At 60.3% G+C, this 57,671-nt stretch carries 51 protein-coding genes, 1 tRNA gene and 1 pseudogene (2 of these 53 only partly in view); 34 read left to right on the forward strand and 19 right to left on the reverse strand.

Annotation, left to right across the window (positions count from 1 at the left end; all coding sequences use genetic code 11):
• The 20 genes from mshE to ACW5XD_RS11860 form a co-directional block, all read left to right on the forward strand.
• Window positions 1-1,001: the 3' portion of an MSHA fimbrial ATPase MshE gene (gene mshE / locus ACW5XD_RS11765; RefSeq protein ID WP_456495038.1), read on the forward strand. The gene continues 709 nt to the left of window position 1, outside the view; 1,001 of the gene's 1,710 nt are visible here — the last part of the coding sequence; the start codon falls outside the window, past its left edge; its stop codon occupies window positions 999-1,001.
• 59 nt (window positions 1,002-1,060) lie between these two features.
• On the forward strand, window positions 1,061-2,281 hold the full coding sequence (gene mshG, locus ACW5XD_RS11770; protein WP_456495039.1) for an MSHA fimbrial biogenesis protein MshG: 1,221 nt from the start codon (window positions 1,061-1,063) through the stop codon (window positions 2,279-2,281).
• Window positions 2,282-2,509: 228 nt separating this feature from the next.
• Entirely contained in the window at window positions 2,510-2,971 is a 462-nt protein-coding gene (locus ACW5XD_RS11775) for a hypothetical protein (protein WP_456495040.1), read from the forward strand.
• Window positions 2,972-3,048: 77 nt separating this feature from the next.
• On the forward strand, window positions 3,049-3,720 hold the full coding sequence (locus ACW5XD_RS11780) for a type II secretion system protein (RefSeq protein ID WP_456495041.1): 672 nt from the start codon (window positions 3,049-3,051) through the stop codon (window positions 3,718-3,720).
• Between the two features lie 14 nt (window positions 3,721-3,734).
• Entirely contained in the window at window positions 3,735-4,169 is a 435-nt protein-coding gene (locus ACW5XD_RS11785; protein ID WP_456495042.1) for a prepilin-type N-terminal cleavage/methylation domain-containing protein, read from the forward strand.
• 56 nt (window positions 4,170-4,225) lie between these two features.
• Window positions 4,226-4,723 (forward strand): type II secretion system protein, encoded by a 498-nt coding sequence (locus tag ACW5XD_RS11790; protein ID WP_456495043.1) that lies wholly within the window; start codon window positions 4,226-4,228, stop codon window positions 4,721-4,723.
• Window positions 4,710-5,333, forward strand: coding sequence for a type IV pilus modification PilV family protein (locus ACW5XD_RS11795; RefSeq protein ID WP_456495044.1), 624 nt, complete (start codon window positions 4,710-4,712; stop codon window positions 5,331-5,333). Before ACW5XD_RS11790 ends, ACW5XD_RS11795 begins: the two co-directional genes overlap by 14 nt.
• Window positions 5,333-6,160, forward strand: coding sequence for a PilW family protein (locus ACW5XD_RS11800; RefSeq protein ID WP_456495045.1), 828 nt, complete (start codon window positions 5,333-5,335; stop codon window positions 6,158-6,160). Before ACW5XD_RS11795 ends, ACW5XD_RS11800 begins: the two co-directional genes overlap by 1 nt.
• Window positions 6,150-6,620, forward strand: coding sequence for an MSHA biogenesis protein MshP (locus tag ACW5XD_RS11805; protein WP_456495046.1), 471 nt, complete (start codon window positions 6,150-6,152; stop codon window positions 6,618-6,620). Before ACW5XD_RS11800 ends, ACW5XD_RS11805 begins: the two co-directional genes overlap by 11 nt.
• Complete coding sequence (locus ACW5XD_RS11810) at window positions 6,617-10,300, forward strand: DUF6701 domain-containing protein (RefSeq protein WP_456495047.1); 3,684 nt, start codon at window positions 6,617-6,619, stop codon at window positions 10,298-10,300. The genes ACW5XD_RS11805 and ACW5XD_RS11810 overlap by 4 nt, the downstream gene beginning before the upstream one ends.
• Window positions 10,301-10,504: 204 nt before the next feature.
• Window positions 10,505-11,545: a rod shape-determining protein gene (locus ACW5XD_RS11815; protein WP_005308111.1), complete on the forward strand. Its 1,041-nt coding sequence runs from the start codon at window positions 10,505-10,507 to the stop codon at window positions 11,543-11,545.
• Window positions 11,546-11,587: 42 nt separating this feature from the next.
• Window positions 11,588-12,481, forward strand: coding sequence for a rod shape-determining protein MreC (mreC, locus tag ACW5XD_RS11820; RefSeq protein ID WP_456495048.1), 894 nt, complete (start codon window positions 11,588-11,590; stop codon window positions 12,479-12,481).
• Window positions 12,481-12,966 carry a rod shape-determining protein MreD gene (gene mreD, locus ACW5XD_RS11825; protein WP_456495049.1) on the forward strand — a complete coding sequence of 162 codons (486 nt, stop codon included), beginning with the start codon at window positions 12,481-12,483 and terminating at the stop codon, window positions 12,964-12,966. Before mreC ends, mreD begins: the two co-directional genes overlap by 1 nt.
• Before the next feature lie 51 nt (window positions 12,967-13,017).
• Window positions 13,018-13,605, forward strand: coding sequence for a Maf family protein (locus ACW5XD_RS11830; protein ID WP_042868627.1), 588 nt, complete (start codon window positions 13,018-13,020; stop codon window positions 13,603-13,605).
• A 194-nt stretch (window positions 13,606-13,799) separates the two neighbouring features.
• Window positions 13,800-15,269: a ribonuclease G gene (rng, locus tag ACW5XD_RS11835; protein WP_042868629.1), complete on the forward strand. Its 1,470-nt coding sequence runs from the start codon at window positions 13,800-13,802 to the stop codon at window positions 15,267-15,269.
• Window positions 15,270-19,169: a YhdP family protein gene (locus ACW5XD_RS11840; protein WP_456495050.1), complete on the forward strand. Its 3,900-nt coding sequence runs from the start codon at window positions 15,270-15,272 to the stop codon at window positions 19,167-19,169.
• Between the two features lie 37 nt (window positions 19,170-19,206).
• Complete coding sequence (locus tag ACW5XD_RS11845) at window positions 19,207-19,527, forward strand: Dabb family protein (protein ID WP_456495051.1); 321 nt, start codon at window positions 19,207-19,209, stop codon at window positions 19,525-19,527.
• 26 nt (window positions 19,528-19,553) lie between these two features.
• Window positions 19,554-20,375 (forward strand): carbon-nitrogen hydrolase family protein, encoded by an 822-nt coding sequence (locus ACW5XD_RS11850; protein ID WP_456495052.1) that lies wholly within the window; start codon window positions 19,554-19,556, stop codon window positions 20,373-20,375.
• A gap of 207 nt (window positions 20,376-20,582) precedes the next feature.
• Window positions 20,583-22,031, forward strand: coding sequence for a metalloprotease TldD (gene tldD / locus ACW5XD_RS11855; RefSeq protein ID WP_456495053.1), 1,449 nt, complete (start codon window positions 20,583-20,585; stop codon window positions 22,029-22,031).
• A gap of 31 nt (window positions 22,032-22,062) precedes the next feature.
• Window positions 22,063-22,923 (forward strand): SIS domain-containing protein, encoded by an 861-nt coding sequence (locus ACW5XD_RS11860; RefSeq protein WP_456495054.1) that lies wholly within the window; start codon window positions 22,063-22,065, stop codon window positions 22,921-22,923.
• A gap of 47 nt (window positions 22,924-22,970) precedes the next feature.
• On the opposite strand, the gene ACW5XD_RS11865 is transcribed toward ACW5XD_RS11860, so the two are convergent.
• The 7 genes from ACW5XD_RS11865 to pepA form a co-directional block, all read right to left on the reverse strand.
• Complete coding sequence (locus ACW5XD_RS11865; protein ID WP_456495055.1) at window positions 22,971-23,933, reverse strand: IS1595 family transposase; 963 nt, start codon at window positions 23,931-23,933, stop codon at window positions 22,971-22,973.
• A gap of 356 nt (window positions 23,934-24,289) precedes the next feature.
• Window positions 24,290-25,117: a D-alanyl-D-alanine endopeptidase gene (pbpG, locus tag ACW5XD_RS11870; RefSeq protein WP_456495056.1), complete on the reverse strand. Its 828-nt coding sequence runs from the start codon at window positions 25,115-25,117 to the stop codon at window positions 24,290-24,292.
• Between the two features lie 139 nt (window positions 25,118-25,256).
• Window positions 25,257-25,922 carry a DedA family protein gene (locus tag ACW5XD_RS11875; RefSeq protein WP_456495057.1) on the reverse strand — a complete coding sequence of 222 codons (666 nt, stop codon included), beginning with the start codon at window positions 25,920-25,922 and terminating at the stop codon, window positions 25,257-25,259.
• Window positions 25,923-25,943: 21 nt separating this feature from the next.
• Window positions 25,944-27,236, reverse strand: coding sequence for a hemolysin family protein (locus ACW5XD_RS11880; RefSeq protein WP_456495058.1), 1,293 nt, complete (start codon window positions 27,234-27,236; stop codon window positions 25,944-25,946).
• Between the two features lie 186 nt (window positions 27,237-27,422).
• Window positions 27,423-30,287 carry a valine--tRNA ligase gene (locus tag ACW5XD_RS11885; RefSeq protein ID WP_456495059.1) on the reverse strand — a complete coding sequence of 955 codons (2,865 nt, stop codon included), beginning with the start codon at window positions 30,285-30,287 and terminating at the stop codon, window positions 27,423-27,425.
• A gap of 65 nt (window positions 30,288-30,352) precedes the next feature.
• Window positions 30,353-30,808: a DNA polymerase III subunit chi gene (locus ACW5XD_RS11890; RefSeq protein ID WP_456495060.1), complete on the reverse strand. Its 456-nt coding sequence runs from the start codon at window positions 30,806-30,808 to the stop codon at window positions 30,353-30,355.
• Between the two features lie 163 nt (window positions 30,809-30,971).
• Window positions 30,972-32,480, reverse strand: a complete 1,509-nt coding sequence (pepA, locus tag ACW5XD_RS11895; RefSeq protein WP_042866538.1) for a leucyl aminopeptidase — start codon at window positions 32,478-32,480, stop codon at window positions 30,972-30,974.
• Between the two features lie 172 nt (window positions 32,481-32,652).
• Here pepA and lptF point away from each other — a divergent pair, with 172 nt between their 5' ends.
• Window positions 32,653-33,765 carry an LPS export ABC transporter permease LptF gene (gene lptF / locus ACW5XD_RS11900; RefSeq protein ID WP_456495061.1) on the forward strand — a complete coding sequence of 371 codons (1,113 nt, stop codon included), beginning with the start codon at window positions 32,653-32,655 and terminating at the stop codon, window positions 33,763-33,765.
• Window positions 33,766-33,790: 25 nt separating this feature from the next.
• Entirely contained in the window at window positions 33,791-34,861 is a 1,071-nt protein-coding gene (lptG, locus tag ACW5XD_RS11905; protein WP_456495062.1) for an LPS export ABC transporter permease LptG, read from the forward strand.
• 68 nt (window positions 34,862-34,929) lie between these two features.
• Here the strand turns inward: lptG and ACW5XD_RS11910 are convergent, their stop codons facing one another.
• Window positions 34,930-35,451, reverse strand: a complete 522-nt coding sequence (locus tag ACW5XD_RS11910) for an RDD family protein (protein ID WP_456495063.1) — start codon at window positions 35,449-35,451, stop codon at window positions 34,930-34,932.
• A gap of 143 nt (window positions 35,452-35,594) precedes the next feature.
• Here ACW5XD_RS11910 and ACW5XD_RS11915 point away from each other — a divergent pair.
• Window positions 35,595-35,680, forward strand: a tRNA-Leu gene (locus tag ACW5XD_RS11915).
• 71 nt (window positions 35,681-35,751) lie between these two features.
• On the opposite strand, the pseudogene ACW5XD_RS11920 reads toward ACW5XD_RS11915, so the two are convergent.
• The 10 genes and pseudogenes from ACW5XD_RS11920 to ACW5XD_RS11965 all read right to left on the reverse strand — a co-directional run.
• Window positions 35,752-35,997 (reverse strand): annotated as a pseudogene (locus ACW5XD_RS11920) (IS3 family transposase); the annotation flags it as partial.
• Window positions 35,976-36,782, reverse strand: coding sequence for a hypothetical protein (locus tag ACW5XD_RS11925; protein ID WP_456495064.1), 807 nt, complete (start codon window positions 36,780-36,782; stop codon window positions 35,976-35,978). The pseudogene ACW5XD_RS11920 and the gene ACW5XD_RS11925, both read right to left, overlap by 22 nt.
• Window positions 36,783-36,869: 87 nt before the next feature.
• A complete protein-coding gene (locus ACW5XD_RS11930) occupies window positions 36,870-37,949 on the reverse strand; it encodes a zinc-binding dehydrogenase (RefSeq protein ID WP_456495065.1) in 1,080 nt (359 codons plus the stop codon).
• Complete coding sequence (locus ACW5XD_RS11935) at window positions 37,946-38,662, reverse strand: lipoyl protein ligase domain-containing protein (protein WP_456495066.1); 717 nt, start codon at window positions 38,660-38,662, stop codon at window positions 37,946-37,948. Before ACW5XD_RS11935 ends, ACW5XD_RS11930 begins: the two co-directional genes overlap by 4 nt.
• Window positions 38,663-38,694: 32 nt before the next feature.
• Entirely contained in the window at window positions 38,695-39,393 is a 699-nt protein-coding gene (locus ACW5XD_RS11940; protein ID WP_456495067.1) for a 2-oxo acid dehydrogenase subunit E2, read from the reverse strand.
• Window positions 39,393-39,641, reverse strand: a complete 249-nt coding sequence (locus ACW5XD_RS11945) for a lipoyl domain-containing protein (protein ID WP_456495068.1) — start codon at window positions 39,639-39,641, stop codon at window positions 39,393-39,395. Before ACW5XD_RS11945 ends, ACW5XD_RS11940 begins: the two co-directional genes overlap by 1 nt.
• Window positions 39,642-39,651: 10 nt before the next feature.
• A complete protein-coding gene (locus tag ACW5XD_RS11950) occupies window positions 39,652-40,695 on the reverse strand; it encodes an alpha-ketoacid dehydrogenase subunit beta (protein WP_456495069.1) in 1,044 nt (347 codons plus the stop codon).
• 9 nt (window positions 40,696-40,704) lie between these two features.
• Complete coding sequence (locus ACW5XD_RS11955) at window positions 40,705-41,715, reverse strand: thiamine pyrophosphate-dependent dehydrogenase E1 component subunit alpha (protein ID WP_456495070.1); 1,011 nt, start codon at window positions 41,713-41,715, stop codon at window positions 40,705-40,707.
• Between the two features lie 28 nt (window positions 41,716-41,743).
• A complete protein-coding gene (locus tag ACW5XD_RS11960; protein WP_456495071.1) occupies window positions 41,744-42,766 on the reverse strand; it encodes an NAD-dependent epimerase/dehydratase family protein in 1,023 nt (340 codons plus the stop codon).
• A complete protein-coding gene (locus tag ACW5XD_RS11965; protein ID WP_456495072.1) occupies window positions 42,763-44,178 on the reverse strand; it encodes an SRPBCC family protein in 1,416 nt (471 codons plus the stop codon). The genes ACW5XD_RS11960 and ACW5XD_RS11965 overlap by 4 nt, the downstream gene beginning before the upstream one ends.
• Before the next feature lie 563 nt (window positions 44,179-44,741).
• On the opposite strand from ACW5XD_RS11965, the gene ACW5XD_RS11970 reads away from it, so the two are divergent.
• The 4 genes from ACW5XD_RS11970 (at window position 44,742) to ACW5XD_RS11985 (ending at window position 50,038) form a co-directional block, all read left to right on the forward strand.
• Window positions 44,742-45,788 (forward strand): AraC family transcriptional regulator, encoded by a 1,047-nt coding sequence (locus ACW5XD_RS11970; protein ID WP_456495073.1) that lies wholly within the window; start codon window positions 44,742-44,744, stop codon window positions 45,786-45,788.
• Window positions 45,789-46,424: 636 nt separating this feature from the next.
• The gene (gene amt / locus ACW5XD_RS11975; protein WP_043554493.1) at window positions 46,425-47,867 is read left to right on the forward strand and encodes an ammonium transporter; all 1,443 of its coding nucleotides are present in this window, start codon (window positions 46,425-46,427) and stop codon (window positions 47,865-47,867) included.
• 189 nt (window positions 47,868-48,056) lie between these two features.
• Window positions 48,057-49,409, forward strand: a complete 1,353-nt coding sequence (rlmD, locus tag ACW5XD_RS11980) for a 23S rRNA (uracil(1939)-C(5))-methyltransferase RlmD (protein WP_456495074.1) — start codon at window positions 48,057-48,059, stop codon at window positions 49,407-49,409.
• Window positions 49,410-49,483: 74 nt separating this feature from the next.
• On the forward strand, window positions 49,484-50,038 hold the full coding sequence (locus tag ACW5XD_RS11985) for an N-acetyltransferase family protein (RefSeq protein WP_456495075.1): 555 nt from the start codon (window positions 49,484-49,486) through the stop codon (window positions 50,036-50,038).
• Between the two features lie 232 nt (window positions 50,039-50,270).
• Here the strand turns inward: ACW5XD_RS11985 and tppF are convergent, their stop codons facing one another.
• The gene (tppF, locus tag ACW5XD_RS11990; RefSeq protein WP_456495119.1) at window positions 50,271-50,885 is read right to left on the reverse strand and encodes a type IVa pilus pseudopilin TppF; all 615 of its coding nucleotides are present in this window, start codon (window positions 50,883-50,885) and stop codon (window positions 50,271-50,273) included.
• A 40-nt stretch (window positions 50,886-50,925) separates the two neighbouring features.
• On the opposite strand from tppF, the gene ACW5XD_RS11995 reads away from it, so the two are divergent.
• From ACW5XD_RS11995 to deoD, 7 genes are all read left to right on the forward strand, one after another.
• Window positions 50,926-51,714: a TatD family hydrolase gene (locus ACW5XD_RS11995; RefSeq protein WP_456495076.1), complete on the forward strand. Its 789-nt coding sequence runs from the start codon at window positions 50,926-50,928 to the stop codon at window positions 51,712-51,714.
• Window positions 51,715-51,927: 213 nt separating this feature from the next.
• On the forward strand, window positions 51,928-53,202 hold the full coding sequence (locus ACW5XD_RS12000; RefSeq protein WP_043139798.1) for a NupC/NupG family nucleoside CNT transporter: 1,275 nt from the start codon (window positions 51,928-51,930) through the stop codon (window positions 53,200-53,202).
• Window positions 53,203-53,325: 123 nt separating this feature from the next.
• Window positions 53,326-53,496 carry a XapX domain-containing protein gene (locus tag ACW5XD_RS12005; RefSeq protein WP_005305103.1) on the forward strand — a complete coding sequence of 57 codons (171 nt, stop codon included), beginning with the start codon at window positions 53,326-53,328 and terminating at the stop codon, window positions 53,494-53,496.
• Between the two features lie 392 nt (window positions 53,497-53,888).
• The gene (gene deoC, locus ACW5XD_RS12010) at window positions 53,889-54,662 is read left to right on the forward strand and encodes a deoxyribose-phosphate aldolase (RefSeq protein ID WP_017411234.1); all 774 of its coding nucleotides are present in this window, start codon (window positions 53,889-53,891) and stop codon (window positions 54,660-54,662) included.
• Window positions 54,663-54,770: 108 nt separating this feature from the next.
• On the forward strand, window positions 54,771-56,102 hold the full coding sequence (deoA, locus tag ACW5XD_RS12015; protein WP_456495077.1) for a thymidine phosphorylase: 1,332 nt from the start codon (window positions 54,771-54,773) through the stop codon (window positions 56,100-56,102).
• A gap of 14 nt (window positions 56,103-56,116) precedes the next feature.
• On the forward strand, window positions 56,117-57,325 hold the full coding sequence (locus ACW5XD_RS12020) for a phosphopentomutase (RefSeq protein ID WP_456495078.1): 1,209 nt from the start codon (window positions 56,117-56,119) through the stop codon (window positions 57,323-57,325).
• 153 nt (window positions 57,326-57,478) lie between these two features.
• A protein-coding gene (deoD, locus tag ACW5XD_RS12025; RefSeq protein ID WP_043139789.1) for a purine-nucleoside phosphorylase crosses the window boundary here: on the forward strand, window positions 57,479-57,671 show its 5' end (the start). Its footprint extends 521 nt past the window's final position; 193 of the gene's 714 nt are visible here — the first part of the coding sequence; the start codon lies at window positions 57,479-57,481; its stop codon lies beyond the right edge, outside the window.

Here is a 57,671-nt window from a genome sequence, read left to right on the forward strand (position 1 = left end):
TGCTGCGCCTCAAGCTGGTGGCCGGGCTCGATATTTCCGAGAAGCGGCTGCCGCAGGATGGCCGCTTCAACATGAAGGTGCGCGGCCGTGACGTGGATGTGCGGATGTCCACCATGCCGGTGCAGTATGGCGAATCCGTGGTGATGCGGCTGCTGGACCAATCCTCCGGCATCCTGTCGCTGACCGAGACCGGCATGCCGCCGGAGATCCTGACCCGCTTCCGGCGCCAGCTCAAACGGCCCCACGGCATGATCCTGGTGACGGGTCCCACCGGCAGTGGCAAGACCACCACCCTCTACGGCGCGCTCTCCGAGCTCAACCAGGCCAGCCAGAAGATCATCACGGTGGAAGATCCGGTGGAATACCGGCTGCCCCGCATCAGCCAGGTGCAGGTCAACCCCAAGATAGGGCTGACCTTTTCCCACGTGCTGCGATCCACCCTGCGTCAGGATCCGGACATATTGCTGGTGGGAGAGATGCGGGACAACGAGACGGTGGAGATAGGCCTGCGTGGTGCCATCACAGGGCATCTGGTGCTGACCACACTGCACACCAATGATGCCGTCACCAGCGCCCTGCGGCTCATCGACATGGGCGCGCCTGGCTATCTGGTGGCGAGCGCGCTGCGGGCCGTGGTGGCCCAACGGCTGGTGCGACGGGTGTGCGAGCACTGCGTCGAAGAGAAGGCGCCGGACGAGGGGCAGGCCACCTGGCTGACCGTGATCTCCGGCGAGGCGCCCGGTCAGCATATCTACCACAAGGGACGTGGTTGCCAGAGCTGCAACTTCACCGGTTACGCTGGCCGGATCGGGGTATACGAGCTGCTGGAGCTGGATCAGCCCATGATGGATGCCCTGCGCCGCAACGACGCCGAAGGCTTCGCCAAGGCGGCGCGCCAGCATGAACACTATCGACCACTGGCCCTGACGGCGCTGGATTATGCCCGCCAGGGGATCACCTCGGTGGACGAGGTGCTCCGGCTGGCCGAGGACCTGGGGTAAGTGATGGCCAACTTCATCGGCAATGAGCACGGTGCTGACCGGCTGGTGCGAGGCGCACCATGAGCATCTTTGCCTACAAGGGACGCGACAGCCAGGGCAATGCCGTCAGCGGCGTGGTGGACGCCGCCAACGAGATGGCGGCGGCCGAGCAGTTGATGCGCCGCGGCGTGATGCCGACCGAACTCAAACCGGGCAAGGCGAAATCCGCTGCCATCGACTGGTCACTGCTGCTGGAAGGGGGCGTCAAGCTCGATGAGCTGGTGGTGTTCAGTCGCCAGATGTATGCCCTGACCCGGGCGGGGATCCCGATCCTGCGTGCCATTGCCGGGCTGGAGGAGAGCGCCCACAGCAAGCCGCTCAAGCGAGCGCTGCACGCGCTGGGGGAAGATCTGGGCAACGGTCGGCCGCTGTCGAGCTCGATGCAGGCCCACCCCAAGGTATTTGGCAGCCTGTTCGTCGCCATTATTCATGTCGGCGAGAACACGGGTCAGCTGGAAGAGGCCTTCTTGCAGCTCGCCAACTATTTCGATCTGGAGCTGGAAACCCGCAAGCGGATCAAGGCCGCCATGCGTTATCCCAGCTTCGTGCTGGTGGCCATCGGCATCGCCATGGTGATCCTCAATATCATGGTGATCCCGGTATTTGCCGGCATGTTTGCCAAGTTCGGCGTCGAGTTGCCGCTGGCGACCCGGATCCTGCTCGCCACCTCCCACTTTTTCGTCCACTACTGGTGGTTGCTGCTCGGCATTCTGCTGGCCATGGTGGTTGGCTGGCGGCGTTGGGTAAGCACCGCAAAGGGCAAGTTGACCTGGCACAGATGGCAACTCAGGTTGCCCATCGTCGGCACCATCATAGAGCGCTCCCTGCTGGCCCGCTTCGCCCGCAGCTTCTCCATGATGCTCAAGGCCGGGGTGCCGCTCAATACGGCGCTGACGCTCGTGGCCGATGCGGTGGACAACGCCTGGATGGCAAGCCGGATCCGCGACATGCGGGCCGGTATCGAACGGGGTGAGAGCCTGCTGCGCACCGCTGGCAGCAGCGGCCTGTTTACCCCCCTGGTGATGCAGATGATCGCGGTGGGGGAAGAGACGGGCCAGGTCGACGATCTGCTGCACGAGGCGGCCGAGTATTACGAGCGGGAGGTGGACTATGACCTCAAGAGTCTGACCGCCCGGATAGAGCCCATCCTGATCGGCATAGTGGCCGTCATGGTGCTGGTGCTGGCGCTTGGTATCTTCACGCCCATGTGGGACATGATGCGGGCCGTACGCGGCAAGTGATGATCTTTACTCCTCCTGATGGGGACATGATGCGGGCCGTACGCGGCAAGTAATGATCTGTACTCCTCCTGATGGGGACATGATGCGGGCCGTACGCGGCAAGTAATGATCTTTGCTCCTCCTGATGGGGACATGATGCGGGCCGTACGCGACAAGTGATGATCTTTACTCCTCCTGATGGGGGAATAATGCGTTGTGGTTGGGCAACAGGGTGCGGGAGAGGTGTGGGTGAGCAGACAGTCACAACAGGATGACCGCTGGCTGGGGGGATATAGACGGATGGCCGTCCTCATCTTGCTGCTGATCATGGTGGCGACCCTGGCCCAGAGCTATCGTACCCACAGAGCGGAGGCGCTTGCTGTGAGTCTGACGCTACTGGGAGAGCAGTTTGCCGAGCGTGCCCAGCGGTTGCACGGGCTCTGGCTGGATCAACGTCGTCCGGCCGTGCTGCACGCCGACGGGGTGGTCTGGCAGTTTGATGAGCGGGGCTGGCCGCTGGGCAACGGTGTCCGGCTGACGCCGTCTGAAAATTGCCGCTGGCTGTGGGAGCAACTCATAGGTGTATCGGCGTCGACACAGCCGCCGGTACAGGCCCTGGCAAGCGTGGATGGCGAGGGATGCGAGTTCGGTTGGGAAGATAATTGGCTGATTTATCAATTTTCTGATGGCAGAGTGCTGCAAAAGCCTTGAATGAGGCCGATTGTGTGGCTCAGTGACATGATTTTTTTATATCTGCATGAAATAATGCAGGTTATTACGGAGGGCCCATGACAACAAATCGAATGGCACCAACCCATCCCGGGTTGGTGATGACATCTCGGGCGGCGGGTTTCTCGTTGATCGAACTGGTGATCGTCATCGTTATTCTGGGGATCCTGGCGGTGACCGCCTTGCCTCGCTTCCTCGATGTGACCGACGAGGCCAAGAAGGCCAGCGTGGAAGGGGTCTCCGGCGGCTTTGCCACCGGCGTCTCGCTGGTGCGGGCCCAGTGGGAAGCGGAGGGCCGTGCCAAGCAGGACAACCTCAATACTGTGCTGTATGACGGTTCCCGTTTTTATCTGACCACGCCGACCGAGGCTCAGGTCAGCAATGGCGAGCTCTCGCCTGGTTATCCCATGGATACCTCGGCGGGTGGCGGTGTCGATGTGGATCCGGCCAACTTGACGGCCCCGCGCTGTCTCAATATTTGGGAGGGGCTGCTGCAGAACCCGCCCAAGGCTACTGCCAGTTTTAGCGAGGTGCGCGGTAGCGGCAATGACCTGAAATACTATGTCAGCGTGACCAATAACGGCCTGGACTCGGTCTGCCGTTACTATCTGGTCAATAGTCTGAGCAAGGGTAGCGATGGCAAGTATCAGGATCCGCAAGGCAGTACTGATGCATTTATGAGTTTCAGTTACCGTCCGGCTTCCGGTCAGGTGACCACCAACATCAATTAACAGAGGAAAATGAAATGAAAAAACAGGCGGGTTTTACCCTGATCGAGCTGGTCATCGTGATCATCATTCTGGGCATTCTGGCAGTGACTGCTGCGCCCAAGTTTCTGAATCTGCAGGATGATGCAAATGAAGCTGCTGCACAGGGCGTGGCTGCTGCAATCAAGAGTGGTGCCCAATTGGTGTATAGCCGTTCAGCTATCGATGGTACTGAGACAAGTGGTGCTTCCTCAGTTGCTGTTGGTACAGAACGAGTAACCACTAAGTTTGGTTACCCTACTGCTGATGATGCAGGTATAGGTAAAACTATTACTGTTGATGGTGGTTGGGCACAGAATAATGATGGTGTATATAAGTCTAATCAGAACAACAGTTGCCAGGTGATATACAGCGCCCCTTCTGTAGCTGGTGCTACATTCTCAGTATCTCTGAGCGGTGCTAACTGTTCTTAATAGTCATGATTGCGAGGCTTCGGCCTCGCTTTCTACTTTCCCCAATGAGAAACCCCATGCCTGCAACCAAGGGCTTTACCCTGATTGAACTGGTCGTGGTGATCCTGTTGCTCGGGATTCTGGCCGCCTTTGCCATGCCAAAATTGCTGGGCAAAGGCGGCTTTGAAACTCAAACCCTCCGTGATGAGCTGTTGACCCGGCTGCGGCTGGTGCAGACCGCCAATATGCACGAACCTGTCAGCCGCTGTACCCAGCTGGTTGTGGACTCTTCCCGATTTGCCCATATCACGCAGGTAGTTACCGGTGCGGTTTGCCCGCCTCCTGGCCCTATTGCCAGCTGGGGCGATAATCAGCGTACTCGTGGTCGTCCTGTCACACCTTCCTCCGGTATGACTATCTCCCTCAATAACAACAGCCACTTCGTGCTCCGTTTTGATCAGATGGGCCGCCCGCTAGGCGTCTGTGCTGGCGGCTGCACTCTGCAGGTGAGCGATGGAGGCGAGACGAGCCGCATCAAGATTGAATCCGAGGGCTATATCCATGAGAGCCCCTGAACATGGCTTTACCCTGATTGAGCTGATCGTCGGCATAGTGCTGCTGGCGGTGGCGCTGACCGGCATTCTTGGCCTCTTGATCAATCAGGCACCCCAGGCGGTGGATCCGGTGCAGCAGGTACGTGCCGCCCAGTTGGCCCAGCGCCTGGCCGGCGAGATACTGCAAAAGTCGTTCGATGAAAAATCAGACCATAACGGCGGTCGTTATCGCTGCGGCGAGACCTTCAATGGCCAATTTTATGGGGACTGCAGTTGCCCTGTTGGTGTGATTTGTACTCAAAAACCTCCTGCTCCGGCCATTGCGGGTTGGCAACCCAGCTTATATGGCCCCGATGGAGAGCCCGCCGCTTACGCCTATAACGATGTGGATGACTTCGATACCTCGGGTAACTGGGTGGATGCCAACCGTTTAACCCAGACCGCAGCGGGGATCAGCAGCGAGGAGTATCGCAACTATCAGGTCAGGGTTGCGGTGAGTGCGGTCGACTTCAAGGATGGTACTTTCCAGACCTGCACTGCCCCCTGCTCCGTGGGCAAACGCATCGATCTGCAGGTGCGCCTGCCGGATCAGAGCGTGCTCGACTTCTCCTTCTATCGGGGTAATTACTGATGAGAGGGGCAATGGGCGGTTTTACCCTGATCGAGCTGGTGATGGTGATCCTGCTGCTCGGCATCATGGCGACCTTTACCAGCCAGTTCATCGGCATTGGCACCCAGATTTATGGGGATGCCAGCAGCCGCGAGCAGCTGATGAGCGATGCCCGCTTCGCCATGGAGCGGCTCAATCGTGAGCTGCGTGATGCAGTGCCAGGTTCAGAGCGGATTGAAGACCAGAATGGCAACTGGCTTGACGAGGGGGCCTGCCTGCGGTTTTGGCCCATCAGCGCTTCCAGCCGTTATGTCGCCCTCAATCGTGCCATATCAGGCAGCAGCGCGGCTCTGGAGCTGGTGATGGCAACCCCCGCCTCTGCGGCCAATCCACTGAGTCAGGATGCCAATGCTGTCAAGATGGGAGATCTGATGACCGTCTTCCCTGTGCCGAATTCAGGCGTGGATTCGCTGATCAATGGTTGCGAGTATGGCCGTTGTGTCGCCAGCGTGACCGAGGTGCTGGCTCCGGTATCCGGGGCTCAGACTATTCGCTACATCAGTAGCGAAACCCTGGCGGGCCTCTCGCCGGGCAGCCGGGTCTACTTTGCCAACCAGCAGGTGCGTTATTGCGTGGAGGGGAATACGCTGACCCGCGCCAGTACCGCCATCAGCCACTCTTTGCCCGCCACCGGGGTGCTGATGGCCGAGGCCATTCGTACTGGCACTTTTTATCGGGAAACGTCGGCCTTCAACGCACAAGGGGAATTTGGCATCCGGCTTGTGTTTGAGCGCAAAGGTGAATCTGTCACCTTCAACCACAAGATAGGGGTGCTCAATGTGCCCTGATGTCAGGCAACCGAGACGGGCGAGGGGCAGCGCCCTGATGATCGCCCTGTTTGTTATCGTGGTGATGGCACTGCTGGCGGCTGCCATGGGCCGCTTTCTGGTCGACAGCGGCGAGAAAAATACGGTAGAAGTGCGCAGCGTACGGGCCCTGCTGGCCGTCCAGAGCGGGCTGGAGATCAGCCTGTATCGCCTGTTTCCCAATCGTACCGTGTTGCAACCTCTGCCGCCGGCTCTGTGTGACGCCAGTTTTGCGACCTCTTTCCCCGACAATGCGGGCCTTGCCGGTTGCAGGGCCGAGGTGAGTTGCGCCAAGGTGCCCGTTACTTACAATGGTATCGTCACAAATGGTTATCGTCTGGTCAGCATGGGCGCGTGTGGAGTAGAGGATATCAATAGTGCCAATCCGGATTTTGCCGTGAGTCGTACCCTGACCGTTGAAGCCTACGATGGAGGTTCATGATGAAATGGCTATGGTGCCTGGCCCTTCTTGGTAGTCAGGCGTGGGCCTTCGACCCCATCGATACCGGCACCCTCTTTCCGGCTGTGGTGCAGGGCCATCACGGCAACAACAGTGACACCTGTCACCAGGTCAGCGGTTATCAGCTCACCCAGCTCAACAATCCCAAGATCAATGGAACAGGCGGTCTGCCGCTCAACTTCTGCTCGATCATGCCCGATCAGAACAATACTCCCCGTTGCGACAGTGGTGTTGGCGGTTACAAGGTCTGTGCCGTTACCGGCAGCGATATTCGTGGCTTGGCCCTCAACGGGAACAACGTTTTCCTCTCCACCAGTTCCAGTACGATCCAGAGCTGCTTGTCAGGCTCGCAAACAGCCTCCAGTGCGGCTTACGACACCATGACGGTCGAAAGCTGTACCATGACGTTCCCGAGTCGCAACATCTATCAGCTCAAAAGCCTGACGGTGCGCAACAACGCGACTCTGGTACTGGGCGAGGGGGATTATTTCATCGACAAGCTGATCATCGACAATGGCAGCATCCGCTTGTCTGGCAGCGGCACCACCCGGATCTTCGTCAATCAGGACGTAACCTTGCTCAATACCGTGAGCATCAACGCCAGCAATCAGGGCAGCCTCATCTGGGTAAACTACACCAACATGGTGATCGACAATGGCACCACGTTTTATGGTTACCTCTATACCGATGGGCGGCTCACCATGAACAACAATGCCACCGTCTATGGCAGGGTGACGGCCGGCTATCTGACGATGGACGCCCAGTCGAGCATCAATGACTATGCCGTACCTCCCCCTTTGGCATGCTATTCGGATGGTTTCGACAGTGCCCAGATCAACCCGGATAACTGGGTAGTCTCCCAACGCAACAACAGCACCTTGCCATCGGTGCAAAATGGTCGCCTGCGCCTTACCCAGAACGTCACCAACCAGGCCACTTCGGCCACCTTCCAGCGTCTCTTCCCGGGGGCCAGCAATCTGGTGACGGTCGAATTCGATCAGTTCGCTTACAAGACCTCTGGCACGAGCGGGGCAGACGGGATGGCAGTGGTGCTCTCTGATTCCACCCTGACACCTCAGCCCGGCGCCTTTGGCGGTCCGCTGGGCTATGGCTTCAAGACCGGGATCAGTGGCTTCGCGGGCGGCTGGCTCGGAGTCGGGATCGATGAATATGGCAACTATGCCAATGAAGGGGGCTTTTACAATCAGGGGTCTCGCCCGCAGGCGGTTTCCATTCGTGGCTCTGGTTCGGGCACCTCTGGCTACAACTATTTGGCCGGTACGGCGAGCAATCTGAGCCCGACCGTCGACAGCGGCATCAACAGCAATCGTCCCCACCGCTACCGCATTACCGTGGATTCCAGGACGGCAGGTAGCTCGCTGGCCACGGTGGAGCGAGATACCGGTTCGGGTTACAGCCCCCTGATTGGGCCCATCAATATGGTGGCCCAGTCAGGACAGACTGCCGTGCCGGCCAATTTCCTGCTTTCTCTGACCGGTTCCACCGGTTCGGTGACCAACTACCACGAAATCGACAACGTGCGGATCTGTGCCCTGCGCTCCAGCCCGGTGGGCACCCAGATCGATCATTTCGAGTTCGACCACAGCGGCAATGCGCTGACCTGCAACCCGGAAACCCTCACCATCCGGGCTTGCGCCAATCCGGATTGCAGCCTGTTGATCACGGATCCTGTCACTGCGACCTTGCTCCCCAGCACGACGACCAATGGGGGCTGGGTGGGAGGCAACGTAGTGAGTTTCAGCGGCGGCACTACCACGTTGCAGCTCAGAAACAACACGGCCGGGGCGGTCACCGTGGGGGTCAGTGGTTCGACGCCCTCGACCAAACCGCTCAGCACCACTCTTTGCCGGTCGGGCGGCGGGGCGCTGAGCAGCGCCGCCTGTACCCTCACTTTTTCCGACAGCGGCTTCCTCTTTGATGTGCCCGACACCTACTCGAACCAGCCGCAGACAGTGACCATCAAGGCGGTCAAGAAGAGCGATGCGACCAAGCAGTGCGTGCCGGGGTTCGCCAGCCAGACCAAGAGCCTCAAGTTCTGGAGCAGCTATGTCTCGCCCGCCGGCAACGCCTACAACAGCGGGATGAGCGTCAACAACAACATGATCGGCAGCAGCCAGAGCAATGCCACTGCGCTTTCCCTCAACTTCGATGCTCAGGGGCAGTCGAGCATGACGGTCAAGTATCCGGATGCGGGCAAGGTCCAGCTGGATGCCCGCTACGACGGCACGGGCAATGAGGCGGGGCTGGTGATGCTCGGCTCGGATCAGTTTGTGGCGCGCCCGGTCGGCCTTTGCATTACGCCCCCGCAGGGGATCTGTGCGGCAGGAGACAGCAACTGCCCGGTATTCAAGAAGGCGGGAGACACATTCCAGATAGACATCAAGGCGATGGCCTGGGAATCGGCCAATGATGGTGATATTTGTGTCGGGAATCAGACAACGCCCAACTTTGTGCTGAGCGCCATCGCCTTGGGCAGCACCCTGGTGGCACCCAACCCCGGAACCAATGCCGTGCTTGGCACCAACACCTATAACCATGGGGCCGCCGCCAACAGCCTCAACAGCGTCAACCAGACGGTGAGCGAGGTAGGAGTGTTCCGGATGACGGCCACCCCGCCGGCCGCCGGCTATTTCGGCTATACCATTCCTGCGGCGGTCAGTGCTCCCGTGGGGCGCTTCGTGCCCTGGGATTTCAACCTGCTCAGCGGGGCTGTGACCCCAGCCTGTGGCGGTTTCAGCTATATGAGTCAGCCGTTTGGGGTCAGGATGGTGGTACAGGCCCGCAATAAGCAGGGCGGGGTGACCCTTAATTACCGCGACGCCTTTGCCAGGGGGCTGCTCTATCTGGTCGGCGCCAACAACAAGGACGGCATCGATCGCACCGATCGGATCGGCAGTCTGGCGACCAACTGGCAGGCCGGCGAGGTCAATCTCGATGGCAGCAGCCGCTTTGCCCGCCTGGCGGAGCGGACACCGTCGCTCACCACGCCGGAAGAGCCCTTCTCCAAACTGCGGTTCGGGCTGCGCATCATCGACGGCGAGAACCCAGCGGTCACGACCTTGACCGGGATGAACATGAATACGGCCGTGGTGGGCGACTGCCAGGTCGGCGTGACCTGCAATGCCAGGCAGCTGAGCATTCCGGCAGGTACTGATGACACCATGATTGCCTATTACGGTAGACTGCTTGCCAGCACGGGGCAGGGGGTTGCCAGTGCGACATTGGCGCTGCCGCTGCAACTGCAATATTACCAGAGTGGTAACTGGAACCTGAATGAAGCCGATCTTTGCAGTCAGCTCTCACTGGCCAATGATGGCATCATGTTTACCAATAATGCCCAGCACTATGATGCCAGCAGTGGTGATCTGGCTTTGGGTAGTGGTACCGCAATCCATGTCGGGTTGGGTAGTGCAGCCCCCGGAGCTGTCGATGCAAAGGCCAGCAAGGGGGAAATATTGTTCCACTTTGGGGCTCCCAATCTGGCGGTACGAATACCTTACCGGATTGCGTTGGACAAACAGCCATCACAGCCACTCTGGCTGACCGATCCGAGTACCCCAAATGCCCTGCTCGGCGAGGCCATTTTTGGCTCCAGCCGGGGTAATGACAGAATTATTTATCGGCGCGAAGTGATGCAGTAATGGAGGCGGGGCGGCGGATCTTCGGGATCTTCCCGCCTATCTTCTTGTTTATTAGCGTTTGTCAGCCTGTGCGGGTGAGTGATGACTCGCATTTTTGTCGCGCCTGATGGGTTGGCGACAGTTTGAGCGCTTGCCCATTGGGGTGGGCATTGGTAAAGTTAGCCGGTTTTCCGCACCTCCAAATTCTTAGGATTTCCCGTAGCCATGTTCAAAAAGCTCAGAGGCGTCTTTTCCAACGATCTGTCGATCGACTTGGGAACTGCCAACACCCTGATCTACGTAAAAGATCAAGGGATCGTCCTTAACGAACCCTCAGTTGTCGCCATTCGCCAAGAGCGCGGGAACGCCAAATCGGTCGCTGCCGTCGGTCATGCCGCCAAGCAGATGCTGGGTCGTACCCCAGGCAACATCTCCGCCATCCGTCCGATGAAAGACGGCGTCATCGCCGACTTCTACGTGACCGAGAAGATGTTGCAGCACTTCATCAAACAGGTTCACGACAACAACTATTTCCGCCCCAGCCCGCGTGTGCTGGTGTGCGTACCGTGCGGCTCCACTCAGGTAGAGCGCCGCGCCATCAAGGAATCCGCACTGGGCGCCGGCGCCCGTGAGGTTTACCTGATCGACGAACCCATGGCTGCCGCCATCGGTGCCGGCTTGCCGGTCTCCGAAGCGACCGGTTCCATGGTGGTCGATATCGGTGGTGGTACTACCGAAGTGGCCATCATCTCCCTGAACGGCGTGGTTTACTCCCAGTCCGTGCGGATTGGTGGCGACAAGTTTGACGAAGCCATCATCAGCTACGTTCGTCGCAACTACGGCAGCCTGATCGGGGAAGCCACCGCCGAGCGCATCAAGCACGAAATCGGCTCCGCCTATCCGGGCGAAGAGGTGCGCGAGATCGAAGTCCGTGGTCGCAACCTGGCCGAAGGTGTGCCGCGCAGCTTCACCCTCAACTCCAACGAGATCCTGGAAGCGCTGCAAGAGCCCCTGTCCGGTATCGTCTCCGCCGTGATGGTGGCGCTGGAGCAGTCTCCGCCGGAACTGGCGTCCGACATCTCCGAGCGCGGCATGGTGCTGACCGGTGGTGGTGCCCTGCTGAAGGATATCGACCGTCTGCTGATGGAAGAGACCGGCATACCGGTAGTGGTTGCCGAAGATCCCCTCACCTGTGTGGCCCGTGGCGGCGGCAAGGCGCTGGAGCTGATCGATATGCACGGTGGCGACCTGTTCCACTACGAATAAGACCCAAAGCCGGCCAGCGCGCCGGCTCTTTTTTGACGACTCATGAAACCCATTTTTGGTAGAGGCCCTTCGCTTCAGTTACGGTTGTTTCTCGCCGTCATCATCTCCATTGCTGCCATCGTAGCGGACTCTCGCTTCGGTGTGTTTACCCACGTCCGCGTCTACCTCAGTTCGCTCGTCAGCCCGCTGCAATACATGGCCAATGCGCCAGGTATCATGCTCGATACCATGTCGACCCAGGTGCAGACCCGGGCCGGGCTCATCGAGCAGACCAAGCAGCAGGAACAACAGCTGTTCACCCTGCGTTCGCGCCTGCTCAAGATGGATCATCTGGAGCACGAGAACCAGCGCTTGCGTGAGCTGCTCGGTTCTCCGGTGCACAAGGAGTCCCGCAAGATGGTGGCCGAGCTGCTGTCGGTGGACTCCGACCCCTTCAGCCATCAGGTGCTGATCAACAAGGGGGCGCTGGACGGTGTCTACAACGGCCAGCCGGTGATCAACGATCAGGGGGTGATAGGTCAGGTGCTGCACGTGGGTTCCACCACCAGCCGCGTCCTGCTCATCACCGACTCCAGCCACGGCATCCCGGTGCGGGTATTGCGCAACGACCTGCGGGCCATTGCCTCCGGCAGTGGCGAGCTCGACAAGCTGGAACTGCGCAACCTGCCGCGCAACACGGATGTGCAAGTCGGCGATCTGCTGGTGACATCAGGCCTTGGCGGCCGCTTCCCGGAAGGTTATCCGGTGGCGACCGTGACCCGCTCCGACTACGTGGAGGGCAAGCCCTTCGCCCAGGTCGAGGCCAAGCCGCTGGTGGCGTTGGACAGATTGCGCTACCTGCTGCTGCTGTGGACCGACAAGAAACCGGAAGTGCATGACGATGAAGAAGCGCCGGCTCCCGCATCGGCGACCTCGGCTGCGGGAGCGACGCGCTGATGTTGCAACCCGCCAGCGGCAGGATCTGGATCTGGCTCTCGATCCTGCTGGCTTTGTGCCTGTCTATTCTGCCGCTTCCCTTTCAATTTGAACCTTTCCGGCCGGACTGGCTCGCCATGGTACTCATCTACTGGGCGCTGGCATTGCCGCATCGCACCAACGTTGGTACCGCCTGGGTTGCTGGTCTGCTGCTGGATGTGCTGCTGGGCAGCACCCTGGGTGTGCGGGCCATGGCGATGGCGATCATCAGCTATCTGGCGGCCTTCCAGTTTCAAAAGATCCGCAACTTCTCCCTCTGGCAACAGGCGCTGATCATCTGCTGCCTCTCGCTGGTGGGCAAGGTGACCATCTTCTGGGCCGAACACCTGTTCAGCCGCGCCAGCCTCAATTTCGCCTACTTTTGGTCGACCCTGAGCACGATGCTAATATGGCCCTGGGTGTTTCTGGTCTTGCGCAAGGTGCGCCGTCGCTTCAATATCAAGTGAATATGAGCAAAAACAATGCATTGTAACTTTCCCTCATCTCATTAAGTGAATATGAACAAGCACAACGAACTGCAACTCTATCTCGCCTCGGGCTCGCCCCGCCGTCATGAACTGCTTGCCCAGCTGGGTTACCGCTTCGAGGTGCTCAGACTGGATGTGCCGGAGCGGCGGGAAGAGGGTGAAAAGGCGCAGGATTACGTCTGCCGCCTCGCCCGCGACAAGGCGATGGCCGGGGTTGCAGCTGCTCCGACGGCGCTGCCGGTGCTGGGTGCCGATACCATAGTGGTGCTGGGTGACCGGGTGCTGGAGAAACCCTCCGACCTGCTCGATGCCAAAGACATGCTGGAGGCGCTCTCCGGCAAGGTGCATCAGGTGATGACGGCGGTGGCGCTGGCCACCCCGGAGCGCTGCGATGTGCGCCTGGTCACCACCAATGTGGCGTTTCGCAAGCTGGACGAGGCCGAGATCGAGGCCTACTGGCGCACGGGGGAGCCTTGCGACAAGGCCGGTGCCTATGCGATTCAAGGGATTGCCGGCAAGTTCGTCAGCCGCATCGAGGGGAGCTACAGCGCCGTGGTCGGCCTGCCCTTGCTGGAAACGGATCTGCTGATCAAGCATCATCTGGAACAGTCTCGGTAATCTATCCGCCAGCCGTGTTCTGCAAGGCCCGCTCAGCGGGCAGGCACAGGGTCTGAACATGGCGGTCAGAATTTGAAGCCATCACAGGCAAGGTATGGGTCGGTGACACTCGCCGGCTGTTTCTTACTGCGTTACTCACCGGACTCGTGCCGGTTTGGCTGCCAGAATTTAAAACTAGAAAGGCAAGGTAACTTATGTCGGTAGAACTGCTGGTGAACGTCACCCCCTCCGAAACCCGGGTCGCCCTGGTCGAAAACGGTCTGCTGCAGGAAGTGCACGTAGAGCGTCAGGCCAAGCGCGGCATAGTGGGCAATATCTACAAAGGCAAGATCAGCCGGGTGTTGCCCGGCATGCAGGCGGCTTTCGTCGATATCGGCATGGACAAGGCGGCCTTCCTGCACGCTTCCGACATAGTGCCGCACACCGAGTGCGTGGCGGTGAAGGAGAAAGAGCAGTTCCAGGCCGGCAATATCGCCGAACTGGTGCGGCAGGGGCAGGACATCATGGTGCAGGTGGTGAAAGATCCGCTGGGTACCAAGGGCGCCCGACTCACCACCGACATCACCTTGCCGTCCCGCTATCTGGTCTTTATGCCCGGCAGTGCCCACGTCGGCGTCTCCCAGCGCATCGAATCCGAAGCGGAGCGCGAGCGCCTCAAGCGCACCGTGGCCAGCTATGTAGATGATCTCGGTGGCTACATCATTCGCACCGCCGCCGAAGGGGTGGGGGAGCAGGAGCTGGAGCAGGATGCCGCCTTCTTGAAGCGGCTGTGGCGCAAGATCCTGGAGCGCAAGCAGAAGTACCCGCCCTGCAAGATCCTCTACGAAGATCCCAGCCTGGCCTTTCGGGTGGTGCGCGACTTCGTCGGTGCCGAGCTCGACAAGATCCGGGTCGACTCGCGCCAGAGCTTCGATCAGCTCAAGCGCTTCACCGAGGAGTACGTGCCCGAACTGGCCGGCAAGCTGGAATACTACTCCGGCGAGTCCCCCATCTTCGATCTCTACGACGTGGAGAACGAGATCCAGCGGGCCCTTGATCGCAAGGTCGAGCTGAAATCCGGTGGCTACCTCATCATTGACCAGACCGAAGCCATGACCACGGTGGACATCAACACCGGTGCCTTCGTCGGCCATCGCAATCTGGAAGAGACTATCTTCAACACCAACGTCGAGGCGACGGCGGCCATCGCCCGCCATCTGCGCCTGCGCAACCTCGGCGGCATCATCATCATCGACTTCATCGACATGCAGTCCGAGGATCACCGTCGGCGGGTGCTGCACAGCCTGGAGCAAGCGCTCTCCAAGGACAGGGCCAAGACCAACGTCAACGGCTTCTCCCAGCTCGGTCTGGTGGAGATGACCCGCAAGCGTACCCGCGAGAGCCTGGAGCACGTACTCTGCTCCGAGTGCCCCGAGTGCAAGGGGCGCGGTCGGGTCAAGACGGTGGAGTCGGTCTGTTTCGAGATCCTGCGGGAGATCATCCGGGTCAATCGCGCCTACGATGCGGATCAGTTCACCGTCTACGCCGCGCCCGCCGTGGCCGACTATCTGCGGGGCGAAGAGTCTCACAGCCTCGCCGAGCTGGAGGTGTTCATCGGCAAGCAGGTCAGAGTGGTGAGTGAACCGCTCTGTGGTCAGGAACAATTCGATGTGGTGATGATGTAATTGGTCTATCGCTGGCTGAGTCGGGGCTGGTTAGCCCTTGGGGTCTTCTTCGTGCTGCTGGCCATCCTGGTCAGTCTGGTTCGTTTTGGCGGCCCACTGCTCAACCAGCACCGACAGGCACTGCTCGATAACCTGCTGGCCGACAGCAAGCTGGAGGCCAGTGTCGATCGCATCGGACTGGACTGGACCCAGCGCGGCCCGGCTCTGGAGCTGCAACAGCTGGTAATAGCGCCGGACTCCGGCCGTTTTGCCCTGCGCATTGGCAAGGTACGGGTCCACCTGGACTTCTGGCGCTCCCTCAACGAACTCAAACCCGTTTTTGGCCAGCTCATCCTGAGCGATGGCGACATAGCGCTGGATCTGGCCCAGCCCGCCGACCCCGGGACCCGTGATGGCCCCGATCAGCAGCAGGCATTGCTGCGCTTTCTGCTGACCCAGCTCTCCACTTTCGACATTTATGACACCCGCCTCAGCTTGACCACTGCGCTGGGGGAGGTTCGCGCCCTCGATATCGCCCAGCTGCGTTGGCAGAATCGCGGCAAGCGCCATCAGGGGGTCGGTAAGGCCTATCTCATCAACGGGGTGGGCGAGAGCACTCTGGATCTCATCCTGGATGTGGATGCCCCGGAGGCACGGCTCGACCGTCTCAAGGGCCAGCTCTATCTGGGCGCCCGCCAGCTCGACATCAGTCCCATGCTGGCACGGATCCACGCCGGTGAGCCCAAGGTGAACGGCCAGCTCGATTTTCAGCTCTGGAGCGAGTTTGCCAATGGCCAGCTGGGGGAATCCCTGCTGGCGTTTGGCGACAACTACCTGATATGGAAGGATGAGAAGCAGGGGGCCATGCACCGTCTCGGGCTGCAGGGGGGCAAGATCCAGCTGCGCCGGGATGGTGAAGAGTGGCAGCTCGCCAGTCATGACGTGACCTTCAAGCTCGACGGCAAGCCTTGGTTGCAGAGCCGCTTGCAGCTAGAGCGGGTTGGGGACCGTATTCAGGGTTATGTACCCGCCATCGATCTGGGTCAGGTTGCCAACCTGAGCCAGCTGGTGTCGGGTCTCTACCCCAAACTGACCGAGACCCTGAAACGTACCCAGCCCAAGGGCCAGCTGCAGGATCTCATCCTGCAGGCCGATGCCGACTGGCGCGGACTGTCCCTCAGCGGCCGGTTATCCCACATCAAGGTCAGCGCCTGGCAGGATGTGCCCGGCGTGCAGGATCTCAATGGCGAATTCTGGCTGACCCCGACGGGGGGCAGTGCCCGACTGGCCCTTGCCAATGACAAGGTGGATCCGGCCCGCCACTTCAAGGAGCCCATTCCCATAGACCGCTTCTCGGCGCGGCTCGACTGGTGGCAGGATCCGCAAGGCTGGGTGCTTTATGGTCAGGATGTGGTGCTGGACAACCCGGACCTGAGTCTCGCCAGCCGCTTCAGGATGGATCTGTTCGAACATACCTTCCTCGCGCTGACCGGCCGTATCGATGTCAAGAATGCGGGCAATGCGGATCGCTACTATCCGTTGCAGGTGATGGACAAGAGCCTGGTGGATTACCTGAGCGGTGCCATCAAGGGCGGTCAGGCCAAGAGTGCCGACCTGCTCTGGTACGGCGAGTTCAAGGATTTTCCCTACAGCAAGGGCGAGGGTATCTTCCAGGTGGCGGTGCCGCTGGAACGGGCCACCTTCCAGTTCTTCCCCGGTTGGCAACCGCTCACCGACCTGCAGATCGATCTGCTGTTCCAGAATGCCAGTCTCGATATGAACAGCCGTTCCACCCACCTTGGCAAGGCCAGCTCCGACTCGGTCCATGCCTGGATCCCGGATCTCTACCCGGGCGCTCACCTCTATGTGGACGCCAGAGTGGCGGGCGAGGGCAAGGCCATCAGCGACTACCTGCAGGACTCACCGCTGGGAGATTCCGTCGGCCAGGCGCTGCGGGAGATCGAGGTCCGGGGTCCGCTCAAGGGTTCGGTCAAGCTGGATATCCCCCTCGATGGCGAGAGCGAAGTCAAGGCGAGCGGCGATGCCCTGTTCAGCAACAACAAGGTACGGGTCGCCAGCCTGGATCTGCCGCTGGAGCAGGTGCAGGGGCGGCTTGAATATGACAACGAGCAGACTCGTTCCAGCAATCTCAAGGCCAGCCTGTGGAATCAGCCGCTGACCCTGGATTATCAGGGCAGGCAGCAGCCGAATCGTTATCAGGTTGACCTCAAGTTCAAGGGCTTGTGGGACAGCAGCCGCCAACGCCGCGATGTGCCGGTGCTCGATATCCTCAAGGGGCGTGGCAACTGGGCCGGCACCCTGGGGCTGACCCTGCCCAATGACAAGCCATTCAGCTTCCAGCTGGCACTGGACTCCAACCTGCAAGGGATGGGGCTGGATCTGCCTTCACCGCTGGCCAAGGCCGCCAGCAGCCGCTTGCCGCTCAAGGTGACCGCCCGTGGCCGCGATGGCAGTGCCGACATCCGCGCCGTGTTGGGGGCCGATGTGGATATGCAGAGCCGGCTGGTCTATGGCGATGGAGTGCCTTACCTCAGCCGGGTACGGGTGGATGTGGGCCAACCAGGGGCCCGGGTGCTGCGCGACAAGCCCATGCTGCTCGCCATCAACCAGCAGCAGGCCGATGTGGCCGGCTGGCTGGCCCGGCTCAAGCAGTGGTTGCCGGCGAGCACGGCATCGGGTGGCAATGCCGTGGTAGGCCCCGCCTTCTTGCCGCAGGAGTGGTGGGTGGATGGCCAATTGGCCCGTGCCGATATCGGCAGTGCCAATCTCAAGGCGGTGCACTTCACCGTCGGGCCGGTCAAGCAGGCCACCGAGGTGATGATCGACAGCCCCGACGTGATGGGGGTGGTGCGCCTGCCGGTGACAGACCGTCAGCCTGTCGAGGCCAAATTTGCCCGTATCTATTGGTCCGGCAAAAGCTCGGATCTGAGTCCCGAGCCCGATGCCAAGCAGGACAGGGCCATCATGGATGCCATTCCCTGGCTCACTTTCAGTTGTGTGGATTGTCGCTTCGGTGAGTTGCCGTTGGGTGAGGTAAAGGGGGAACTGGTGCCTGGCGCCAACAAGCTGACCCTCAAGGGACTGGATGTTCGACTGGCGGGCAGTCAGCTGACCGGCAACGTCGAGTGGCTGGCCCAGCCAGGCCGGATGCAGACCCATGCTCGTGCCCATATCAGCAGCAACAACAGCGAGCTGTTGCTCAAGCGACTCGGCTATACCTCGCCCATCGGTGATGCGCCCGGCAAGATGGCGCTGGATCTGAACTGGGACGATGTACCCTACCGGCTGAGCCTGCCGACCCTGGCAGGCAGCGCCGACTATCAGCTGGAAGGGGGCACACTGCGGGAGGTCAACGACAAGGGGGCGCGCCTGCTTTCCCTGCTCAGCCTGGATTCCCTGCTGCGCAAGCTGCGCCTCGATTTTCGCGACGTGTTCGACAAGGGTTTCTACTTTGAATCCATGTCCGCTTCGGCCAAGATCAAGCAGGGGGTGGTGGACAACCGCGATTTCTACATGAAGGGAGCGGCAGGCAACCTGCGCGGTGAAGGCATCGCCGATCTGGTGCGTTGGCGGCTCGACTACGAGCTGAGCTTCTCCCCCAACCTGGGCGGCACCCTGCCGGTGGTGGCAGCCTTCTCGCTGACCCCGATCACCGGTCTCTATGTGCTGGCCCTCTCCAAGCTGCTGGAGCCGGTGGTGGACGTGGTGACCCGCATTGATTTTCGGGTTTCCGGCCCGCTCGATGATCCCAAGCTGATCGAGGCGGGGCGGGACAGGGCCCGCATCAAGCTCAACCAGCAACAGAAGGCGGCGGTTGAAGCGGTGGCGCCCACCCTGCCCAAGCAGCAAGTGACCCCCTTCCTGCTGACCCCCAAACACCCGGAACCCCCCCAGCGCTGAGGCTGGTGGCGGGTCTTGCCATCACAAGGAGTGAGCCATGAGCCGACATATTCTGCTGATCACCTTCAAGGACGAGGTCAGCCCCGACGATATCGCGGTCGTCAGGGCGGCCTTTCTCGCCATTCCGCAGCAGGTCAGCGGCGTACTGGCCGTGGAATGGGGCCAGAATGACAGTCCGGAGGGGCGGGCCGAGGGCTTTACCCACAGTGTACTGATGACCTTTGCCGACGAGGCGGCCCGCCAGCGTTATCTTCCCCATCCTGATCACGACGCCCTCAAGGCCCTCTTTCGTCCCGTGCTGGATCGCATCATAGTGCTGGATTACACCCTGCAAGCGGGGGATGCTGTCACTGTCTGACAGCCTGAGCGACCAAGGAGAGAGTCATGTGGTTAGCCGCAATACAACTGGTGTCCGGCCGTCGCTGGCAGGATAACCGGGAGCAGATCGCCGCCGAGCTGGCAATGCTGCCGAGTGAGCGGCCGCTGCTGGTGCTGCTGCCGGAGAACTTCGCCCTGTTTGGCGAGCGGCAGGGCTATCTGGACGGGGCCGAGACCATAGGCCCCGATCTGAGCGGAGCCGCGCCGATCCAGCAGCAACTGGCTGAGTGGGCCCGTGATTACGGCATCTGGCTGGTGGCGGGGGCCATGCCTACTACGATCGCCGGTTCCGACCATATCCACACCAGTACCCTGGTGTTCGACCCCAGCGGTGAGCTCAGGGGCCACTACCACAAGATCCACCTGTTCGATGTGGACGTGGCGGACAATCAGGGCCGGTATCGGGAGTCCGAGACCTTCAGCCCCGGGGATGAACCTGTGCTGGTGGACTCCCCGTTTGGTCCCCTCGGGCTTTCTATCTGTTATGATCTGCGCTTTCCCGAGCTTTATCGCCGGCTGGCCCGCTCCGGCGCCCGCGTGCTGCTGGTGCCTGCCGCCTTCACCGCCGTGACCGGCGAGGCGCACTGGGAGCCGCTGCTGCGTGCCCGCGCCATCGAGAACCAGTGTTACGTGGTGGCCGCCAATCAGGGCGGTACCCACGAGACGGGGCGCCAGACCTGGGGCCACAGCATGGTGATCGACCCCTGGGGCCGGGTGCTGGCATGCCAGCCGTCGGGCCGCGCCACCGTGCTGGCACAGCTGGATGCCGGGCTTGTTGATGAATTGAAGCGCACTATGCCGGTGCTGAACCATGCCCGTCTGCTTTGACTGTATGGTGGTGAATTGAAATACCGCCGCTGACCTGTGTTGAACCGGATCCGGCTGTTGTCGGATCGATGGGGCAAACCGGGTCGGCCGTGATGCAAACCCTATGCAATTGGATTCGCAGCCATTCGATGATGCCGCCATGCGGCCAACCGACCCTGCGAGTCGACAAACGGTTAAAACATCTCGTTACGAGAGTGGAGAAGAAGATTGAGTCTATTGAGCCAGGTTAGTGCCTCCCTGTTGGCCCCGAACGACCTCGACGAAGGGCGGCTGCAGCAGTTGCTCGGCAGCCTGATGAGCCATCAGGTGGAGTTCGGTGACCTCTATTTCCAGCGCAGCTGGCACGAGTCCTGGATGCTGGAGGACGGCATCGTCAAGGATGGCAGTTACAACATCGACCAGGGGGTCGGGGTACGCGCCGTCAGCGGCGAGAAGACCGGCTTTGCCTACTCGGATGAACTGAGCCTGCTGGCGCTACAACAGTCGGTGACCGCCGCCCGCGGCATCGCCGCCGCCGGGGCACAGGGCAAGGTGAAGGCATGGGCCAGAACCTCCGCCAACCTGCTCTATCCGGCGCTGGATCCCCTGCAGACCCTCGACAAGCACCAGAAGATCGCCCTGCTGGAGCAGATGGACAAGTTTGCCCGCAGCCTGGATCCCGCCATCAATCAGGTGATGGCTTCCATCAGCGGCGTCTACGAAGAGATACTGGTGGCCGCCACCGATGGCACCCTGGCCGCCGACGTGCGCCCGCTGGTTCGGCTGTCGGTGACCGTCATCGCCGAGAAGGGGGAGCGCCGCGAGCGCGGCAGTGCCGGCGGTGGTGGTCGCTGTGGCTATGATTACTTCCTGGAGCTGGACGGGCTGGAGAGCCGGGCCTTCGGCTATGTGCGCGAGGCGGTGCGTCAGGCGCTGGTCAACCTTGAGGCCATAGACGCGCCGGCCGGCACCATGCCGGTGGTGCTCGGTGCCGGCTGGCCAGGCGTGCTGCTGCACGAGGCCGTGGGCCACGGTCTGGAAGGGGACTTCAACCGCAAGGGCTCATCCGCCTTTGCCGGTCGCATCGGCGAACAGGTCGCCTCCAAGCACTGCACCATCGTTGATGACGGCACCCTGCCGGGTCGGCGCGGCTCCGTCAGCATAGATGACGAAGGGACGCCGGGTGGCTACAACGTGCTGATCGAGAACGGCATTCTCAAGGGCTATCTGCAGGACAAGCAGAATGCCCGCTTGATGGGGGTGCCGCTCACCGGCAACGGTCGCCGCGAATCCTACGCAGCCCTGCCGATGCCGCGCATGACCAACACCTACATGCTGGCGGGTCAGTACGATCCGGCAGAGATCATCGCCTCGGTGAAGAAGGGCATCTATGCCCCCAACTTCGGTGGCGGCCAGGTGGATATCACCTCCGGCAAGTTCGTCTTCTCCGCCTCCGAGGCCTACCTCATCGAGGATGGCAAGATCACCACCCCCATCAAGGGCGCGACCCTGATCGGCAATGGCCCGGAGGCCATGAGCCAGGTCTCCATGGTAGGGCGCGATCTTCAGCTCGATCGCGGTGTCGGTGTCTGCGGCAAGGAGGGGCAGAGCATTCCCGTCGGGGTCGGCCAGCCCACCCTCAAGCTGGACCAGCTCACCGTGGGCGGCACCCAGTAAGGGGCCGCAGAACAAGCAGCAGAGAGAACCCATGCTTACCCTGTCGAAAATTTCCAATATCAGGAGCCAGCTCTCCCCCAGCGAGATCAAGATCGCCGATTACATCCTGACCTGCCCGGAGCAGGTGACCCACTTCTCCTCCCAGGAGCTGGCCCAGCAAGCTGACGTCAGCCAGTCGAGCATAGTGAAGTTCACCCAGAAGATCGGGTTCAAAGGCTTCACTGCCTTCAAGCTGGCGGTCAGCGAGGATCTGGGGCGCAAACACGCCATCAAGACCGACAATGTTGGGCATCTCTACAACGGCATTGGCCGGGATGACGATCTGGAAACCATGGCCAAGAAGCTGGCCCAGGAGAAGATCAACTCCATCGTGGAGACCACCCAGGCGCTCGACAACGCCACTCTGGAGCGGGTGCTGGACGTCATCAACCAGGCTGGCCGAGTACAGCTGGTGGGGATCGGCGGCTCGGCACTGACCGCCAAGGATCTCTGGTACAAACTGCTCAAGATCGGGGTTACCACCCTGTTCGCCCAGGATAGCCATGTCCAGATCTCCATCGCCCAGACCTTGAGGCCGGGAGACGTCCAGTTAGTGGTCTCCTATTCCGGTGTCAGCCGGGACGTGCTGGCGGCGGCTGAACTGGCCAAGCGCAACGGCGCCACCTTGGTCGCGGTCACCTCGTTTCGCAGCACCCAGCTGCGGCAGATGGCGGATCTGGTGCTGGACACGGTAGCCGACGAGAACGAGTTGCGCATCTCCTCCATCTCGTCGCGTACAGCTCAGAACACCATCACCGACATCCTGTTCCTCGGCTTGGTGCAGCGCCGTGACGAGGCCTGGGCGCTGATCGACGGCACACGCGGTGCCATCGACCGGCTCAACAAGGAGTGAATCCGGCCTGGCTGAAACAAACGCAGAGAGGCAGCCCATAAAAAAGGCTATGTCCCAATTACGTGTTGCATGGGGTGCCCCAGCGCCTCATGCAAACACGCTTTGATATTCACACCCCTTCCGTAACGCTCCAGCATCCTGCGCCAACCCAGGTAGTTCTTCAGGTAATGGGTCGCCACACCATGAAATCGATCCATCCACGCTTTCAACCGATGGTGATACCCGTTTACGTGCTGGATGTGATACGCACCGACCACACGCTCGCCCTGACGATTGTGCACCACCTGATGGGTCACGCCCTGCGCTTGGCTGAAACTGGCATACACACCCGCACCATCGCTACACAGCACCGCTTCCGGTGACACCAGCGGCTTCAAGACCGCTATCACCGTCTTGGCATTCATCTGCTCCAGCTGAAAATCTGCATGGTGGCCTGCCCGATCTTGCACCACCATCACTGGAATGTAATCCGGCCCGGTTCCACGGGTTCGCCCTTTACCCCCGCGACGGCGCGCCGGACGCGACAGCCCCCGTTGCCCCTTGAACGACTCGAGGAAGAAGGTCTCATCGACCTCAACGATGCCCTCTTCCCGTGTGGCTTGATGGCCTGCCATCGCCCGCAAGAAGCGATGACGCCAGAGGAAGGCGGTGTTTTTGCTGACCCCGCAACGCATAGCTGCCTGGCGGACGGTTAGTCCTTCGATGAGGGCTTGCGCATAGTCTTCCCAGCACTGGGCTTTGCGCAACCGGGCCAGGGGCGTCTTGGTGAGCACGGTGCTGGTGCGCAGACACAGTTTGCAACGGTAGCGGCGCAGTCCCCGACTCCAGCCCCAGGGGGCCAGCTGAGCGGGTTCTGCCTGACAATGCGGGCAACCGCTGCATGCCGGTAGCTGGGTATTGAGCGAGGTAATGGCGTGTGGCGCCGTGAGCTCCTGCTGGGCAACACGGCGCTGGCGCAGGGTTAACTGGGGAAAGAGGGACAACAGGTGTTGAAAGGCAGGGGTATCCATGATGGTAGACCTCAAGGAGATGGCCTACTTCAAGATTAGCTTTTCAACACGTAATTGGGACAGAGCCTTTTTTATGGGCCGGATCCGACATTGCATATATCGACACGCCGTTGCAGGGTACCGCCAGGCATTTCCTCTTATGTCCTGTTGATCGTCTCTCACTCTCTCTGAATTCTTTGCCCTATCGCGCCATACGGCATTTTATTACCAGGTAGCAATCCGAGTCGGCCCCAAGCCTTGGCTACGTCCTGAGGTGCGCTGATGGCGCATCGAGAGGTATGTGAAGGCGAGGTGCGGATCTACGGACAATAAAAAAGGATGCCGCGGCATCCTTTTTTCAATTCCTGATGAGAGATTCAGCTTTTCAGCCACTTGCGAATACGGTTGGCATCGCCGATCGGGGTGCGCTTGCCCACCGAGTTGAGCAGCACTATGGCCAGCTCACGGCTGTCCGGCTTGGCGCGCATCAGCAGGCAGCGGCCGGCCTCGTCGGTGAAACCCGTTTTGGAGAGGCGCACATCCCAGTCCGGGTTTTTCACCAGTGGGTTGGTATTGTTGAACATCAGACTGTAGGCGGGAGCGCTGAACCGCATCTCTTTGTTGGTGTCCTGAGTGAACTCACGGATCAGTGGCTGGCGATAGGCGGCAGAGATGAGCTTGGCCAGATCTTGGGCGGTCGAGACGTTGCGCGTCGACAGGCCGGTGGAGTCGTAGAAACGGCTGTTACGCATGCCAAGCTGCTTGGCCTTGTTGTTCATGGCGCGGATGAAGGCGGGACGTCCACCGGGATAATGGCGCGCCAGAGCCGAGGCCATCCGGTTTTCGGAGGACATCAGTGCCAGGTGCAGCGCATCGCGGCGTGTTACTTTTGTGCCCATGCGTACCCGGGAATAGGTGTGCTTGATGGCATCCCTGTCATTCTGATCTATGGTCAGGGTCTGCTTGAGATCCTGGCGAGCATCCAGTACCACCAGCGCCGTCATCAGCTTGGTGATCGAGGCTATTGGCCGGACCTGGCTGGCATTCTTCTGATACAGGGTCTTGCCTGTATTGACGTCCATGACCAGTGCGCTACTCGATTGCAACTGCAGTTTGGCCGGGTTGGGGGCAGCCAATGCTGCTGGCAAGCCCAGCAGTCCAACCAATGCATATACCAGCGCCATTGCGCTAACCCGACACCGCATACTACCGACTCCGTTCACGTCGAAAAAAAAGGCGCTAGATTCACTCATTTTTACCCCTGCTTTACAAGAGCAGCAGGGGATAATTCGCCATTATTTAGCTAAAAAAAGGGCCATCCTGCGATGGCCCTTTCCATTTGTCTCAATTCCGTGGGGTGACGGCTTTGCGTTTGCTCAGCCAGCGCCAGATGAGGGCGACAATACCACCGACCAGCAGTACCAGCGGCAGGTAGAGAATGATGCTGAGGAACTGTGACTCGTACTGGGCCGCCAGCTTGGTGTGGCTCAGGTAGTACCCCAGGCTCACCAGCGGGGTGACCCACATGATGGAGCTGACCAGATTGACGATGAGGAAGCGCCCCTGCGGGATCTCGGTTGCCCCGACGATATAGGGGTAGACGGTGCGTACGAAAGCAATGTAGCGGGCAGTGATCAGGGTCAGGATGCCGTATTTGTTGAGCAGGTAGAAGACCTTATCCTTGTGCTTGTCGTCCATGTGGGACATCAGGCGATGGTACATGCGGGTATGGCCGAGGAAACGTCCCTGCATATAGCCGAACCAGGTGCCGACGAAGGTGGCCAGGATCAGCAGTGGCACTATGCCAAGGGGGAGCACGTCCTGATAGATGAGCACGCCCGTCAGGATGAGCAGGCTATCGCCGGGCAGGAAGGCGGTGGGGATGAACCCATTCTCCAGCACAAGAAAAGTTAGCAACACGCCGCAGACCATGAAGGCCATCTTGGGATCGGACAGAGTCGTCAGATCCTGATGCATAAAGGCGTGAGCCAGTTGGTAAAACTGCTCCATACTCACAAGCTCCGCTTAAAATTAGCTGGGTTGATCGATCAAGGGCATGGCAAGCACCTTGTCGATGCGCAGACCATCCATGTCGACAATTTCCAGTTGCCACTGCTCCAGAGTCACCAGATCTCCGGTCTGAGGAACACGGCCAAGGAGCAGCATGATAAGCCCTCCGAGGGTGTGATAGTGATGTTTTTCTTCTTCCGGTAGCCGAACCAGTCCCAGACAATCCTTCAACTCCGGCAACGGAATGAGGCCGTCGAGCAGCCAGCTGCCGTCGGTGCGCTGGAAGGCCCAGTTGTCATCGCTGTTATCCTGCTGGAAGTCACCTGCCAGGGTCTCCAGCAGATCCTGCTGGGTGACCAATCCCTGCAGCTCGCCGTATTCGTCCACCACCAGCACCATGTGCTCGGAGTGGGCGCGGAAGTGATTGAGCAACTCCAGGCCATTGAGGGTCTCCGGCAACAGGCTGCCATCCTGGGTCAGGGCCGCCAGATCGATGGGTTCCCCCTTGATGTAGGCGTGCAGCACCTTGTTGACGTTGAGTATGCCCACCAGATCGGAGAGGCTGCCATCGCAGACCGGGAAGAAGCTGTGGCGATACTCCACCAGCCGTTGCAGGTTCACCTCCAGCGGCAGGGCGAGATCCAGATAGCGGATGTCGCTGCGTGGCACCATCAGCGAGGAGAGGCTGCGCTCGTCGAGCCGAAACACGTTGCGCAACATAGTGTGTTCGTGGTCTTCGATGATCCCGGCTTCGGAGCCCTCCACCAGCATGGCGTGGATCTCCTCCTGGGTCACGTTGGCTCCGCCATCCTGCCTGACGCGCAGTATGCGCAGGCTGGCCTTGGTGGAAGCTGACAGCAGCCAGACGAAGGGGCGGGTGATGGCCGCCAGCCACAGCATGGGGCGGGCCACCAGACAGGCGATGCGCTCGGCGCTGAGCTGGCCGAGGCGCTTGGGCACCAGTTCGCCGACGACGATGGAGAGGTAGGTGACCACGACGATGACCAGCACGGTGGCGAGCAGGCTGCTGCTCTTGGCGGCCATGCCCCACTCCTGCAGCCAGAGGGACAGCGGTTGGGCCAGCAGCGATTCGCCGTAGATACCGTTGAGCAGACCGATACTGGTGATGCCGATCTGGACGGCGGAGAGGAAATGGGTTGGATCTTCGCTCAGTTTGAGGGCAATGGCGGCTGAGCGGCTGCCTTCGCTCGCCATCTTGCTGAGGCGGGCCTTGCGTGCGGTAACGATGGCGATTTCCGACATGGCAAAGACGCCATTAAGCAAAATCAATCCAAACAGGATCAATATTTCCATACTGCAACAGCACTCCGAGTAGAAAAGATCGCTGGCAGTGTAATGAATTTGGGGGCGATGCGCTTGTGAAAGCAGGTGATTTGGCTCGCTAATTTTGTACAGCGTGGCGAAGAAAGGCCGTGAGAAGGGATTTATGGCAACAAAAAGCCCCCTGCGGGAGGGGGCTTTTTCAGGCGTGAAACTGCCTTACAGGGCGGCGATCTCGGCCTGCTGGGTCTCGAGGGTCACCAGCTGGGCGAGGTACTCTTCCAGTTTTTCGCGCTCCTTGGCGATGACGGCTTCCGGCGCCTTGGCCACGAAGGCCTCGTTGCCGAGCTTGCCTTCGATGCGGGCGCATTCGCCGACCAGTTTGGCCACTTCCTTGGCCAAACGGGCCAGTTCGGCATCCTTGTCAATGAGACCGGCCATCGGGATCATCAGCTCGGTGGCACCGATCAGCTTCTTCACCGACAGGGGAGCCACTTCACCGTCCGCCAGCACGCGGATGGATTCCAGACGGGCCAGCGACTTGAGGAAAGCCTCGTTGTCACCGGCGCGGCGGGTATCCTTGGCATCGCATTTGAGCAGCACGTTCAGGGCCACGCTCGGCGCCACGTTCATCTCGGCGCGGATGTTGCGAATGCCGACGATGAACTCCTTCACCCACTCCTGATCCGCCATGGCGGCATCGTCTACCTTGGCGGCATCGAACTCGGGGAAGGCCTGCAGCATGATGGTGTCGGCGTGTACGCCGGTCAGCGGCGCCACCGATTTCCAGATGGTTTCGGTGATGAAGGGGATGATCGGGTGCGCCAGACGCAGCAGGGTTTCCAGCACGGTCACCAAGGTGTGACGGGTGGCACGCTGCTCGGCCTCGGAACCCTTGCCCAGTACCGGCTTGGTCAGCTCCAGATACCAGTCGCAGAACTGGTTCCAGATAAACTCGTACAGCACGCCGGCGGCGATATCGAAGCGGTAGGTATCGAGCGCGGTGCGGAAGTCGCGGATGGCAACTTGCAGCTGGGACTGGATCCAGCGATCCGCCAGGCTGAACTGCATCTCGCCGCCATTCCCTTGTGAAGAGAAGCCGCAATCCTGATCTTCGGTGTTCATCAGCACATAGCGGGAGGCGTTCCACAACTTGTTGCAGAAGTTGTTGTAGCCATCCAGGCGTTTCATGTCCCAGTTGATGTCACGACCGGTGGAGGCCAGCGCCGCCAGGGTGAAGCGCAGGGCGTCGGTGCCGTGCGCCTCGATCCCTTCCGGGAACTGCTTGGCGGTACGCTTGCCGATCTTCTCGGCCATCTGCGGCTGCATCATGTTGCCGGTGCGCTTCTCCATCAGATCTTCCAGCGAGATGCCGTCGATCATGTCGAGCGGATCCAGCACGTTGCCCTTGGACTTGGACATCTTCTGGCCTTCTTCGTCACGAATGAGGCCGGTGATGTAGACGGTCTTGAACGGGACCTGCGGCTGGCCGTTTTCGTCCTTGATGAAGTGCATGGTCATCATGATCATCCGGGCAATCCAGAAGAAGATGATGTCGAAGCCGCTCATCAGCACGTCGGTCGGGTGGAAGGTCTTGAGCGCTTCGGTGTTGTTCGGCCAGCCCAGGGTGGAGAAGGTCCACAGGGCGGAGCTGAACCAGGTGTCGAGCACGTCTTCGTCCTGACGCAGCACGGTTACGGACGGGATACTGTGCTTGGCGCGCACTTCCGCCTCGTCACGGCCGACAAAGACATTGCCGGCGTCGTCATACCATGCCGGGATGCGGTGACCCCACCACAGCTGACGGGAGACGCACCAGTCCTGAATGTCGCGCATCCAGGAGAAGTACATGTTTTCGTACTGCTTGGGCACGAACTGGATGCGGCCATCTTCCACCGCTTCGATGGCGGTCTTGGCCATGGGGGCCACGCGCACGTACCACTGGTCGGTCAGCATGGGCTCGATGGGCACGCCGCCGCGATCGCCGTAGGGCTGCTGCAGCACGTGATCCTTGATTTCGGCCAGGAGGCCCAGCTCGTCCAGCTTGGCGACAATCGCCTTGCGGGCGACGAAGCGCTCCATACCGGCAAACTCGGTCGGCAGGGCGGCGTCGTAGGCGGTGCTGGGGTTGCCGTTGGTGTCGACCACTTCGGCCTCGGCGCGCACGTGGGCGTCCAGGGTGAAGATGTTGATCATCGGCAGGTTGTGGCGCTTGCCCACTTCGTTATCGTTGAAGTCGTGGGCCGGGGTGATCTTCACGCAACCGGTGCCTTTCTCCATGTCGGCGTGTTCGTCGGCGACTATGGGGATCAGACGGTTCACCAGCGGCAGCAGTATGTGCTGGCCGATCAGCGCCTTGTAACGGGGATCTTCCGGGTTCACTGCGACGGCGGTATCGCCCAGCATGGTTTCCGGACGAGTGGTGGCGACGATCAGGTGATCCTTGCCTTCGGCTGTCTTGGCGCCGTTGGCCAGCGGATAGCGAAGGTGCCACATGTGGCCCTTGATCTCGCGGTTTTCCACTTCCAGATCGGAGATGGCGGTGTTGAGCTTGGGATCCCAGTTCACCAGACGCTTGCCGCGGTACATCAGGCCATCTTCATAGAGACGGACGAACACTTCCTGCACGGCGCTCGAGAGACCCTCATCCATGGTGAAGCGCTCGCGCTCCCAGTCCACCGAGTCGCCGAGACGGCGCATCTGACGGGTGATGGTGCCGCCGGACTCTTCCTTCCACTGCCAGATCTTGTCGATGAAGGCATCACGGCCGTAGTCGTGACGGGTCTTACCCTCTTCGGCGGCGATCTTGCGCTCCACCACCATCTGGGTGGCGATACCGGCGTGGTCGGTGCCCGCCTGCCACAGGGTGTTCTTGCCCTGCATGCGGTTGTAGCGGATCAGGGTATCCATCAGGGTTTGCTGGAAGGCGTGACCCATGTGCAGGCTGCCGGTGACGTTTGGCGGCGGGATCATGATGCAGAAGGAGTCTTTGCTGGTATCGCCGTGGGGCTTGAAGTAACCCTGGGCTTCCCAGTGCTGATAGAGCGCCTGTTCGATGGCGTTGTGATTAAAAGTCTTTTCCATGGTCTCGCCGTATTCTGGATGGATGGAGTCTGGTGTTGATTCGTCGTGGATCGAGGGTGGTGCAGTCAGGGCTGCGCCGGATCCGGTGCGGCAAGGACGGGCTGATCCCTCATCTCGAGGGCATGGCCTGCCTGGCGATAGTGCTTGTAGCGCTCGCGGGCTTGCTGCTTTTGCGTTTCGTCAGTGGGGACAAAATCTACCACTTGAGCGAAGTGTCCTGCAAACAAAGGTGTCTGTCTGGCCAGATTGATGAGACGGGCATAGCGCCGCTTCGGCGGCTGATGGCCTATCTCCACCGGCGCCTGACCGCTCTCGCCCTGCAGCTGGTGCGGCACGAAACGCTCTGGCGGCAATTGCCACAGCAGCTCGTCCAGGCGCATGGCCTGGGCCTCATCGTCGCACAGCAGGTAGAGATGGCCCGCGCCCCACGACTCTGCCGCGAGCTGGCAGGCGAGCCGCTCGACGGCGGTAGCCTGCGCGTCATCCGGCTCGCTCATCAGGTAAAAGGTCACTTGGCTCATCAGGTTGATCCCGTTTGCGGTGACGGACTATTGACCGCCAGTGAGGGTTGGCAGGGGTGTTTTCCTGCCAGCACTCAATGAAACAAGGAAGAGGCGGGCCTCTTCCTTGTGGTACTGGGCAACTCCCGCGCTTCCGATGCATTCATCGGAAGGGGCAGGGGAGTTACTCCTTCTCTTCGATATCCACGCCGGCCCGGTTCAGCAGGAACTGGGTCAGCAGGGGAACCGGACGACCGGTGGAGCCTTTATCCTTGCCACTCTTCCAGGCGGTCCCGGCGATATCCAGGTGGGCCCAGTTGTACTTCTTGGTGAAGCGCGACAGGAAGGCGGCAGCAGTGATGGTGCCAGCCGGACGACCACCAATGTTGGCCATGTCGGCAAACGGGCTCTCCAGCTGTTCCTGATACTCGTCGAACAGTGGCAGGCGCCAGGCGCGATCGCCAGCCTGTTCGGAGGCGTTGAGCAGCTCGTGGGCCAGCGGGTTGTGGTTGGCCAGCAGCCCCGTGGTGTGGTGGCCCAGCGCTATGATGCAGGCCCCGGTCAGGGTGGCCACGTCGATGACGGTCTCTGGATCGTAACGATCCACATAGGTGAGCGCATCGCACAATACCAGACGGCCTTCCGCATCCGTGTTCAGCACTTCAATGGTCTGGCCGGACATGGAGGTGAGGATGTCACCCGGGCGATAGGCGTTGCCACCCGGCATGTTCTCGCAACCGGCCAGCACGCCAATGACGTTGATGGGCAGTTGCAACTGGGCCAGGGCGTGCATGGTGCCGAGCACGGAGGCGGCGCCACCCATGTCGTACTTCATCTCGTCCATGCCTTCGGCCGGCTTGATGGAGATACCGCCCGAATCGAAGGTCAGACCCTTGCCGACCAGCACTATGGGCTTGGCATCGGCGTTGCCCTTGTATTCGATGATGGCCATCATGGCTTCATTCTCGGAGCCGCGGGCCACCGCCAGATAGGAGTTCATACCGAGCTCGGCCATCTCCTGCTCACCGATCACCTTGGTGGTGATGTTGTCGAAGGCATCGGCCAGACGACGGGCCTGGGAGGCCAGATAGGCCGGGTTGCAGACGTTGGGCGGCATGTTGGCCACGTCGCGACAGACCCGCACCCCTTTCGCCACGGCCAGACCGTGGGAGATGGCTTTTTCACCAATGGTCAGTTCCCGACGCGTCGGCACGTTGAACACCAGCTTGCGCAGCGGACGGCGCGGCTCGGCCTTGTTGGTCTTGAATTGATCGAAGCTGTAGAGGCCCGCCTTGGTGGTTTCCACCGCCTGGCGCACCTTCCAATAGGTATCCCGACCCTTGACGTGCAGTTCGGTCAGGAAGCAGACCGCTTCCATGGAACCCGTCTCGTTGAGGGTGGTGATGGTCTTGTTGATGATCTGCTTGTACTGGCGTTCGTCGAGTTCCCGCTCCTTGCCGCAACCAACCAGCAATACGCGCTCGCTGAGCACGCCCGGTACTTGATGCAGCAACAGCATCTGGCCTGGTTTCCCTTCCAGGTCGCCACGGCGCAGCAGCGAACTGATGTAGCCATCGCTGATCTTGTCCAGTTGTTCGGCAACCGGAGAGAGGCGACGCGGCTCGAATACGCCGACCACGACGCAGGCGCTGCGTTGCTTCTCAGGACTGCCACTCTTTACACTGAACTCCATGGAATCTCCTACATCCTAAAGACAAAAGGCACCTTTTATTGAATAATGCGGTGCTTGTTGGGGTATCAGAGGCGGAGCGAACAGCCATAGGCTCCGCAGTTCAAACTGGTAAAAATCCAATATACGGCCCTATTTTTCAGGCATTCGACTAAAAACACAAGTTTACTTGGGAATGACTGTGATCGTTTTCCGATATTTGTTCAGGGAAACCCTGAAAACCCAGCTGGCAGTGTTGTTCGTGCTGCTGCTTATCTTTGTCAGCCAACAATTTATCCAGATCATCGGTGATGCCGCCGATGGTGAGGTGCCAACGCGCCTGGTCTCCACCCTGTTGCTGCTCAACCTGCCCAATATGGCGCTGTTGATGCTGCCCATCAGCCTGTTTTTAGCCATCTTGTTTGCTCACGGTCGCCTGTATGCCGAAAGTGAGATGACTGTGATGCATGCGGTGGGCTTCAGTCACCGTTTCGTGATGCGCAGCGCCATGGTGCTGGCATTGCTGACCGCGGCCGTCGCCGCTTTCAATACCGGCTGGATCGCTCCTCAGGCCAAGGAGAGTGAGTATCAGGTGATCGATGAGTTCAAGGCCGATCCGGGCATCTCCTTTCTGCAGGCAGGGCGTTTCATGGAGCTCGACAAGGGGCGTCTGGTCGCCTATATCCAGGATCTGAACGACAAGGGTTCCAGGCTGCAGAAGATCTTTGTGCTGCAACGCGCCCAGGAGGGCAAGCCGCCCTCGGTGGTGGTGGCGACGGAGGGGGTGGTGACGGTCGATGAGAACGGCCTGCAGTGGCTGACCCTGAAGGATGGTTCCCGCTACGAGGGTCACTTCAGCAGCAAGCAGTTCCAGATCTCCGAATTTGACGAGTACAGCCTGGTGATCCGCCAGCAGGAAATGGAGCGCTCCAGCCGCAAGGCGGCCGCCAAGCCGACGATGGAGTTGCTGGGCACCCAGGACAACCAGCTGATGGCCGAACTGCAGTGGCGCGTGTCGTTGCCGCTCTCGATCCTGGTGCTTACCTTCCTGGTGGTGCCGCTGGCCAGGGTCAACCCTCGCCAAGGGCGCTACGCCAAGCTGCTGCCAGCCATCTTGCTCTATCTCTCTTACTTCCTGTTGCTCAGTGCCGCCCGCTCTGCCATCGACAGCGGCCGGCTGCCCCATTGGCCAGGGATGTTCCTGGTACCGCTGGCCTATCTGCTGTTGATCGGTCTGCCGCTCAACCTGCAGGGCACCAGCTGGTGGAACGGGATCAAGACTCTCTATTTCAAAAGAAAATCAGCATGATGCTGCAACTTAGGAATCTCGGCTGATGTTTGGCATTCTCGATAGATATATCGGCAGGGTCATTTTCATGTCGATCCTGTTGTGTGAACTGACCCTGGTCGGATTGGCTGCGCTCATCAAGTACGTGGAGCAGCTCAGATCCGTGGGGGAAGGCAACTACGACATGATCAATGCGCTCTATTACGTCCTGCTCTCCATGCCCAAGGAGGCTGTTCAGTTTTTCCCGCTGGCCGCCCTGCTGGGTGGGCTCATAGGGCTGGGCCAGCTGGCGACCAGCTCGGAGCTGGTGGTGATGCAGGCGGCGGGTCGCTCCAAGCTCAGCATAGTGATGGCGGCGCTCAAGACAGCTATCCCTTTGATGATACTGGTGGGCTTGATGGGGGAGTATGTGGCGCCCATCGCCAAGCGGATGGCGGACGACGTCAAGGCGGGGGCCCTGTCGGAAGGGCGGTTGACGGTCTCGGCTTACGGGGTCTGGGCGCGCGATGGCAACAACTTTGTCAACATCAACGGGGTGCGCAACGACGGCGCCCTGACCGGCATCACCCTCTATCGCTTCACCCCGGAGCGCAAGCTGATTGATATCCTCCAGGCGCAGGAAGGCGTGTTTGAACAGCACCACTGGCTGCTCAAGCAGATCCTGGTCACCCGCTTTGACGATCCCAAGCAGATCCAGAGTGAGACGCAGGCCCAGATGGAATGGACCTCAGAGCTCACCCCCAAGCAACTGGGGGTGGTGAGTATCGATCCTGAAAACCTGCCGGTGGCCGGGCTGCTCGACTACATCGGCTATCTGGATGCCAACAAGCAGGATGCCGGGCGGTACAAGCTGGAGATGTGGCGCAAGCTGCTGTCGCCGCTCTCCGTGGTGGCCATGATATTGCTGGCCTCCTCTTTTATCTTCGGCCCGCTGCGTTCGGTGAGCATGGGCGCGCGGATGCTGATGGGGATCATGACCGGTTTCGCCGTCTACGTGAGCGATCGGGTGTTCGGCCCCATCAGCCTGGTGTATGCGGTGCCGCCTATCCTGGCCGCCATCGCTCCCAGCCTGCTGTTTGGCGGCATATCGTTCTATATTCTCAGTCGTAAACAGTAACGGGTATATATTCCCAGTCAGCAAAAGGGCACCTCGCAGGGTGCCCTTTTTGTTGCGCATGGTAGATGTTACTTGTTCAACATTTCCAGATTTTCCTGTTTGCTCAGCACCACTACTTCACATTCGGCCCAGATGTCCTGAAAGGCACGCGGTGCCTTGCGGTTGAACAGACACATCAGGTTGCCAAGACCAAATGCTGCCGTCGCCAGCCGGATCAGGGCCTGGGTGATGCGGATGTTGCTGCCATCCGTGTTCTGGATGCGCAGGCGCCAGGCGCGCATGCCTATGGTCTGACCGGCACGGGTCCAGAACCAGGTGTAAAAACCACAGATGATGAAGGCGAGCCAGGCACTGTAAATCGGGCTGGTCAGCAACCAAGAGGCATCTTTGCCTTCCGGAAGGGTGGCCGCGCCAGTTGCCAGCAGCAGATGTGCCACCCCCATCCCGATGAAGCCGGCGATGATCAGCAAGGAGATGACTACCAGATAGTCATAGAGCAGGGCGCCGAGTCGGCGCAACAGGCCTGCCGAAGGGTTGTGAGGGGTGGTGGGAGAGGTGGATGTGGGTTGGACTGGTTTACGCTTGGCCATCGTTCTTATTCCATTAATATGATGCGGGCATTCTATGTAACTGACCCCGTATCGGCAAGGCGTTGAATAAATGAGCAAACGAGCGGGTGCACGAGAAAAACACCTTGCATGGCATCGCGCCATTCGTATAATCCCTCGCAGTTGCCCGGGTGGCGAAATCGGTAGACGCAGCGGATTCAAAATCCGCCGATGAATAATCGTGTCGGTTCGAGTCCGACCCCGGGCACCATTAGAATTCAATGACTTAAGGCCATCCTAACGGATGGCCTTTTGTTTTTCTGCCACCAAGTGGCGGCAGTCTTATGTAGACGGTGAATCGCCCCAACTTTTCTCGACACTCGGTTGTTGAGAAAGAAACTGCTTTTCAAACTCTACCGGCGACAGTCCGTCATCGGCACCTTGTCGCCTATTCGGGTTGTAAAACATCTCGATGTAATCGAACACGTCGCTGCGCGCTTCGTCTCTGCTCGGGCAACTCTTTCGTTTTATCCGCTCCCGCTTGAGAAACGGGAAAAAGCTTTCGGTTACCGCATTGTCGTGGCTGTTTTGCTCCTGGCGAGCAGTTGGCGCGCAGCCTCCTGGTCCAGACGCTGCATCGCATCGACGGCCACCAACTGCAGAGCTGTCTCCAGCTTTTCGATGATGCCCGGCTCACTGTTGCCATACATGGTTTCCAGGCCCCGAGCATACTCGATGTGAGTGACGACTGAGTCTGGTGCTAGTCTGACGGCTTCATCATAGTGTTCATGGGCGCCGTCCTGTGTCGCCCCATAGAGCATACGGCCCATCAGTGCGCCGGCCTGATCGGTGATGGCTGCATGCCAGCCGCCATAGGTCACATGTGCCTCGGAATGCTGTGGGTCGAGGGCCAGGCACATCTCTACCTGCTCCTTGATACGCCCGCCGAAGCCTTGCGCCAGGGCCTCGACCATGGAAATGAACAAGCTGTAGCGGCCCATGGCGACGGCATAGATGTAGTGCAGATTAGGCGTTGTCAGCCCGCCCTTCTCAGCTTCCTCGCAGAGTGCGATGACCTGCTTGAACAGCGCGATCTTGCGTTTCTCGTCCTGCTCCACGTACTGCGCATAAATGGTCGCGGCAAAGGCCGCCGGCACAACCCCTGGTCCCCCCAGCTCGAGGCCGATATTGACGGCCTGGGCAAAGTTGCCCAGGTGATACTGGCGCCAAGCCGCCTGCAGTCGTTCATCCGTGGGAAACGGCTCGCGATTGCCGCGATGCAGCTGATCCCACTGCAAGTGCAGCTTATCCTTGGATAGATCCAGATCATGCATAGTCACCGGGCAAATCTGCCAATCTTGGGTATTCATCATTCACACCTCATTGCACTGTGTGCCCGTTCAGCGGGCACTGATTAGTTCATTGCCCAGGCTTGGCCAAGCCTCGGCCGCCGCCATTGTTCAGTCGAAGGTGATCATGATCTTGGCGTGTTCGTCTGGCTGGCTGAGCGCCTCGAAGGCTTGCTCGACCCCTTCCAACGGCACGTGACCGGTGATCATGGGCGTCGCATCGAGCTTGCCGTCGGCCAGCGCGAACAGGGTCTGGGCGAACTCCTCCCCGCTGTAACCGAAGGCGAAGTGCACATTCAGTTCTTTGCTGATGCCCAGAATCGGCTCGAGGCTGTCGGCTTGCATGCACACCCCGACCACGATCAGCCGCGAGCGCGGCGGCGCGCCCAGCAGCACCTGTTGGATCAACCCTGGCATCCCGACGCATTCGAACACCACGCACGGCCGGGGCTGTGGGCCGATACCAAATAGCGAGAAGGGGCTGCGGATGTCGTAGCCGGCCGGTGCTGCCAGCTCGACCCAGGACTGGTAAGGTGATTGTTCAGCCGGGTTAACCACCAGATCAGCACCGAGTGTTTCCGCCAAGGCGCGGCGCTTGGCAGAGAAATCGGCGGCCACTATCGGGCCTATACCTCGCGCCTTGAGCGCGACGATAACAGCCAATCCGATGGGGCCGCAGCCGATCACGATTGGCACCTCGTCGCCGCTCAACCGGGCGCGGCCCACCGCATGGGTGGCAATGGCCAACGGCTCGGTGAGTGCGGCGATATCAGACGGCAGATCGCCCGGCACAGGCACCAGCATCATTTCCGACAGCACCATGCGCTCGCCGAAACCACCTGGATAGCGGTTGGAGTAGCCGACATGGTCAAAACTGGTCGGCGTCACCACATGCGGCAGCGAACAGACGCGGGTGCCGACCTTGAACTTCTTCTCGCTGCCGGGTCCGTGATCGAGAATTTCCGCGCAGTACTCATGACCGAACACCACGCCCTGGTTTGGATCGAAATCGATCGGGATGCCGGCGTGCTTGAAATTGCCGAGTATGTGCTCGCAATGGTGGAACATGTGCAGGTCGGAGCCGCATATGCCGCAGGCCAGGGTTTTGACCAGCACCTCGCCTTGCCCCGGGACAGGATCGGCGACTTGCGCGACCGCCAGTTTGTGTTGCCGCATAACGACTGCTTTCATGTGAGCCTCGCTTGTTGTTTGCTGATAAAAGGTGACAGCACTGCCGACAGGCTCAGGTAGAGCTTGTCCAGACTCAGGCCGGGCAACCCAGCCGAGGCCTGTTGATGCATGGTCGAATGCCCGGTGTTGCAACCTGTGTGAATCCACTCCAAGTCTTCCCAGGGGGTCGGTGCGATCAGCAAGCCTGCGCTCAGCAGCACCCCCAAGCGACTCCTATACTGGGCCAGACCGAGCAACTTGCGCCCCTGCGTATCGAGCAGTTCTCCATGGCCAAGACCGGCGAAGCAGATCCAGTCCAGCGCGGCCGCCTGCGCCGCCGCATTGTGCGCGGCGATACTGGCGGCATCGGCCAGCTGGCTGGCACGGCCCTGCTCGCGCAAGACCTGCTGCCAGCAGCGGCCGAACCAGCGGAAACTCTCCACCGGGCTGAGTTGCGCCAGCCCATGGGCTGTCGGCAACAACAGGTTAACGCCCAACAACCAGGGCCCGGCCAGCACAGCGCCACCACCACTGCGGCGTCGCAACAGGTCGTAGTCGAGTTCATCGGCACGCCGCCGCGCTGCCTCTCTATCACCGCCGCGGCGACCGTAGATCAGCGCCGGTCGGAAGTATTCCACCAGCGCCAGCTGCGGCACGTCGAGCCCGGTCGTCAGCTGTTCAGCGATCCAGGCTTGCTCGGCGTGTGCGCACTCCAGCCGCGCGAACGGCGACAAATCTCCGTCCATGCGGTCGAGCGGCAGCGATATCAAAACTGCGCCGCCATCAGGCAGGCGCCAAGATCGCGCAGGAACAGGCTGGCTGGATAGCCATCCACCGCGCGATGATCGAACACCAGGGTGAGTGTGGCGACCTGAGCCACCGCTGGGGTGCCATCGCGTACCACCACGGCGTCGCGGGTGCGGCCGACGCCGAGGATGCCGACCTGAGGCGCGTTGATGATAGGTGTTACCCAGTCAATCCCGGCAGCGGCCAGGTTGCTCAGGGTGAAGGTGCCCTTCTGATAGGCCGCGGGCGGCAACTTGCCGTCCCGCGCGCGGGATGCCAGCTCGCCCAGCTCGGCCGCCAGCTGCACCACCGACTTCTGCCCTGCATCGCGGATCACCGGGGTCAACAGGCCCTTCTCGGTATGCACCGCGACCGTCAGATTGACCGCCTGTACCTCCTCGATACCCTTGTCGGTCAGCAACGCGTTTAGCCGTGGATGGGCCTTGAGGGTCTGCGCCAACGCGGCCAGCAGCAGCACAGTGGGGGTGATCTTGACGCCCTCTGCGGCGCTCAAAGCCTGGGCCCTAGCCAACAACGGGCCCATCTCCAGCTCCAGGCCAAGTGCCACCCGCGGCGCCTGCCAAGACTGGCTCATGCTGCGCGCAATGATGCCGCGCAGACCGGTCACGGGCACGATCGTGCGTTCGTCTGAACTCTGCTGCTGGCTCATGGCGTCCATCAAGCCTCCTCTAGTTCGGCCAGCGGCTGGTCACGGGTGAAGTTGTCCTGAGCAGCCACCAGCAATTTGCTGACGGTCCCTGCCGCCGGGGCCAGTACCTCGAAGCTGCTTTTGATGACCATCACGCTGGCCAGCAACTGACCGGCTTCGACCGTATCGCCGGTCTTTACGTGCCATTCATCGAGCAATGCCTCGGTACCGATTTCGAGGTCTTCCCAGGCGTCATCTTGCAGTTGGATATGGATCATGTTTTGGCTCTCACAGGTTAAGGGTCATCAGCTCTTCCACCGCCGCGACTATGTGCCGGCTCTGCGGGATCACGGCGCTTTCCAGGGCCGGGCTGTAGGGGATGGATACGTCGGGAATGGCCAGACGCCGCGGCGGTGCCTTCAGCTTGAGGCGGTCGAGTTGCTCGGCCACCCGCGCGATGATCTCGCCGGTGACGCCGAAGCTAAGGTAGTCCTCATCGACCACCAGCAGGCGCCCAGTCTTGGCCACCGAGACCAGAATCGCCTCCATGTCCAGTGGTACCAGGGTGCGCGGATCGAGGAGTTCAACGCTGATGCCCTGAGTCAGCAGCTCGCGCGCGGCGAGCAGGGCCTTGGGCACCATCTGGGAGAAGGCGACGATGGTCACGTCGCTGCCCTCGCAGACGCGGCGCGCCTGGCCGAACGGGATGCTGTAGCTCTCCTCCGGCACCTCCTCGGCGAACTTGGCGTCGCTATACCCCATCACCGGCAGACCGAGCAGGCCGCGGTGGAACAGGTAGACCACCGGGCTGTCGTCGCGGATCGCCGTAGTCATCAGACCCTTGGCGTCATGGGGGTTGGATGGCATCACCACTTTGATTCCAGGGGTGTGAGCGAAGTAGCCGTGCAGGGTCTGCGAGTGCTGCGCCGCGTCGCAGATGCCGCCGCCGGTGGAGGCAGTGATCACCAGCGGCAACTTGACCGCGCCACCGGACATATAGGTGGTCTTGGCAATATTGTTGAGGATCTGGTCGAAGCACACGCCCATGAAGTCGACGAACATCAGCTCGGCGATCGGCCGCATGCCCTGCGCTGCGGCGCCGAGCGCCGTACCGAGAATGGCGGTTTCCGAGATCGGCGTGTCGCGCACGCGTTCGGCGCCGAACTCCTTGAACAGGCCGACGGTGGACTGGAAGACCCCGCCGATCTGGCCGACGTCCTCGCCCAGGCAGAACACCGAACTGTCGCGCTGCATTTCCTGGCGGATGGCTTCGACCATGGCTGCATAGAACGGCAACTTGCGGATTTCAGCCGTGGTGGTTGATTGGATCATGGGCGGTTCTCACTCTGCAAAGACATGCTGGAAGGCCTCGGTGACCTCGGGATAGGCGCTGGCGCGGGCGAAGGCAATGGCATCTGCGACCTGCCGCTTGGCCTGTTCGCGGGCGGTCTTGACCGCCGTCTCATCAAGCAGGCCCTGCTCCAGCAACTGACGCTCCAGGCGCAGGATCGGGTCGCGCTGCTTGAGGTTGCGCACCTCGCCCTTGGGCCGGTAACCCTCGGGATCGCCCTGGAAGTGACCGTAATAACGGTCTACCTGCATCTCGATCAGCGTCGGACCCTCGCCACGGCGCGCCCGCGCGATGGCGGTGCCTGCGGCGGCGAACATGGCCACGGCGTCGTTCTCCGTCACCTGGATGCCCGGCATGCCGTAACCGGCGGCGCGCTCAACGTTGCTGGCCACCGAAGTGGAGGCCTGCTTGCTCACCGAGATGCCGTAGTTGTTGTCCTGGCAGACGAACACCACCGGCAGCCGCCACAGGCTGGCGAGGTTCAGCGATTCGTGGAACGAGCCCTGGTTGGCTGCGCCGTCGCCAAATTCGGCCACGGCTATCGCGCCAGTGCCTTGTAACTGCGCCGCCAGGGCGGCTCCCACGGCATGGGGAATGCCGGCGCCGACTATGCCGTTGCAGGCAAAGTTATGCTCGGTATCGTAGAGGTGCATATGCCCGCCCTTGCCCCGACACAGGCCATCGATCTTGCCGAAGATCTCCGCCGTCATGCGTTCCAGCGACACGCCCTTGGCGATGGCAAAGTGGTGTGCCCGGTGGGTGCCCCACACCGAGTCCGCCTGGTGCAAATGCACACAGACAGCCGCGGCCGCGGCCTCCTGGCCAGCGGACAGGTGCATCTCGCCGGGAATGCTGCCGGCGCCGATATCGAAGGCCAGGCCTTTCTGGATAGCGGGCGGTAGCTTGCCTTCGAAATACACCAGCGCCAGGGTGTCTTCGTACTCGCGGATCAGCAGCATGCGTTGGTACATCCACTGCAGCTGCTCATGAGTCGGGTGCATAAAAAATCTCCTTCAGGTTTGGGCTGGCTCAGGTCATCTGTCCGGTTGCGCGCAGCCAGTCCTCGGAACGGCGCAGACCTTCCTCCAGGGACATCTTGGGCTGATAACCGAGCAGGTTTTTGGCCTTCTCGATCGAGTAATCGCCACGCCGAGCGAGCATATGGATGGCATCCGGACAGGCCTCGTCGTGGCGCTGCAGCAGCCGGTTGGCACCCCAGATCAGCCGCGTCAGCAGCAGCGCCAACGCGGTCGGCAGAGCCCGCGGCGCACCACTGCGGCCGGCCCAGTGCCAGTGATGGGTGAAAAATTCACGGCAGGTGATGGGGGCACCGCCGGAAAGGATGAAGATCTGTCCGCAGCCCTGAGGCAAGCCGGCGGCCAGCAGTGTGCCGTCGAGCAGATCATCGACGTAGACCGGGCTGAACACGCCGTTGCCATGGGCTGGTAGCACCAGGGTGCCGGCCTTGGCCATCTTGTAGGGCTCACTGATCCAGGCCCGCGAACCCGGGCCGTAGACGTCGCCGGGACGGATGATGGTGCAGTCGATCTCGCCGGCGGCATGGGCGGCCAGTACCACATGCTCGCTGGCGCCCTTGGCCACGCCGTAGCGGTAGTCGGGGCCGATCATCACGCAGGCTTTCTCGTCGGCCTGATCGGGGAAATCCCAGCCCATGGCCGCCACTGAGGAGTAATGCAGGAAGCGCTTGGCGCCGCCAGCGATGGCCACGTCCAGCGCATTGCCCACGCCATGCACCGATACCTCGCGGTACAGCTGCCATGGCGCCGCCAGCGATACCACTGCCGCGGTGTTGATAAACAGCTCGCAGCCCTGGGCATGGCTGGCCCAGTTCTGCGGCTGGGTCAGGTCGCCAGCCACCACATTGCGCGCCGGGTCGGCGTGCAAATCCATTCCGCGCGTCTCGACGCCGAGCGCCTGGTAGCGATCCATCAGCCCCCGGCCGATAAAGCCGTTGGCGCCAGTGACGAACACCGAACGCGGCAGCTGCGGGGTTTGTCCGTCGCGGCCGACGGGGGCCTGTACGTTGCTCATACTTGTTGTCCCTGTAGGCTGCCCTGGGCTCGCCGGGTTTGCAGTTCACAGATCACTTTCAGGCGATCTACCCCACGACGCATCCGCCCGCCGATGAGCAAACGCAGCAGCCACTGGCTGCCGGGAAGGCGCGCGACGAATCTGATGCTGTAATCGAGCCAAACCTTGCCGTCGGCGGTTTGTGTCAGCTCGATGCGACCGAAGTGGAACTTCACCGGTGCGCCGCTGATCAGGCGGTAATCCATGCGCTGGCAAGGTTCGAAGGTCAGCACCTCCTCCACCACCCGCTCGCCGAAGCGGCTCAGCTCGCGCAGAGCGCCGACCCCACCAGGATGCCCTTGGCCAGGCTGCAGCAGCTTGCCCTGGTAACAGAACCAGTCACCGATGCTGGCGTGATCAGCCAGGCGCTCCCAGATCAGTTCGACAGGGGCGTCCACCAACACCTGATGCGTCACCTCGGCATCGAAATGTTTGGGCGTGAAGCCCATGAAGCGGTCGTAGTACGGGCGCACAGCGAGCAGCTCGAAGGAGAAGTTCTGGGGGTCGTTGACGTACATCACGCCCCAGTTGAAAACGCTGAACGGGAAGGGGAAATTCGGTTTGGCCCCGGCGTTCACCATGCGGTCGAAGACCCGCCGCAGCTCGCGCTGCCGGCGATAGCCAAAGGCCAGATTGAGGATGCCCAGGTCGCTGATCCGGTAATCGGCAGGCAAGGCCCGGCCCGGCGGATCGCGGTACTGCACCACTTCGATCAGGATGTCGTCGGCCCAGAACAACAGGCTTTCGCGCCGTGCGCCGTCCAGGCCCCACAACGCCTCGTGCTCGGGGCCGTGCAAGCTGAGACCCGCGGCCTCTTCCAGCTCCAGAGCATTGACCATAAAGTCACGTGACTGCGCCAGGTCGGCCACCGACAGGGTGATGAAGCGAGCCGTGGACAGGGGACCAGAACGTGGCCGCAGTCGCGGATTGGGTGCGCGCGGATCGTCCTCCATCAACTCCAGCAAGGCACCGTCCGGATCGTGCAGACAAGCGCGACGACGACCTTGCTCGCCCACCACTGTGCCTATCAGCGGACTGCCCAAACGTTCGGCTCGCGCCAGCGCCGCATCGAAATCCGGCACATGGATGCCGACCAGGTTGTAGCCATGATCGCACATGCGCCAGTCGCTTGGCTGCGATCGACTTTGCGGACAGTGAAACTGAAACAGCTCGATCTGGAATTGCTCCTGGGTATCCAGCAGCCACCAACAGGTGCTGCGCGCGCCCGGCAGGCCTTGCACTTTTTCGGCCGCCCAACCCTTGAATGCCTCGGTGCCACCAGCCGGAATAAAGCCGAACAGATCCTGATACCACCGGTGACTGCGCCTTAGGTCACTGACACTGAAGGCAATCTGACAAAGTCGCTGACTCATCTCGTTGTCCCTGTGGTTATTGTCATTGCAACTTCGTACTTGGCTATTCATTCGTTTGCCGGGCAATGCGCCGTAGTGCGACGCTCGCCACTGACACCGACCAGCAGCAAAGCCAGCACGCGCTCTGGGGAAGTCATGGGGATAGATTATTCGCACTAGGTCCCAGTAGAAGATAGGCTTAGCGCGCCACCAATTTGACAAATCACGCCAACCTGGCAAGCTTCATCCATACGTGCAACGGTCGGCGGCCTGGCGCTATTCACAGCCAAATGACACCGGTGGCGAAGATAAAATGCCGGTTGCAGGTATATCGAAGCCTCCGTCGTACCTAAGTCTTGGGGCATGTTCCATGCGCAGCGTCCCCGACAGAAAGCCAGCCAACACCTACCCGCCATCTTTTAACGATGCTGGTTTGTATGCAGGCAGCAGGGAGAGTGCTCGGTCCCGAAAAATATTGACATAACGCGCCAACCGGCCAACATTTGTGCCAAAAACAGAGCACAGCCACGCAAGCGTTGTTGCTGAGCAGCAAGCATAAATACAACATCAAAAAGAGGTCGGTCATGACTGATTTTTCCCGCGCCTCATCCCTCTACGGCTTCGCCGAATTCGCAGTCAGCCAGGGGCTGAACCCTGATGAGTTACTCAAAAAGGCCGGCTTGTCCCGTGATGTGCTTGAACATCCGGAAGGCCTGATCTCCTATCGCAAGTTCCTTAATTTGCTGGCGCTGTGCGCCCAGTGCAGCGGAAATCAATTCTTCGGTTTGCAGTACGGCTTGCATCAAGGCGTCGGTATCTTCGGGCCCCTGCTATACCTGATCCGCAATGCCAAGAATGTGCGTGATGCGCTTCAGGAACTGGCGCATTACTACCACCTGCACTCCGGCGCCGCCGAGGTCAAACTGGAGTTGCAAGGCGATCATGTCTTGCTGATCTATTCCCCGGGATGCGAAAGCTTGCTGAGCTTGCGGCATGGCACGGAATTGGCCCTGGGCGTCGGGATGCAGCTGATGCGCACCCTGCTCGGCAGCCGCTGGCAGCCGCTGGCGGCGCTGTTGCAGCACGCGCCGGTGAACGAAGCGAGCACTTACCGGCGCCTGCTCGGCGTCATCCCTCAATTCAACACCCCTTACAACGCTTGGGTGTTCGACGCCCACTTGCTCGAGTCACCGCTGAGCGCGGCTGATAAAAACCTGCATCGCCTGATCCAGCAGCACCTGGAAAGTCTCGATCAGCTGTCAATCCATGAGCTACCGGCCTATGTACAGCAGTTGTTGCGCAGTTTCCTACCCAATGGGCGGGTCACCGTCGAGCTGATTGCCGACTATATGATGCTCAGTCCGCGCACCTTGCAACGCTACCTTGCCGAAGAGGGAACCTCATTTCAGGCCCTGCTGGATCAAACACGCCAGCTTCTAGCGACGCGTTACCTGCGGGACTCGGAAATCAGCCTGACCCAACTTGCCGGGCTACTTGGCTACTCTGATCTCAGTGCTTTCTCCCGGGCATTCCAACGCTGGTTCGGCAAGAGCCCAAGGGAATGGCAAAAACAGTTGCCGGTCGACCAACAACCCAAACGTATGCGTTCACGTCTGCGTGTTCGTGGTTAGGACCCCGCTTGGGTAAGGAGACGAGATGAGGTCTGCCAAGCCGCCATGGCAAGGTATCTGTGGTCGTGTGATGTTGGTGAGAAAAAGTGTGCAAACCCGCCTTAGCCAGAACAAATAGAAGATAGATAAATCATTTTTATTCAATTGGTTATGAATAAAATATCTTTATGAAACTGCAGCTTCTGCATTCTTTCCTCTTGGGGTTTCCTTCTTTAGTGTTTCTTTTTCCTGAATTGCTCTCACCAGCTCGCAGGCTTGTTTCTGCCGCATTCGGCTGTGCGCCCGTCACCGCTCTGCAATCTGTCCCGGGTTATGATCTGCTCTATTTCGGTGCGTGCTGGTTGCGATGCACAGTAGAAGTGCGGGCTTGCTCAGGTTGGCGTGCTTGGTGATCCAATCTGGTGCATTGGTTTGCCTGCTTGATATTAAGGTATTGATTACAATCAATTTAGTGAGTTGGCCTGCTTTATGCTTTAAAGCAATCATGTCGCCATGACGCTGCCCGATGAAGGAAGCATGACCAGGGCAGTGGCAAGTGTGTGCTGAGTGTGAGTTTGTGTGGATTGTCGGATTCGATGTTCATATCAGGAAATGGACCCGGACAGGTGCCGGGACGACAGGGAAGGAGATGGCAGTATGCTCAAGAGACTCGTGATGACTGGCCTGTTGGCGCTTGCCGCCTTGCTGGCCGCCCCCAGTTGGGCTGAAGAGGTGGTGGCCGCATCGGCCGACGTCGTACAGGCTGCGGCGCCAGTCGCTGCCGCTGTGACCATCAACAAGGGGGATAATAGCTGGATGTTGCTGTCGGCAGCACTGGTGATCCTGATGTCCATTCCGGGCTTGGCCCTGTTCTATGGCGGTCTGGTACGCAGCAAAAACATGCTGAGCGTGTTGATGCAGGTGTTCACCCTGTTCTCGCTCATCTGCGTGCTGTGGATCCTCTACGGTTATTCGCTGGCCTTCACCGAGGGCAACAGTGTCTACGGCTCCTTCAGCAAGGCGCTGCTCAAGGGGGTCACTCCTGACTCCATTGCAGCGACTTTCAGCAAGGGGGTCGGCATCAGCGAGTTCATCTACGTGGTGTTCCAGGGGGCCTTTGCGGCCATCACCTGCGGCCTGATAGTGGGTGCCTTCGCCGAGCGCATCAAGTTTGCCGCCGTGCTGCTGTTCTCGGTGATCTGGTTCACCTTCGCCTACATACCGCTGGCCCACATGGTGTGGTACTGGGCGGGCCCGGATGCCTATACCACGGCCGAGGCGGCGGCGACCGCAACGGCGACGGCCGGTTATCTGTTCCAGCATGGTGCACTGGATTTTGCAGGCGGTACCGTGGTGCACATCAACGCCGCCGTGGCGGGTCTGGTGGGGGCCTATCTGGTGGGCAAGCGTCTGGGCTACGGGCGAGATCCCATGACACCGCACAGCCTCACCATGACCATGATAGGGGCCTCCCTGCTCTGGTTCGGCTGGTTCGGTTTCAACGCCGGCTCCGCGCTGGAAGCCAACGGCATAGCCGCACTGGCCTTCATCAACACCTGGGTGGCACCGGCTGCGGCTGCGCTCTCCTGGACCTTGGCCGAGTGGGTGATGAAGGGGCGTCCCTCCCTGCTGGGCGCTGCCTCCGGCGCCGTCTCCGGGCTGGTGGTGATCACCCCTGCGGCCGGTTTCGTCGGGGTTGGCGGTGGCCTGGTGATGGGCCTCATCAGCGGCGTGGCCGGTTTGTGGGGAGTGCACGGCCTCAAGCGCCTGCTGGGAGCCGATGACAGCCTGGATGTGTTTGGCGTGCATGGTGTGTGCGGGATTCTCGGTGCGCTGCTGACCGGCGTTTTTGCCAGCCCGGATCTGGGCGGTACCGGGGTGTGGGACTATGTCACCAACCAGGTCGCGGAAGGTTACTCCATCCTGGCCCAGGTCAAGATCCAGGCCATCGGGGTCGGGGTCACCATCCTCTGGTCCGGGGTCGTCTCGGTCGTGGCCTACAAGCTGGTGGATCTGCTCATCGGCCTGCGAGTGAAGGAAGATGCGGAGCGGGAAGGGCTGGATGTCACCACCCACGGTGAAAAAGCCTATAGCCTGTAACCGCGCTGGGTCACTTGCTGACAGGATCGCCGCCGGTTATGCCGGCGGCTTTTTTATGTCTCCATAAAGTGGAGTGCGCCTTGCCCCAGCTTTTATGCCTGCAATTTGACAGGATCTCCGCTAAACTCTGCCACCCTAAATGGGCTTGCCCCATTTTCCCCATCATTTTCTACGCCTTTGGAGCCGCTCATGCCGTTAGTGGGACATCAACACCAGATCGAGATCCTGGAACTGACCGACAAAGGGGATGGCAAGGGACGCCTGTTTGATCGCCCCCTGTTTGTCGAGGGTCTGTTGCCCGGTGAGCAGGCGCTGGTGGAGCTGACCGAGGTCAAGCCGAACTATCTGCATGGCAAGGTCACCGAGCTGCTCCAGCCGTCCGCCGATCGGGTCGCCGATTTCTGCCCCAACACCGAGTGCGGTGGCTGCCAGGTGCGCCCGCTGGCCTACCCGGCCCAGCTCAAGCTCAAGCAGGCTCTGGTGCAGAGCGCACTGGAACAGGTCGGGCTGGGTGACACCACAGTCAATCCCATCCTCGGCATGGAGAGCCCGTTCGCCTATCGCAACAAGGCGCAATATGCGGTGCGTGGCTGCGACGCCGGTGCCGAGATCGGTTTTTATCGCAAGCACTCCCACGATCTCATCACCGCCGATGATTGCGCGGTGCAGGACTCGCTGCACGTGGAGCTCAACGCCCGGGTGCGCAACTGGATGCGCGAGCACAACATCGCCGCCTATGACGAAGTGAACCACACCGGCTGCGTGCGCAATCTGATGACCCGCAAGGGCTTCAAGAGCGGCGAGCTGATGGTGGTGCTGGTGACTCTGGGTGAAACGCTGCCGTTCGAAGCCGAGCTGCTGGCGAGCTTGAGCGATCTGCCCATCACTACCCTGGTGCAGAACATCAACGATGAGCGCACCAACCGTATTCTGGGCGCCACCAACCGGGTGCTGCTGGGTGAAGGGGTGATCCGCGACAAGATCCATGAACTCGAATTCGAGATCTCGCCGCTCTCCTTCTTCCAGAACAACCCGACCCAGACTGATGTGCTCTACTCCAGCGCCCTCGAGTATGCCGAGCTGACCGGCAACGAGACTGTGTTCGACATCTATTGCGGTATCGGCACCATCTCCCTGTTCCTGGCTGGCAAGGCCGCCAAGGTGGTGGGGATTGAGTCGGTGGAGAGCGCCATCAGCGATGCCCGTCGCAACGCCGCCCTCAACGGCATAGAGCATACCGAATTCCACGTGGGCAAGGCCGAGCAGCTGATGCCCGAGCTGCACGCCCAAGGTGTGACCGCCGACGTCGTGGTGCTGGATCCGCCCCGCAAGGGTTGTGACAAGGCGGTGCTGCAGACCCTGGTCGCCATGGCGCCGCGTCGACTGGTCTATGTCTCCTGCAACCCGCAGACCCTGGCCCGCGATCTCGCCTGGCTGGTCAAGCAGGGCTTCGTGCTGGATGAGGTGCAGCCGGTCGACATGTTCCCGCACTCCATGCATGTGGAAGCGGTCGCTCGCCTGAGCCTGCCTGCCAAAGGCTGACAGGCACTCGCGCCGCTGCGATTGAATTAGCCAGATGGCTCTGTTAAAAACGACTCCAAATGGAGTCGTTTTTTATGCCCGTAATCCGGCGCGGCCGTCAAACAGGGAGGATAAGCATGACGATTCGTCTGGCAAGCGTGGAGGATGCGGCAGCACTGGATCACTTCTTTCAGCAACTGGATCGGGAGACCCGCTTCATGCTGTATGAGGCGGGGGAGAGACCATCCGACATTGAGGGGCAATGCCAGCGTCTGGCAGCCATGCAGGCCAGCCGCAACCAGCGGATGTGGCTGCTGAGCCTGGCCGGTGAGGTCCAGGGCTTTGCAGTCCTGCTGGGGGGAAACATGCATCGCAATCGCCACTGTGCACTGGTGGTAATGGGGCTGCGGCCGAGTGCGCGGGGTCTGGGGTGGGGTGAGCGGTTACTGCGTACACTCATCACGGCGGCCAGCGAGCTTGGTATCAGCCGACTGGAGCTGGGCGTCATGGCACATAACGGGGTGGCCCATTCACTCTACCGCAAGTGCGGCTTCATGGATGAGGGATTGCGGCGGCAGGCGTATTGGCTGGACGAGAGCTATGTCGACGAGATCAGCATGGGCCTGCTGTTGCCGTCCGGAGCGCCATGATGCCGTTGACCCGATCTCGCCGGGTTGGCGAGAGGCGTGGGGCAGAGTATCGGATAGTGTGATGGAGAGAGGAAAGGGACCATGAAATGTATCTTGTTACGCTGGTTGGCTCGCTACGATGGCTGGTGTCAGGAGTGGGGACTCATCCCGGAGAACCGGCGCAGCTGCGCGCCGGTGCGTTATGACGAAGATGAGCAGGAGGAGCCGGCGTCGGAGGGCGACGCTTCGTCACTCAATCAAAATTGCGCGTCACGGCCCCGGTAACGCTGTTGTAGTCAAAGCTCAATCCATCCGGGTAAGCCGGGAAGCGGGCGATGGAGTCGCGCAGGGTATAGCGGCAGTTGCTGTGGTTTAGAGTGTCTTCAGCTTGGCTTGGAACATTGATTTCTTGCGAGATATAGTCAGCGGTGGTGCTGTGATCACTCAGGTCCGCAACAGTTTGATCGGTATCCAGCATGCCTGTGAAAAGAGATTCACAGTCATCTGGACTGCTAACCGAGATCTGATCACTGGTTCCGCCAGGAAAGATGTGGTCAATACCTTGCTCACCTTGATCTTCTTTTGTCCCCACCGGCCAGCCATAGTGATTGATATCCAGGTCTTTGTTTCCCATTCCGCTGAAGTTGTAGAGGGCCAGGCTTTGTCCCTGTACTTTGACCGCCCAGCCAGCATGGGCAAGCTGCACGGCGCTGGCGAAGCCGCCGGCAGTGGCGGCAACCGTGCTCTTGAGGGCATCATCCTTGATATTGATAAAGCGGGGCAGGGCGGTGACGGCCAGAACCCCCAGCACTATGATGACCATCACCAGTTCTATCAGGGTAAAGCCATGGTTCGAGCGTTTCATTATTGAGTAGACCCATCAAGTACGACAAACAGGTGAAAGCGACATGCAACTGATCGACACCCATTGCCATCTCGATTTTCCCGTCTTCGATCCAGACAGGGCGGCGTTGCTGGCAGATTGCCGGCAGTTGGGGGTGGGCCAGTATATCATCCCCGCCGTGGGAGAGGAAAATTGGACTCGCGTGATGGCGTTGGCGGAGCAATACCCAGGAATTGCCTACGGTCTGGGCATTCATCCCTGGTATGTGGGCACTCAGACTCAGGGTGCGCTGACGCGATTGCAGGCGTTGTTGGCTGCCCGACCCACTGGTCTGGTGGCGGTCGGGGAGTGCGGGCTGGATCTACGCAGCCAGGTGCCGCAGGAGGGGCAGCTGGTCTGGTTCGAGGCACAGATCAGGCTGGCTATGGAGCATGAGTTGCCACTGATAGTCCATTCAGTGCGGGCCAACGACACGGTTGCCAAAATCCTGCGCCGTTTCAAACCGGCAAGGGGTGGGGTCATCCATGCCTTCAGCGGTTCGCTGCAACAGGCACAAGCGTTCTGGCAGCTTGGGTTTCGGCTGGGAATAGGTGGCGTCATCAGTTATGAACGGGCCAACAAGACCCGGGAGGCGATCCGCGACATGCCACTGGAGGCCTTGTTGCTTGAGACGGATGCGCCCGACATGCCGTTGCAGGGTCAGCAGGGCATCCCCAATACCCCCGCCAACTTGCCGAAGATTGCGCAACTCTTGGCTGAATTGCGGCAACAGCCCTTGAGTCATGTTGTCGCGGTGTTACATGAATCCACTTTTCATACTTTCCCGCTCGGACTCTCTGAAATTAACACCTGATTAACTCTTGATAGCATCATGATAAAAAACGGGGTAAGTAAAAATCGTTTGCGGTCTAATTTGACGACCTCTAGCGCATTTCATGCTTATAAAATGTGACCAGTATTCTACTTTGTCGCACCGTAATTAGTATAATGCGCACCCTTGATTGATGGCTTTGAGATACAAGTTGTTAACAAGCTGGAAGGTGCTACTAAAGAGGAAGTGTTAATAATGAATTTGATTATGGGTCTGGTAGGGATGGCAACACTCATCCTTATCGCGGTGCTGTTCTCCAGTAATCGCAAAGCAATAAAAATTCGCACCGTAGCCGGTGCCTTTGCAATTCAAGCTGGACTGGGTGCATTCGTGCTGTACGTCCCGGTTGGCCGAGATATTCTGGTCGGTGTATCTGATGCCGTTTCCAGCGTCATCGGTTATGGCCAAAACGGTATCGAATTCCTGTTCGGTGGTCTGGTCAGCAACAAGATGTTTGAAGTGTTCGGCGGCGGCGGCTTTATCTTTGCCTTCCGCGTTCTGCCCGTCATCATCTTCTTCTCCTCCCTGATCGCGGTTCTCTATTATCTGGGCATCATGCAGTGGGTGATCAAGCTGCTGGGTGGTGGCCTGCAAAAAGTACTGGGCACGTCCCGTACCGAATCCCTCTCTGCCACGGCCAACATCTTCGTCGGTCAGACTGAAGCTCCGCTGGTGGTTCGCCCTTTCATCTCCAAGATGACTGACTCCGAGCTGTTCGCCGTCATGTGTGGTGGCCTGGCCTCCGTCGCCGGTTCCGTGCTGGCCGGTTATGCCTCCATGGGCGTCAAGATGGAATACCTGATCGCCGCCTCCTTCATGGCTGCCCCGGGTGGTCTGCTGTTCGCCAAGTTGCTGGTACCGGAAACCGAGACCCCCAACTATGACGAAAACAATGCCGATGGCGATCTGGAAGACAAGCCTGCCAACGTGATCGATGCCGCCGCCGCCGGTGCCTCCGCCGGTCTGCAACTGGCCCTGAACGTGGGTGCCATGCTGCTGGCCTTCATCGGCCTGATCGCCATGATCAACGGCATCTTCGCCGGTGTGGGTGGCTGGTTCGGTTATCCGCAGCTCTCCCTGGAACTGCTGCTGGGCTGGTTGTTCTCCCCGCTGGCCTTCCTGATCGGTGTACCCTGGAGCGAGGCCGTGGTGGCCGGTTCCTTCATCGGCCAGAAGCTGGTGGTCAACGAGTTCGTGGCTTACCTGAACTTTGCCCCCTACCTGAAGGATGAAGTGCTGATCAACGGCGTGGCCATGTCCGAGCACACCAAGGCCATCATCTCCTTCGCCCTGTGCGGCTTCGCCAACCTATCCTCCGTTGCCATCCTGCTGGGTGGTCTGGGCTCCATGGCACCGAACCGTCGCGGCACCATTGCCAAATTTGGTTTGAAGGCTGTACTGGCCGGCTCTCTGTCCAACCTGATGTCTGCCACCATCGCAGGCTTCTTCCTGGCACTGACAGCCATGTAATATTTGCCTGACACTCAGGTAAAGACGAACGCCACAGCGAAAAGCTGTGGCGTTCGCGTTTGGAGCGGTGACAACCGTTTTCCTTTCTAAACTAATAATAAAATGAGTCAAATCGGAGGTTATATGAATGAAGTGCTACTGGCGATGGCGGCCGGCTTTATCGTTGGCTTGTTGTTTTCTTTCCTCAAATTGCCGATCCCGGCCCCACCCGTACTGTCCGGGGTAATGGGGATAGTCGGGGTCTATCTGGGGGGGCTGGCGTACTCCTGGATACTCACACGCTTCTTCTCTTAACGCACTTTTCAGTACCGGATTTGCCAGATGTGAGGTACCTCTGAAATTGGCAAATCCGGCTTGCAAACACGGGGTATCTCGGCTGAAATAGGCATTGCCAGCAGGGTGCTGGCATTGACTAATGCCCGATCAAATCGGGTGTTGGCGGTCAAATGGAATTGATTGGGAAGTCGGGTCAGCAGTTGTCGGCCTTTCTCAAGTCTTCATGGAACCAAGTCCGCACTTTTGTAAGAAAGTGACAGGGCTCTTGCCTTATTTACAGCCATATTGCCTGTGCATGCGCGCTGTAATTCCATTCCCGTATCCTTGGGAGTCGTGTCTTGCTGGTTGCGTTGCGACAAGCAGGCGCTCGCCCCTGGAAGCAGGATTAAATCGAGACTTTGGAGAATAGAATGACTGATCTGAAACTGGCCGCCCAACGCGCCCTGAACCTGATGGACCTGACCACCCTGAACGATGATGACACCGATCAGAAGGTGATCGACCTGTGCCGCAAGGCCAAGTCTCCGGCCGGCCTGACCGCCGCCGTCTGCATCTATCCCCGCTTCATCCCCATAGCGCGCAAGACACTGCGTGAGATCGGCGCCGCCGACGTGCGCATCGCCACCGTGACCAACTTCCCCCATGGCAACGACGACATCGAGATTGCCGTGGCCGAGACCCGTGCCGCCGTGGCTTACGGTGCCGACGAAGTGGACGTGGTGTTCCCCTACCGCGCCTTCATGGCCGGCAATGAACAGGTTGGCTTCGATCTGGTCAAAGCTTGTAAGGAAGCCTGCGGCACGCAAGCGCTGCTGAAAGTGATCATCGAGACAGGTGAACTGAAAGAAGAGGCGCTGATCCGCCGCGCCTCCGAGATCTCCATCGACGCCGGCGCCGACTTCATCAAGACCTCCACCGGCAAGGTGCCGGTCAATGCGACCCCGGAAGCGGCCCGCATCATGATGGAAGTGATCAAGGCCAAGAACCCGAAAGTCGGCTTCAAGCCGGCCGGTGGCGTGAAAGACGCCGCCGTGGCGGGTCAGTACCTGGCCATGGCCGAAGAGATCCTGGGCAAGGACTGGGTATCCGCCCGCACCTTCCGCTTTGGTGCATCCAGCCTGTTGGCCAGCCTGCTGGCCACACTGGGGCATGGCGACAAGCCGGCCAACACCAGCGGTTACTAATAGGTTGATGAGAGGGCGGACCTGGTCCGCCCTGTTGCGCCCCACCATTCGGTGTGCGGGCAAGGATTCAGGCTTGTGTAACGCCAGCAATGGCGGAGGGAATGAAAGATGTTTTTGCCTCAAGAAATTATTCGCAAGAAGCGCAACGGTGAAGCGCTCAGTACCCAAGAAATTCAATTCTTCATCCAGGGCATTACCAACAACACCATCGGCGAGGGGCAGATCGCTGCGCTCGCGATGGCGGTCTACTTCAAAGACATGACCATGGATGAGCGGGTTGCCCTGACCTGCGCCATGCGTGACTCCGGCATGGTGCTGACCTGGGATCACCTGAATCTGGGTGGCCCGATTGTCGACAAACACTCCACCGGCGGTGTGGGTGATGTGGTCTCTCTGATGCTTGGCCCCATGGTCGCCGCCTGCGGCGGTTTCGTGCCGATGATCTCCGGCCGTGGCCTGGGCCACACCGGCGGCACCCTGGACAAGCTGGATGCCATTCCCGGCTACCAGACCTCGGTCGACAACGATCGTTTCCTGAAAGTGGTGAAAGAGGCGGGTGTCGCCATCATAGGTCAGACCGGCGATCTCGCTCCGGCCGACAAGCGTATCTATGCGGTACGCGACATCACCGCCACCGTCGAATCCATCGCCATGATCACCGGCTCCATCCTCTCCAAGAAGCTCGCCTCCGGGCTCGAAGCGCTGGTGATGGACGTCAAGGTCGGCTCCGGTGCCTTCATGCCGACCTTCGAAGCGTCCGAAGAGCTGGCCAAGAGCATAGTCGCCGTGGCCAACGGTGCCGGTTGCCGCACTTCAGCGCTCTTGACCGACATGAACCAGGTGCTGGCCTCCAGCGCTGGCAACGCGGTGGAAGTACGCGAAGCCGTGCGCTACCTGACAGGTGAGCACCGCAACCCGCGCATTCACGAAGTCACCATGAGCCTGTGCGCCGAGATGCTGATCTCCGCCCATCTGGCCAGCGACGATGCCGATGCCCGCCGCAAGCTGCAAGCCGTGCTCGACAACGGCAAGGCTGCCGAGATCTTCGGTCGCATGGTGACCGGCCTCGGTGGTCCTTCCGACTTCATGGAACGTTATGATAGCCACCTGCCCAAGGCTGCCATCGTGCGCCCCGTGTATGCGGCCAATGCCGGTTTCGTGGCGGCCATGGATACCCGGGAGCTGGGGCTGGCTGTGGTCGCCATGGGGGGCGGTCGTCGCGCCGCCGGTGACAAACTCGATTACGCTGTCGGTCTGACCGACTTTATCCGCCTGGGCCAGAGCGTCGATGCTGACAAGCCGATTGCCCTGATCCACGCTCAAACCGAAGAGCAATTTGCTCAGGCTGCCAGCATGGTGCAGGCGGCTGTCAAGATCGGTGACACTCAACCCCAGGCCCTGCCTGAGGTCTATCGTCGCATCGGTCTGGCTGATTTGTAACAAGGGGAAGTCCCATGAAACGTACCTTTATTCTGATGATGGACTCTTTCGGTATTGGCGCTGCCGCCGATGCCGACAAGTTCGGAGATGTGGGCGCCAACACCCTTGGCCATATCGCCAAGGCCTGTGCCGCCGGTGAGATTGAAGGCCGTGGCGCCCTCAATCTGCCGAACCTGAACAAGCTGGGTCTGGGCCATGCCGGTGAGCTGGCCTCCGGCTACTTCCCGGCAGGCTTGAAAAAGGATATCGAGGTGGTCGGTGCCTACGGTTTCGCCCAGGAGCTCTCCTCCGGCAAGGACACCCCGTCCGGCCACTGGGAGATCGCCGGTGTGCCCGTGCTGTTCGAGTGGGGTTACTTCACCGATCACCACAACAGCTTCCCGCAGGAGCTGCTGGACGCCATCGTCGAGAAGGCGGGTCTGTCCGGTTACCTCGGCAACTGCCACGCTTCCGGTACTCAGGTGCTGGATGATCTGGGCGAAGAGCACATGCGCACCGGCAAGCCGATCCTCTACACCTCTGCCGACTCGGTGTTCCAGATCGCCTGTCACGAAGAGACCTACGGTCTCGAGAAGCTCTATGAGCTGTGCCACATAGTGCGCGAGCTGCTGGAGCCCTACAACATCGGCCGCGTCATCGCGCGTCCGTTCGTGGGCAGCGGCAAGGGCAACTTCAAGCGTACCGGCAACCGCCACGACTACTCAGTGTTGCCGCCGGCGCCGACCGTGCTGGATTACATGAAAGAAGCGGGTGGTCAGGTGGTCTCCATCGGCAAGATCGCCGACATCTATGCCAACCAGGGCATCACCAAGCAGGTGAAGGGCACTGGCTTGACCGAGCTGTGGGATCGCACTCTGGAAGAGGTGAAAGCGGCCGGTGACCAGACCATCGTCTTCACCAACTTCGTGGACTTCGACTCCTCCTACGGTCACCGTCGTGACGTGAAGGGCTACGCCGATGCACTGGAGTATTTCGACTCCCGTCTGCCGGAGCTGTTCGCGATGCTGCAAGATGGCGATGTGGTGGTACTGACCGCCGACCACGGCTGCGATCCGACCTGGGGCGGTACGGATCACACCCGTGAGTACATCCCGGTGCTGTTCTTCGGCAAACCGGTCAAGGCGGGCTCCGTCGGTCGTCGCGAGACTTTTGCCGACATCGGCCAGAGCATAGCGGCGTACCACGGCCTGCCCAAGCTGCAATACGGTACCAGCTTCCTGTAATGCCGATTTTGGGCGGCGCCTTGCAGTCTGTTTTGCGGGGCCTGCCCAAGTTGCAGTGCGGCACTTGCCTCCTGTAATTTACCGCCCGTCACCTCGGTGACGGGCAACCAATAAAGACAATAAAACTCAACCTAGTGTGAAGGAATCAAGAGAATGGCAACTCCTCATATCAATGCGAAAGATGGCGCCTTTGCTGATACAGTGCTGATGCCGGGTGACCCCCTGCGCGCCAAGTACATCGCCGAAACCTTCCTGGAGAACGTCGAGCAGGTGTGCGACGTGCGCAGCATGCTTGGCTTCACCGGTACCTACAAGGGCCGTCGCATCTCCGTCATGGGTCACGGCA

The sequence above is a fragment of the Aeromonas enterica genome (assembly GCF_054052465.1).

What these genes read in the sequence shown, in the direction of transcription:
- ACW5XD_RS11780 (WP_456495041.1), top strand. Translation starts at nt 3,049, where the DNA reads ATGACAACAAATCGAATGGCACCAACCCATCCCGGGTTGGTGATGACA.
- ACW5XD_RS11945 (WP_456495068.1), bottom strand. Translation starts at nt 39,641, where the DNA reads ATGATCCATATCCAACTGCAAGATGACGCCTGGGAAGACCTCGAAATC.
- deoC (WP_017411234.1), top strand. Translation starts at nt 53,889, where the DNA reads ATGACTGATCTGAAACTGGCCGCCCAACGCGCCCTGAACCTGATGGAC.
- ACW5XD_RS11985 (WP_456495075.1), top strand. Translation starts at nt 49,484, where the DNA reads ATGCCCGTAATCCGGCGCGGCCGTCAAACAGGGAGGATAAGCATGACG.
- ACW5XD_RS11940 (WP_456495067.1), bottom strand. Translation starts at nt 39,393, where the DNA reads ATGGACGCCATGAGCCAGCAGCAGAGTTCAGACGAACGCACGATCGTG.
- ACW5XD_RS11885 (WP_456495059.1), bottom strand. Translation starts at nt 30,287, where the DNA reads ATGGAAAAGACTTTTAATCACAACGCCATCGAACAGGCGCTCTATCAG.
- ACW5XD_RS11955 (WP_456495070.1), bottom strand. Translation starts at nt 41,715, where the DNA reads ATGCACCCGACTCATGAGCAGCTGCAGTGGATGTACCAACGCATGCTG.
- ACW5XD_RS11925 (WP_456495064.1), bottom strand. Translation starts at nt 36,782, where the DNA reads ATGATGAATACCCAAGATTGGCAGATTTGCCCGGTGACTATGCATGAT.
- ACW5XD_RS11930 (WP_456495065.1), bottom strand. Translation starts at nt 37,949, where the DNA reads ATGAAAGCAGTCGTTATGCGGCAACACAAACTGGCGGTCGCGCAAGTC.
- ACW5XD_RS11865 (WP_456495055.1), bottom strand. Translation starts at nt 23,933, where the DNA reads ATGGATACCCCTGCCTTTCAACACCTGTTGTCCCTCTTTCCCCAGTTA.
- pbpG (WP_456495056.1), bottom strand. Translation starts at nt 25,117, where the DNA reads ATGCGGTGTCGGGTTAGCGCAATGGCGCTGGTATATGCATTGGTTGGA.
- amt (WP_043554493.1), top strand. Translation starts at nt 46,425, where the DNA reads ATGCTCAAGAGACTCGTGATGACTGGCCTGTTGGCGCTTGCCGCCTTG.
- pepA (WP_042866538.1), bottom strand. Translation starts at nt 32,480, where the DNA reads ATGGAGTTCAGTGTAAAGAGTGGCAGTCCTGAGAAGCAACGCAGCGCC.
- ACW5XD_RS11890 (WP_456495060.1), bottom strand. Translation starts at nt 30,808, where the DNA reads ATGAGCCAAGTGACCTTTTACCTGATGAGCGAGCCGGATGACGCGCAG.
- ACW5XD_RS11995 (WP_456495076.1), top strand. Translation starts at nt 50,926, where the DNA reads ATGCAACTGATCGACACCCATTGCCATCTCGATTTTCCCGTCTTCGAT.
- ACW5XD_RS11970 (WP_456495073.1), top strand. Translation starts at nt 44,742, where the DNA reads ATGACTGATTTTTCCCGCGCCTCATCCCTCTACGGCTTCGCCGAATTC.
- rlmD (WP_456495074.1), top strand. Translation starts at nt 48,057, where the DNA reads ATGCCGTTAGTGGGACATCAACACCAGATCGAGATCCTGGAACTGACC.
- lptF (WP_456495061.1), top strand. Translation starts at nt 32,653, where the DNA reads ATGACTGTGATCGTTTTCCGATATTTGTTCAGGGAAACCCTGAAAACC.
- ACW5XD_RS11845 (WP_456495051.1), top strand. Translation starts at nt 19,207, where the DNA reads ATGAGCCGACATATTCTGCTGATCACCTTCAAGGACGAGGTCAGCCCC.
- mreC (WP_456495048.1), top strand. Translation starts at nt 11,588, where the DNA reads ATGAAACCCATTTTTGGTAGAGGCCCTTCGCTTCAGTTACGGTTGTTT.
- ACW5XD_RS11805 (WP_456495046.1), top strand. Translation starts at nt 6,150, where the DNA reads ATGTGCCCTGATGTCAGGCAACCGAGACGGGCGAGGGGCAGCGCCCTG.
- lptG (WP_456495062.1), top strand. Translation starts at nt 33,791, where the DNA reads ATGTTTGGCATTCTCGATAGATATATCGGCAGGGTCATTTTCATGTCG.
- ACW5XD_RS11950 (WP_456495069.1), bottom strand. Translation starts at nt 40,695, where the DNA reads ATGATCCAATCAACCACCACGGCTGAAATCCGCAAGTTGCCGTTCTAT.
- ACW5XD_RS11795 (WP_456495044.1), top strand. Translation starts at nt 4,710, where the DNA reads ATGAGAGCCCCTGAACATGGCTTTACCCTGATTGAGCTGATCGTCGGC.
- ACW5XD_RS12005 (WP_005305103.1), top strand. Translation starts at nt 53,326, where the DNA reads ATGAATGAAGTGCTACTGGCGATGGCGGCCGGCTTTATCGTTGGCTTG.
- ACW5XD_RS11790 (WP_456495043.1), top strand. Translation starts at nt 4,226, where the DNA reads ATGCCTGCAACCAAGGGCTTTACCCTGATTGAACTGGTCGTGGTGATC.
- ACW5XD_RS11850 (WP_456495052.1), top strand. Translation starts at nt 19,554, where the DNA reads ATGTGGTTAGCCGCAATACAACTGGTGTCCGGCCGTCGCTGGCAGGAT.
- mshG (WP_456495039.1), top strand. Translation starts at nt 1,061, where the DNA reads ATGAGCATCTTTGCCTACAAGGGACGCGACAGCCAGGGCAATGCCGTC.
- ACW5XD_RS11875 (WP_456495057.1), bottom strand. Translation starts at nt 25,922, where the DNA reads ATGGAGCAGTTTTACCAACTGGCTCACGCCTTTATGCATCAGGATCTG.
- deoA (WP_456495077.1), top strand. Translation starts at nt 54,771, where the DNA reads ATGTTTTTGCCTCAAGAAATTATTCGCAAGAAGCGCAACGGTGAAGCG.
- ACW5XD_RS11960 (WP_456495071.1), bottom strand. Translation starts at nt 42,766, where the DNA reads ATGAGCAACGTACAGGCCCCCGTCGGCCGCGACGGACAAACCCCGCAG.
- ACW5XD_RS11810 (WP_456495047.1), top strand. Translation starts at nt 6,617, where the DNA reads ATGATGAAATGGCTATGGTGCCTGGCCCTTCTTGGTAGTCAGGCGTGG.
- ACW5XD_RS11800 (WP_456495045.1), top strand. Translation starts at nt 5,333, where the DNA reads ATGAGAGGGGCAATGGGCGGTTTTACCCTGATCGAGCTGGTGATGGTG.
- ACW5XD_RS11880 (WP_456495058.1), bottom strand. Translation starts at nt 27,236, where the DNA reads ATGGAAATATTGATCCTGTTTGGATTGATTTTGCTTAATGGCGTCTTT.
- ACW5XD_RS11965 (WP_456495072.1), bottom strand. Translation starts at nt 44,178, where the DNA reads ATGAGTCAGCGACTTTGTCAGATTGCCTTCAGTGTCAGTGACCTAAGG.
- rng (WP_042868629.1), top strand. Translation starts at nt 13,800, where the DNA reads ATGTCGGTAGAACTGCTGGTGAACGTCACCCCCTCCGAAACCCGGGTC.
- ACW5XD_RS12000 (WP_043139798.1), top strand. Translation starts at nt 51,928, where the DNA reads ATGAATTTGATTATGGGTCTGGTAGGGATGGCAACACTCATCCTTATC.
- ACW5XD_RS11815 (WP_005308111.1), top strand. Translation starts at nt 10,505, where the DNA reads ATGTTCAAAAAGCTCAGAGGCGTCTTTTCCAACGATCTGTCGATCGAC.
- ACW5XD_RS11910 (WP_456495063.1), bottom strand. Translation starts at nt 35,451, where the DNA reads ATGGCCAAGCGTAAACCAGTCCAACCCACATCCACCTCTCCCACCACC.
- ACW5XD_RS11830 (WP_042868627.1), top strand. Translation starts at nt 13,018, where the DNA reads ATGAACAAGCACAACGAACTGCAACTCTATCTCGCCTCGGGCTCGCCC.
- mreD (WP_456495049.1), top strand. Translation starts at nt 12,481, where the DNA reads ATGTTGCAACCCGCCAGCGGCAGGATCTGGATCTGGCTCTCGATCCTG.
- ACW5XD_RS12020 (WP_456495078.1), top strand. Translation starts at nt 56,117, where the DNA reads ATGAAACGTACCTTTATTCTGATGATGGACTCTTTCGGTATTGGCGCT.
- ACW5XD_RS11860 (WP_456495054.1), top strand. Translation starts at nt 22,063, where the DNA reads ATGCTTACCCTGTCGAAAATTTCCAATATCAGGAGCCAGCTCTCCCCC.
- ACW5XD_RS11785 (WP_456495042.1), top strand. Translation starts at nt 3,735, where the DNA reads ATGAAAAAACAGGCGGGTTTTACCCTGATCGAGCTGGTCATCGTGATC.